Genomic DNA, 57,671 nt, shown 5'->3' with positions numbered 1-57,671 from the left:
TGGCTTTTTTTTCATGTAAATCAAATGAAGAAGCCTGGGTAGATCATGATAGATTGGAGTTGATACCTCATGCAAATCAAGTGGGTGCTATGCATCTTCCAGTGGATATCGCCCCTATAAATGCTCCATTTGATATGCCTGATTTCAAGAGGCCTGTCTTCCCTGATTTTGTGATCAACATTCTTGATATTGGCGCTAAACCGGGGGAGAAAATAACTGATGTGATCCAGGCCGCCATCGACGATGTGAATTCAGCTGGAGGTGGTAGGGTAATCATTCCAAAAGGTATTTGGAAAGCAGGCCGAATCATCCTCAAAAGCAATGTTAATCTACATTTTGAGGATGGTGCAAAGCTTTATTTCAGTGGGGAGCTGGTGGACTATCGACCTGCTGTTTTTACCAGACATGAAGGTGTTGAGGTGATGTCTTTGGGAGCATGTATTTATGCTTATCGAGAAGATAATATTGCCATTACGGGCAAAGGAATACTCTATGGTCCAGAAGAAGGTAATGTTCGTGAGCAGATGATGACAGAAGATGTGGTTGAGAATTTTGTTCCAATGGATATTCCGGTATCTCAGAGAGTCTATGAAGGGCATGATGGAGAGTCTATTTTCTTACCCATGTTTGTTTCTCCTACTGAATGCACAAATGTTTTCATTGAAGGAATCACCTTGGAGCGAACGGCCTTTTGGAATATTGTACCCGTGTATTGTGATGGGGTAATTATTCGAGGTGTGACCGTGAATTCTGTTGGGATTCCACGCGGTGATGGGATTGATATAGAATCTTCCAAAAATGTCTTGATTGAATATGCTACCCTGAACAATGGAGATGATTGCTTTACACTCAAAGCTGGAAGGGGCGAAGATGGTGTTCGGGTAAATAAAGCAACGGAGAATGTTGTGATCCGGCACTGTTTAGCACAAGAGGGACATGGTGGGGTCACTGTTGGGAGTGAAACAGCAGGGTGGATCAGGAATTTATATGTCCATGACTGTGTATTTGATAACACAGGAGTAGGAATCAGGTTCAAAACCCGTAGACCCAGAGGTGGCGGGGGTGAAAACCTTTACTATGAAAGGATCAGGATGAATTTACGACACACTGCTTTTAGATGGGATATGCTTGGTAGCGAGCTGTATGTAGGTGAGTTGGCATCTAGGTTTCCTCCAAGGGAAAAAGACCACCTCACACCTACATTTAAACAGATATATGCTAAAGATATCATTGTTGAAAATGCTGCCGCCTTTATAAATGTGACAGGTATCCCAGAATCCCCCATGGAAAATTTTGAAATTGATAATGCGGTGGTGAATAGTAAACAACTTTTTAGGGCTGATGATGCCAAAAACATGGTATTAAAGAATTTGGAGATTACCAGTCAAGATTCTGTGTTGTATTTATTGGATGCTCATGATATTAAATTGTCTCATGTTCGTTATTTGGGCTTAGGTGATAAATGGTATGTTTCTTATCAAGGTGACAGCTCTCAGCCGATTAAACTGAATAAAGTTTACCCTAATCAATTGTTGGAAATTGATTGAGTTTTATGATGCACAATATTTACAACTCAACAGCTAATTCCTACCAAGAAAAGATTACTGCTGGTCAATTTCGGAATAAGTGGAATAAGTTATTTGTATAAATTTGTATCCTTTTAATCTCTGAAAATTGAGTCTATTTTGGATGATAAAGCTACTGTTGTCTTTTCGGATTTAGGTATTGCCTTTTCCATCGAGGTATTGAGTTAGTCTAATTTTTTATTCAGTAACCCTACATTTTTTAATAAAGGTTCTGTATTACAGGGAGGTACAGGGAAGTTGGGTTTCGAAGAGTTTTAATTTTGTAGATACGCATTTTTGATAAGCGCAAGTTTTATCAAAGGCTTTGTTGGTGATAGATTAAATGGTGTACGTAGATGTATCCAATCTAAAATATCGTCAAATGAGATACATTAAACCCAAAAGCCATGGATTACAAAAAATTAACTGATGAGCAGATATGGAAGCTGATTTCGATGGGCGATCGTACAGCTTTTGGCTTTGTTTTCAAAACCTTTGTAAAGGAGTTTTTTAAATATGGATGTAAGTTTACAAAGGACAAGGCCCTTATTGAAGATGTAATCCAAGATACATTTGTGAGTTTATGGAAAAGTAAAGAAAAGGTCAAAATTGAAAAATCTATTAAGTTTTATTTGATTACTGCATTTAGACGAGAATTGATTCGTAGAATCAGTGCTGAACGTAAGTTTGATACCATAGAAGACTGTGCGGATACTTACTTTATTGAACACTCTTATATTGATCTACTTGTCCAACATCAGTCAAGCATACAAATGAATGAAGACCTAACTCATGCCTTAAGTCAATTGACAGCACGTCAAAGAGAAGCCATTTATTTAAAGTATTTTGTAGAATTAAGTTATGAGGAAATTGCTGAAACCTTGGACATGCAAGTTCCATCACTTTATAACTTGATCATGAAAGCAATGAAAGCGCTAAAGTTGAGTATGAAAAATGAAAAATTATTGGTGAATTTAAAATAGTTGGTTCACAAACGTTAACAAAAATTGTTTTAGGTAGATTAGAGTGGCTTTTTATAAGTCGCTCTTTTTTTTGATTTTTTTTATCATTGACCGATGAGATTCTAAAGAGTTGTTCCCCTTCTATTTATAACTGAAATAGACTTGAAAAAACAATTCGAAAATATAGAGGACTTTTTATCGGACAGCACCTTTAGGGATTGGGTATTGCATGAGAAAGATGTCAAGAGTCTTTATTGGGAAAACTGGATCAAATCCAACCCCGATAAAGTAGAGGTTCTAGAAGAAGCTAAAGCTTTGATCTGGATCTTAGAAGGGAATAATGCAACATTGGAAGAGGAAGAAGCGAATATGCTTTGGGATGCCATAGATGCACAACTTGAAGAACCAAGGGAAGGAGAATCATCAAAAGGAATAACTATTAATTCAAGCAAAGAAAGTCAAAATAGTAGATTCTGGTATTTCTTAACCTTCCCATCTTTCAGGATTGCGATGATTTTGATAACCGTATTTTTTGGTTCCATTGGTTTTCTACTTCTCAATGGAAATGATCACTTTTCTGATCAAGAGATTTTGCAATCAGAAGCGGACTTTTGGATAGAGAAAGTCACTCAAAAAGGAGAGAAGAAAAGGATTCATTTACCAGATGGAAGCAAAGTGCTTTTGAATGCTGAAAGTACATTAAAATACCTTCCAGGCTTTGGGAAAGATCATCGAGATTTGATGCTTGAGGGAGAAGCATATTTTGAAGTCAGCTCTGATACATTACTTCCTTTCCAAGTACAAAGTAATGATTTGCAAACTGTGGCTCTTGGTACCTCATTTATCATCTCTGCGTATTCCTCTCACAATACGCAGGAGGTCAAACTTTTGACGGGTAAAGTCTCTGTAGCCCACCAAGCCCAAAATGGCTATTTGTCACATGTGATTTACTTAAACCCAGGCGAAGATGCTATGCTATCTAATCATGATTTCAAGAAATCAAATTTTGATGTTGAAAATGCACTCAAATGGACTAAAGGAATTCTTCATTTTCAAGAAACACCATTTATGGAAGTGGTTGAGGTATTAGAAAGGTGGTATGGTGTGGATATTTCTGTGTCTGGCAGTAGGCTTTCCATGAGCAGGGTGACTGGAGAATTCAAAAGAGAAAATCTTGAAAATGTACTCAAAAGTATAAGCTATTCTTCATCCTTTGACTTCCATATAAAAGGTAAGAAAGTAATGATATCCACAAGGTAATGGTGGATGAGGGAATTGAATCAAAGATTGGTTCGGCGGAGCAGTCACCCTACAAGCTTAAGGTCGGAGTAGTGACTGATAATTAACAATAACATTGAATTAAACCAAAATAACCGAATAACTATGAAAAGAATCCTTTACTATTCACAGAAAGTAGGCAGGTGCTGGCTGTTTGGAATGATCATGCAAGTATGCTGCATACCCATGCTGCATGCTTACGAGCTGAACTTCCAATCCAAAGACCTTAAACAAGTTTATGTGGATATAGAAGTAGAACAAGCAAGCTTAGCCAAAGTATTTTCATTGCTTGACGAAAAGACAGATTTTTCATTTGTCTATGATAGCAAGTATATCAATGGGCTCAAGCCTGTGAGTCTTAAGAGCGAGCATGAGTCTTTAGAGGAAGTGTTGAAAAAACTATCCGCCTCTCATCAATTGTCATTCCAACAGGTGAATGATAGAATCAGTGTCAAAAGCCTTCAGGCCAATAGACAAAACCCGATTGAAGTCAATGTGACGATAACAGGAAAAGTTTATGACAGTGAAGGAATTCCTTTACCAGGTGCTACTGTGAGGCTTGAAGGAACCAACATTGGTGTGGCAACAGGTATAGATGGTGACTTCACTATCAATGCACCGGAAGACGGTACATTAATCATTTCTTATATTGGTTTTGTCCCGTTCAAGCTTACCCTGCTTTCCAATCAGACCGATTATGAAATTACTCTCCAAGTAGATGATTCAGCTATGGAAGAGGTAGTAGTTGTGGGATATGGTGAGCAGAAGCGGGCAAACCTTCTCGGTGCTGTGGAAAGTATCACAACTGAAAAACTTGTAGATATACCAGCAGCAAATATGTCTTCTTTGCTTCAAGGAAGGATGGCAGGTGTCAATGTAGGAGGGCCGACTGGTAGACCAGGATCACCTTCTTCTTTTAACATTCGAGGAAGTAGTGGAAGCTTGAATGCCGAACCAGTTCTGTTTGTGATTGATGGATTTATCAGAGATCAGGCTGCATTTGATGTGTTGGACCCTACAGAAGTTGAAAGTATCTCAGTCCTAAAGGATGCAGCTGCAGCAGTTTATGGAGCCAGAGGTGTAGGTGGAGTAGTGTTGGTGACAACCAAAAGAGGGAAGGAAGGAAAAGCCAGAATCAGCTATTCAGGATCAGTAGGTCTAGCAGATGCTACTAGTTTTCCTGAAATGATGAGTGCTTACGATCAAGCTACATTCAAGAATAACCAATACAGGATTACTAATCCAGATGATTATAATAATGGGCTAAGACTCTTTGGAGATGATGAATTGGAAGCTTTCAGAAATTATGATTTCAACTGGATGGATTACGCCTGGAAAGGGTCTATGGTGACCAGGCATACCGTGAATGTCAGTGGAGGAAGTGACAAGGTAAGGTATTTTGGAGGGGCATCCTATTACAATGAAGATGCAAACCTGCCTGGTACTGACTTGAACAAATACTCCCTTAGAATGGGGATTGATGCAGATATTACCAAGGATTTGACAGCATCACTTACCTTGAGTGGAGATCAAAGGAAAGATACAAGACCGCACAACAGGAATGATGGAAATGCAGCGACTTTGAATGGCGCATTTCAACAATTATTGAGAACGCCTAGATGGATTCCACCTTATATCAATGGACTACCAGTAAGATATGGTGGTCAGGTCGAATCTCACCCGATAGAGATTGGTAATGTCAATAGTATCATTCAAAATACAGGTAGCAATTTGATCATCAATGCTGCCTTGGAGTATAGAGTACCTGTGGTAGAAGGGTTGAGGTTGAAAGTAGCATATAATCAAAGTGAAATGCATGAGTACAGTAGGCAGTTGAGAAAAAATTATCGTTTGTATGATTTTCAGATGATTGGTAGCCGAGGAAACTTAATCAGCAATGTTCCTATTGGTTCGACTTTGATCAACAACCAAGAAAGACTCCAAGAAGATTATGACAATGCAAAGAGCTATCAATTCAATGCACACATTGCCTACGACCGTGTTTTTGGAAAACATGATGTAAGTGGCTTGGTGGTTTATGAAGTAGCAGAGAGTGAATCTCATGGCTTTAGGGCACTGAGGGAAAACCAACTGATTCCAGGCTATGACCTACAGCCAGGTTTTAATGAGGCTCAAGATGCTACTCATGGTTGGGCTGGAAATAATGCTAGATTAAGCTCTGTAGGAAGATTCAACTACTCTTATGATGGAAAGTACCTTTTTGAAAGTGCCTTTAGATACGAAGGATCAGTAAGATTTCCTCCTGAAACTCGTTGGGGATTTTTTCCTTCTGCCTCAGTAGGTTGGAGGATCTCCGATGAGAATTTCTTTAGAAACAACATCAATTTTGTAGAAGATATGAAGTTGAGATTTTCAGCGGGTTTGCTTGGAAATGATGCCATTGGAACTAGACAATGGGAATTCACCTATGGTCAGACAGGTGGAGCATACCTTGGTGGAAATGGTATGACTAATGGCCTTAATCCCAGACATGGTGGATTGGCTCTCTATGGACAAACTTGGGAGAAAACGGAGTTCTACAACTGGGGGATAGACCTCCTTATGAAGAACAGGTTGAAGATTGGCTTAGATGGTTTTTACAGATACACCTATGATATCTTGACGACAAGGGCTTCTACTATTCCTACAAGTACAGGGATCAATGTTATGCCAGCTGAAAATTTTGCTCGCATGGATGCCTGGGGTTTTGATGCTTCATTTTCATACTCTGGAAATATTGGAAATGACTTTGGGTACAATATAGGTGTAGTTGGTGGTTGGAGTAGAAATAGACAAATCGAAATCTACCAAAACCCTGCAAATATTGGAACTTGGATAGATCAACAGGGATTGGCAACAGGAGGACAGGATGGTTTGATTGCTGTAGGTATTATCAGAACTCAAGAGCAATTGGATCAAATCATGGAACAATATCCAGGTTTAACAATTTTTGGGATGGAGCCACAGCTAGGCATGATGATGTATGAAGATGTAGGAGGGCCAAACCGCTCAGACGAGCCAGATGGTGTAATCGATGGTAATGATGTACGAATGATCGCACCTGCTGTTCCGAATATTGGGTTTTCTTTCAATCTGGGTGCCACATATAAGGGCTTAAGAGTAGATACACAAGTAGGAATCAGTGGTATAGGGACTCAAGTGTTTTTTGATCAGCAGACTTATAATCCAGTAGATGTTACTGGTACTGGTTCTTGGATGAACATGCCTGCCATATGGAATGATCACTGGACTCCAGAGAATCCAAATGCAGCTTTTCCAAGACCAACCATGTATGGTGGACAAAACAACCGATCTACCTTCTGGATGAGAGATGGTACTACCATGAATTTGAACATCGTCAATGTTTCTTACAGCCTACCAAATCACCTTGCCGAAAAACTAGGGGTGCCACAGTTAAGGATGTATTTCACAGCAAGAAACCTGTGGAGAATCATCAATCCTTTCGATTACAAAGATCCATCTTTGAGTAGGTTTGATACTTATCCTACTTTACGTACCCTCAATTTTGGACTAAACGTTACCATTTAATCATGAAAGCGATGAAAAAATATATTATAATCATTTGTTCGATGTACTTAGTTTCCTGTGGAGATATCTTGGATGTGCCAGATGTGACAGGTGTAAATACAGATGTATGGAACAATGAAGTAGGAGCGTCCTTATATGTGAATAGACTTTACGAAGTCAGTCTTCCTGGAGTTGGCTTTGGGGTCGATTCTGGATTTTCTGATGAATCTTATTCTTCAAACAATACTATTTACGGAAACCTGACAGCAGATGATGTTAGCTTATACAGTGTCAATTACTACCGAAGAATTAGAGATACGAATATTGGCCTGGAAGGGCTAGCAGGAAGTACTTTACCTGACGATGCAAAAGGCAGACTGAGAGGTCAAATGACATTTTTGAGGGCCTTAGATCATTGGAATCTAGTTTTGTTGTATGGAGGTGTTCCGATGGTGCTGGAGGCTCAAGATCCTTATGGTGGTGAGGCTATCAACCTGCCAAGAAATACTGCACGTGAGTGTATAGATATTTTGGTCGCAGACTTGGATGAAGCTATTGCAGGATTACCAGCTTCATGGCCAAACAATGAGCGTGGAAGGATTACGAGAGGTGCAGCGGCTGCGATGAAAGGAAGGATATTGCTTTTTTGGGCAAGTCCTCAATTCAATCCAGCCAATGACCAGAGTAGGTGGGAGAGAGCCTATCAAGCCAATCTGGAAGCCAAAGAGCTATTGCTTCAAGATGGCTATGGTCTACATCCGAATTTCACAGAAGTATTTACAGTCAAAGGAAACAGAGAAGTTGTCTTTGCCCGACTGTTTGACTTCAATTCAGGAAAGACGCATGGCTGGGAAAACTCAGTAAGACCTAGACAAATTGGAAACAATGGCGGCACTGGAAGTAATCCTACTTGGGAAATGGTGAAAGCCTTCCCTATGAGTGATGGAGTGTCAATTGATAACCCAGACTCGGGCTATGATTCCATCTACTATTTCAAGGATAGAGATCCAAGGTTTTATGCCACCATTGCTTACAATGGTGTAAACTATACAGCTACGGGGTTTGATCCCAATAGAAAGCAGTGGTCATACTATGTTGGTGATAATCCTGTAGATAATCCAGGAGCTACCACCACTGGTTTTTATTGTAGGAAGGCCACAAACCCAAATATCCAGCAGCAATTCACAGGACAGGCGGACACCGATTGGCCAGAGATTCGATTTGCAGAAGTCCTACTGAATTTGGCAGAGGCAGCAGCAGAGACTGATAGGTCAAGTGCTGCTTATGCGGAGTTATATGCGATCAGGCAAAGGGCTGGTATTTCAGCAGGTGACGGAAATTATGGGGTGCAGGAGGCATTGCCCAAAGCTGATTTGGTAGATGCAATAATGCATGAAAGACAGATTGAATTGGCCTATGAGAACAAGAGGTATTGGGACCTTAGAAGAAGAAATCTCTTTGAACAGCAATTGAATGGTACCCGAAGACATGGAATCATTACACGCTTGAAAGCAGGAATCAACCCTGTGGAGTTTGAGGTTATTCGTGATCAGATTGATTTGGAAAATGATTATGATCAGTATTTTGAAATGGAGCTTTGGGTAAAAGATCAGCAGTTTGTAATCAATTACCCTCAGCCACAGTACAACTTCTTTGGAATCCCTCAAAATGTAAGGGACAGAAGTCCTGAAGTTGAGCAAACAATTCTTTGGGAAAATGGCACATTTGATCCATTGAGAGACTAGAAAGAATATGAGTAACTAAGAGATAGGCTGATTTGCGTTGATCTCCATTTCAGCCTATCAAATTTGAAGAAAACGATCACTACATCCATAAATAAAAGTTCAATGAATGATTTGAAAGGACTATTTCTTAGCCTTAGTATACTTATCACAATACCTGCTTATGCGCAGTATCCTAAAATCCCCGCAGATGCAAAAGCAAAATCTGACTCCATTATGAAGGAAGCAGAAAGGCTTTCTGATCTTGCTTGGGAAAAGGCTTTGCCAATAGTATTGAAAGAAGCTTCTGAAGGTAAAGCATATGTGCCTTGGGCTTTTAGACCAACTGATTTGGAACAAGCAGAGATACCAGCCTTTCCTGGTGCTGAAGGAGGTGGTATGTTTACCTTTGGGGGTCGAGGAGGAAAAGTTTATACAGTCACTAGCTTAGAAGACCGGGGACCAGGTACACTTAGAGAAGCTTGTGAGCAAGGTGGAGCAAGGATCATTGTTTTCAATGTAGCAGGTATCATCAAGTTAAATAGTCCTTTGATCATCAGAGCACCTTATATCACCATAGCTGGTCAAACAGCCCCTGGTGATGGAGTAGTCGTAGCAGGTGAGTCTGTTTGGATAGATACCCATGACGTAGTGATACGCCACATGAGATTCAGAAGAGGGGAAACCTTTGTAGGTCGTAGAGATGATGCTATCGGAGGAAACCCAGTAGGGAATATCATGATAGACCATGTGTCCACTAGCTGGGGTTTGGATGAGAACATGTCCATCTATAGGCATATGTATAGTCCTGGTGGAGATTATCCTACGGAAAAAAGAGGAACAGTTAACATTACTATCCAAAACAGCATTTTCTCCGAAGGCCTGGATACCTATAACCATTCCTTGGGTAGTACCTTAGGTGGAGAGAATTGTTCTTTTATGAGAAATCTTTGGGCCAGCAATGCTGGTAGAAATCCTTCCATTGGATGGAATGGTATATTTAATTTTGTCAATAATGTAGTTTTCAACTGGAACCATAGAACAACTGATGGTGGGGATTACATGGCAAAATACAATATCATCAATAACTACTATAAACCAGGGCCGGTGACTCCTGAAAATTCAGATATCAGGTATAGGATACTGAGACCTGATGCTGTATTGACAAGATTGGATACGACAATATATGGTAGAGCTTATGTTGAGGGCAATATTGTAGATGGAGTAGCTAATGTAACCGCAGACAACTGGGATGGTGGGATTCAATTAAATAACAAAGATGGTAATGTTCCCTTTGAAGTAGCAAAGGAAGTTTATTTCCCTAGGATAAGATCTTACAAGCCATTCCCTATGCCTAAGCTGACCATAACCTCAGCTGAAGAAGCGTACAAATATGTGTTGGCAAATGCTGGAGCCACATTGCCTAGAAGAGATCCTGTAGATGAAAGGGTGGTTAGAACGGTCAAAACAGGTAAGGCCGAATATGCAGAGGGACTTGATCCTGATTCGTTTTATCAGTTTGAGCACAGGAGGTTACCAGCTGATTCTTATAAGCAAGGCATCATCACTGACATTAGACAAGTTGGTGGATATCCTGAGTACAAGGGGCAGGCCTACAAAGATTCTGATCAGGACGGGATTCCAGATGCTTGGGAAATCAAGTATGGTTTGGATCCAAATGACCCCTCAGATGCAAACAAAGACCTCAATGGTGATGGGTATACCAATATTGAAAAGTACATCAATGGTATCAACCCTAAGAAAAAAGTCAATTGGAAAGACTTGAAAAACAATAAAGACACATTAGAAGGGAAAAAAAGTCTTTTTTAATGTAAAACAATGTAGAACCCAAAATTTCAAATAGATGGAAAAATCTTTAATAAAACAATGCACCACATGGTGGGCTCAATTGCTAGGGCTAGCACTATGTATCGTATTTTATACTGGCTGTAAGGATTTGCAGGAATTCACCTTGGATACCATACCTTCTCCTTCAGACTTGCAAATCGATAGAGAAGGAAGAAATGCTACCTTGTCCTGGACACAAACTCCCGACTCAAGGATCAATAGCTATGAAGTTCAATTAGGGACAGATGCTGACTTCTCAAGCATATTGTCTACAGATACATTGGAGGTTGGAGAACAGTCTTTCACTTTTATGGATCTAGAATCTGAGGAGTCTTATGCAGCAAGGGTAAGGGCATTGAATCCAGATCCTTTGATTAATTCATATTATGCTTCCATTACATTTATTTCAAATACCATTGAGAACATATTCAGGGTGGTAAACAATGAGCATTTGGGTATAGGTCAAGTCCTACTGAGGTGGAATGCACCAGAAGAAGGAACGGTGACTCGTTTAGTATTGACACCTACTGCTGGAGGTGATCAAGTTACTTTAGATTTGAATCCAGATCAAATTGCAGCAAGGGAAGCAAGAGTAGAAGGTTTGAGTGAGAATAGACTGGAGTACAAAGCGGAAATATTTGATGGAGACATCGTAAGAGGTGAACTTTTCTTTTTTACATTGGATATCAACTCAGCGATAACAATTGAAGGAGAATCTTATGCTAACCTTCAGGCTGCTATAAATGCTGCTTCCTCTGGTGCAGTGATAAGAATTGGTTCTTCGACATATAATTTCAGTGAAATACAAAATGGGACGATTCTCGTAGATGGGAAATCTCTCACGATTGAGGCTGCTACAGAAAACAGTAACAAGCCTGAGATTATTTTGAGAAATTTTGAATTGAGGGGAGATATTGGATACCTAAATTTCAAAGGAATCAAAATTCATAGTATCAGTAAGGCACAGACCTCGCAAAACAATGATTATAACAAACATATATTTGGGGCTTCATATGTTACTGGCCAGTTTAATCTGGAACTTCTAGATTGCGATCTTTCTGGAGCAGAATCAGGATTGATTTTTACGCAAGGCGTGGGAGCAGCTAGTGCGCCAGAACCAATTGCTGGGTCAGGGATATTTGGAGTTACTATCGAAAACAGCTTATTGCACAGCTTTGGGAATGCAGGAGGAGATTTTATTGATTTTAGATCAGGATCGATTTCCAGTGTTCAAATCAAGAATACTAGTATATGGAACAGTGCAAGAGCATTATTAAGAGCCGATCCAGATGTAAGTTTTACAGGGACAGATGGTTTTGTTTTAGATCATGTCACAGTCAATAGTGTCTGTGATGGAGGTAGGTTTGTCGATGTGAGAGCAAATGGTAGGACTGTAATCAGAAATTCTATCATTACCAATAAGGTGAGTAATCATGGCAATAGAATGCAAAATGGAGCATCATTAGTTATTCAAAATAGTAATTTGTTTGGCTCTAATATCAACAACATTACTGCTGGAGCGACCATGACCGATAGGGTGGAGTTTGACCCTCAATACACGAATGCTTCAAGTGGTAATTTTTCGATTCAAAATGCAGCACTTAAGGCTTTGTCAATAGGAGACCCGAGGTGGTTTTAATAAATTTAAAAAAAATAAATGTATAAAGCTGGGGGCTTAAATTTGCTAGATTTGAGTCCCCAGAGTTATACAGCAAGGAAAATATAGGTTGATTTGAACTTTTTTTGTGGTTTATTTTTCACAAACAGGTAAGTTCAGGGAGGTTCAGTTTTCGTAAGTTCTAAATTTACACTTATGAAAAGCTAGGAAGTGCTACATAGTCACTGATTTATTGCACTTAATCCTAGTCCATGTGAATCAATAACAATCCCAAAAATCAACCGAAATGATGAAAAATGTACGAACAAGGTTTGAAGCCTTGAACCGCCGTTGGATGATTTTCTCTTTGTTGCAGCTATGCTTAGCATTTAATGTTGCCTTTGCATTTCAGCAAGAGAGTAGAACAATCACAGGAACGGTAACAGACACAAAAACAGGGGAGACGCTTCCAGGCGTTAGTATTTTAATTAAAGGAACATCTAGTGGTGCAATCACCGACATAGATGGAGTGTATACTTTGGAAGTTTCAAGTGGTCAGACACTTATCTTTTCTTCGATTGGTTATGCTTCCCGAGAAGTTGAAATCTCTAATCAGACACAGCTTGACTTGCAGCTTGAGCAGGATATTTCTGCTTTGGATGAAGTTGTTGTTATTGGTTATGGAGAAGTAAGGAGAAGAGATTTGACTGGTTCAGTGACATCAGTGAAGTCTGAAGATATTGCCTTGACACCCGCGTTCAATGTGATCGAAGGTATAAAGGGTAGAGCTCCTGGTGTAGACATTGTAAGATCCTCAGGTCAAGCAGGTGCTGGATTTGATGTGAGGGTAAGGGGAAATCGATCCATTTCTGGTGGAAATTCTCCTTTAGTAATTATAGATGGATTTCAGGGTGGAAGCCTCAATACGCTGAATCCTAATGATATCGAGTCTATGGAGATATTGAAAGATGCATCTGCAACAGCTATTTATGGTAGCCAAGGAGCAAATGGTGTAATCTTAATTACCACAAAATCTGGACAAGAAGGAAGAACCACAGTATCTTATGATGCATTTTTTGGCGTAAATGGCATGACACAGTTTCCAGCTTTGCGTACAGGAGATGATTACATTCAATTGAGAAGAGAAGCATTCAGGACTGATGGACTATGGAGCTCACCAGCTGATGATGCAAGTATTTTTGCCAATGATGGCGAGTGGGATGCCGTTCAAAATAACAGGTGGGTAGATTGGACGGACTTGATCATGAGAGATGGTACACAACAAAGCCATACAGTAAGTGTAAAAGGAGGAAGTAGCAAAACACAGTCGTTCTTTTCAGGAGGATATTTTAGGGAAGAAGGCATGTTGCGTGGTGATGACATGACCAGATACAATGGACGATATAATGTCTCTCATAAAATAAACGATTGGGCAGAAGTTGGTGTACTAGGTCAATTAACCTATTTCAATAGAAATAGGAGGAACTCTCCTTTATCAAATGCTGTAACTTTATCTCCTTTTGGAAATCCTTATGATGAAGAGGGGAACATCAATTTGAATCCAATTCCTGCAAATCCTACATTTATCAGTCCTTTAGCAGATGAGAGAAATGAGTTTATTGCTAGAGATAACGAGATCAGAACCAACTTGGCATTCAATTCCTTTTTAGAGTTGAAGCCTATTGAGGGATTGAAAATCAGGACTAACTTTGGAGTCAATCTAGATAATTCCAGAAGAGGAATCTATGAAGATGCGGACTCTTTTGCCCGAAGAAACAACAGACAATCACATACAAGCAATGAGCAAAATTTCAGTCGCTTTTATAATTTGGATAATATCATAACTTATAGAAAGCGTTTCGATGATCATAGCTTTGTACTTACAGGTATTACAAATTATATCCGAAGAGATACGGATAACTTGTATGCTTTCGGGATAAACCAAGCTTTGCCTACTCAACTTTTTTATAATATTGGAGCCACAGACACAGATAGTAGGGTGATAGGTTCTGATCTTGTCAGACAGAATCAAATGTCCTATGCTGGAAGGATTGATTATCAATACAAAGATCGGTATATGGTTACTTTGACAAACCGATGGGACGGAGCTTCTCAATTGGCGCCAGGTAACAAATGGGCATCGTTTCCTTCAGTAGCTTTAGGATGGGTGATGAGTGATGAAGAGTTTATGAGGGATATCAATGTGGTAAACTTTTTCAAATTGAGAGGTAGTTATGGTGTAGCTGGAAATTCAGCGATAGCACCATATGGTACTCAGGCTTTAGTACAGGCAGGTACTAACCTTAACTTTGGAGGTATAGCTTCCACCTACTACAGGTTCTCTACCTTGGCTGGAAACCCTAATTTGGGTTGGGAATATACTGCTAGTTACAATTTTGCAGCAGATATGGAGCTATTTGAAGGAAGGGTAAATGCCACAGTTGATGTATATCAGCAAAACACCACGGACTTGCTAATGCTTAGAAACCAGCCTTTGTCAACAGGGGTATTACAGATGTATGAAAACATAGGAGCAACAAGAAACAAGGGGGTAGAAGTCATGATCAACACCAAAAATATCATGAAGCAAAACTTTGATTGGAGCTCAACATTTACTTTTACACGCAATAGAGAGCAGATAGTAGATTTGATAGACGGGGAGGATATTCTTCAGCAAGAAACAAACTCTTTGCTTTTAGGTAGACCTATAAACTCTTTCTTTTCTTTCAATAAACTTGGGATTTGGCAAGAAAATGAAGCAGATCAAGCTGCACTATATGATTTCGGAGGCACACCTTTCAGACCAGGAGATATCAAGATTGAAGATGTAAATGGAGATTTTACAATTGACCAAGACGATAGACAGTTTTTAGGGTCCAATGTGCCAAACTTTATCTTTGGCCTTCAAAATGATTTTAGATACAAAGCCTTTGATTTGAGGACATATATCTTCACAAGATGGGGACATATGATTAATTCTGGAATGCTAGGGAGGTACAATCCTGGAGGTGAAGGAAATGGACCGGCATTTATTGATTATTGGACTCCAGAGAACCCAACCAATGATTACCCAAGACCGAGAAGAGGTGCTAGTCTTAGCAATTATGCAGGATATCAATCTTTGACATTTGTAGAAGGTTCTTTTATCAAGCTGCAGACAGTATCTCTAGGTTACACCATGCCAAGAACAGTTTCTCAGAAATTCAAGGTACAGAACCTTAGATTATATGTAACTGGAAACAACCTTTGGGCTTATTCCAAAGATCATAGGTTGAGGTCTTTTGACCCTGAATCAGGTGGTCAAGAAAACTTCCCTCTGATGAGACAAGTTGTTTTCGGTATCAACGTAGATTTTTAAACCCAAAATTAGAAAGTCATGAAGAATATTATCAAAAATATAAAATCTATTTGCTTACCTGCAATACTGGCTATCGGTGTCTGTGGGTGTGATTTGGATGAGTTTAACCCTTCCGGGGTAACAGGTGAAGCAGTGTGGGAATCATCCCCAGAGAATTTTGTAACCTTGGTAAATGCAGCATACCACCAACAAAGGTATTTGTATGGTAAGGTGGATGGAGTTTTTGTAACCGAATCAGGAACAGATATTTGGTTCAATAGGGACAAAAGATTGTGGGCTGCACAGTTTTCTCAATACAATAATTTCACCTCTAATGTTGGCTTTAACAACAACGTTTGGAGAGAGTTTTGGCAAGGAGTACTTCACTGCAATGCTGGAATAAATAGAATCGATAGGGTGGAGTGGCCAAATGCAACAGAAAGAGATCAGAGACTTGGAGAGCTAAGATTCTTGCGTGCGTTTTATTATTGGCATATTGTAGAGACATGGGGAAATGTTATGCTAAGGACGGAGGAGCCTTCAGGTCCACCATCAGCTGAAAGAAGTACAATTAATGAGCTTTATGATGTCATTATAGCTGATTTGGAATTTGCGGCAGAAAGCTTGCCAGCTTCTTGGGGTGACCAGTATAGCAGAGCTTCAAAGAAATCTGCTTATGGGTTTTTAGCAAGAGCTGCATTGTCTAGGGCGTACTATGATATGAATGCCGAATACTTTCAATTAGCTCGAGATGCTGCTCAAACTGTCATTGACAGACAAGGTGAGTTTGGCGTTTCACTATGGGATAATTATGAAGATTTGTATGATCCAAATAATAATAGAAACAACAGGGAGGTTCTATATGAAGTAAGTAATTCAACCAATCCTTCTTTGAATTATGATGGCAATGCCAATCAAATGCACCAGTTTTTCCTATCTCCATATGCTGGAAAACCTGGCTTAGCGCTCAGTATGGAATACGGTAGAGATGGGGGTCGACAATTGATGCCAACATTGGCATTACTGGACATGTATGATGAAGAAATAGATGCCAGATACCATGCCTCTTTTCAGGAAGTTTGGATAGCAAATAGGGATTTTACATGGACTGAACAAGCTGTACAGCAGCATCGAAAGGATCCAAGTATTGTAGGTACGGTGATCAGAGCAGGTATAGATACAGCACTCTACAATACCAAGAAGTCTGTACCCAATAAAGCATTGCTACCCTATTTAGTGTTTGACAGAGATAGTGTATACCAGACTGAGAGCAATAATGGAATTAGAAATGGAAATGATTTTGTTGTTCTAAAAAAATTCTTTGATCCAATCACTAGAGCCAATGAAGCTGCTCAGCCAGGGTTTCTCAATGTGTTTATCATGAGACTACCAGAAATGTATTTGATAGCAGCTGAGGCCGAGCATCAGCTTGGGAACAATGGTAATGCTGCTGAATTCTTGAATGTGATAAGAACCAGAGCGGCTGTTAAAACTCCAGTAGATTATACCGCTCAAATGCAGGTGACCGCAGCAGATATTACCTTGGACTTTATATTAGATGAAAGGGCCAGAGAATTATCTGGGGAGTTTTTGAGATGGTTTGATCTTAAAAGAACTGGTACCCTAGGTTCTAGGATCGCCAGTTTGAATCCTGACATTACGGAATTTAGAGAGCATCATGTGCTAAGGCCAATTCCTCAAGTAGAATTGGATGCGCTGGTCAATGGTGATGAGTTTGGCCAAAATCCTGGATATTAATTGAGTTTTAAGATTTATCTATCAGGCTGTGGTGGAATTGCTACAGCCTGATTTTTTATTGCTAATCCTTTAATTTACATCGCATTTATCCAGCGTTACGTCTTGTATGATAAAAGTTGCCTTTATCATTTCACTATTTTGAAATTCCCGATGATTTTTTTAATCATAGCCTCTCTTGAGGATGAAATTAGATGTCTCAACATAATCTTTAATCAATTGACTTTGCCTTCAAAGCTACTTTGAAGCAGGTAGGTTCAGGTATGTTGAAACTTCTAATCTGTTAATTTTACATTTAGAAATACACCGAAATAACCTAATTGATAGCCATGCTTACTCCACTGAAGTCATTTATAATTGTAGTTTTAATTTTTACACTTATCATACCTTTTGTTGCATATGCCCAGTATCCAGACATTCCAGAGGAATTACAAGCCAAGACAGATTCTATCATGGCAATTGAAGAAGCTAGACTTGAGGCTCAATTTCAGAAGGTTTTACCAATTATTGACGCTGAGGCCAAAAGTGGAAGGCCATATGTACCTTGGGCAGCATTTCCTTTAGACTTGATAAAAGCTGATATTCCAGCATTCCCTGGAGCTGAAGGGGGTGGTATGTATACGCCTGGAGGACGAGGAGGAAAAGTTTTTGTGGTGACGAGCTTGGCAGATAATGGTCCGGGTACATTACGTGAAGCTTGTGAGGCAGGTGGTGCAAGAACTGTTGTTTTCAATGTTGCAGGTATCATCAAACTAGAAAAACCAATATCAGTGAGAGCCCCTTACTTAACTATTGCTGGACAGACAGCACCAGGTGATGGAGTTTGCATCGCAGGGGAGACCTTTTCTATAGACACGCATGATGTTATTATCAGACACATGCGATTTAGAAGAGGAGCTACAGATGTGACGCGAAGAGATGATGCCTTGGGAGGTGATACTCAAGGTAACGTGATGATTGATCACTGCTCAATTAGCTGGGGTCTTGATGAAAACCTATCCATGTATAGGAACATGTATGATGCAGGAAATGGTAAGGGAAGGCAAAAATTACCATCGTCCAATATCACGATTCAAAACAGCATATCATCGGAGGCTCTGGACGTGTACAACCACGGCTTTGGAAGTACCATAGGTGGGTATAACAGTACATTCATAAGAAATCTGTGGGCAAGCAATATCAGTAGAAATCCATCAGTAGGCATGTATGGAGATTTTACTTTTGTCAATAATGTACTTTTCAATTACTGGAATAGAACTGTGGATGGTGGTGATCATCGATCATTATTTAATATCATCAACAACTACCTCAAGCCAGGCCCAATCACTCCAGAAGAGGGGGCTATCAGGTATCGTTTCCTAAAACCTGAATCAGACAGGTCCAAAAGAGATACTTCTGTATATGGAAAAGCTTATGTGTCAGGGAATTTTGCTGAAGGACATCCAGAAGTTTCTAAAGACAACTGGGCAGGTGGAGTCCAGATTGGAAGTGGAGATATTAAAGACTACATAGATTATATTAAAGTTGATAAGCCTTTCACCATGGCGCCTTTGCAAATCATGGAAGCTCAGGAAGCCTATCAATTCGTGCTTGAAAATGCAGGTGCGACCATCCCCCGAAGAGACGCTGTAGATGAGCGAATTGTCAAACAAGTAAAAACTGGAGAAGTAGCATATGAAGAAAACTTGGAATCAAATCTCGGTAGTGAATATGTGAAAAGGAGGTTGCCACCTGACTCTTATAAGAAGGGGATCATTGTAGAAATTTCCCAAGTTGGTGGATACCCCAATTACGAAGGCGAACCTTATTTGGACACCGATGGAGATGGAATTCCTGATGCTTGGGAAATTATGTTTGGCCTTGATCCTAATGATCCTGCAGATGCTAACAAGGATTTGAATGGTGATGGATACACAAACCTTGAAAAGTATATCAATGGCATAGACCCTCTGAAAGTTGTAGATTGGAAAGATCTTAAAAACAACAGAGACACCTTGACTGATTGGTACAAAAAGCATGGAAGCTTGATTCCAATGAGGTAGTTAATAAATCAATCCATGCTTGGTCTTTCTCTTCATAGATCAACCTTGGTTTTGAGATTTAAAGTGATTTTATTGGCTATAAGCTATGGTTTTAAGAGACATATTAGTTTTACGAAAAAACTTGGTATATGAAAAATTTAATGAATTCAGCTATTCTTTTATTTGCAATATTCTTCATAAGTGCAAACGATGTAAATGCTCAGGGCGTTGATCCTGAATTTGTGAAAGTCACCTTGGAAAGAGCGGACAAGATCGTTCAAAACTTAGCTATTTCCGATGAGCAGCAGGCAGAGAGGGTCAAGCAAACCATAGCCAAACAATACAGAGACTTAAGTAGCCTTCATGATAAGCAAGCAGGAAGGCGTAATGCTGAGAAAAATGCATTGAAAGTGCATCCTGAGAAATGGGAAAAGAAAAGTAAAAGCTTGGCCAAGAAAGCTGATAAGGAACATGTAAAGCTCAAAAAGTCCTTTTTGGCAAAATTGAAAAAAGACCTAAATGAAGAGCAGATTATAGAGGTGAAAAATGGACTTACTTATCATGTTGCTCCGAACACTTATCAGGTGTATTTAGAAATGCTTCCAGATTTGAATGCTGAACAAAAGGATTTTGTGAAAAAGAATTTGGAGGAAGCCAGAGAGCATGCTTTCATGGCTGGTAGCTCAAAGGATAAGCATGGCTGGTTTGGGAAATATAAGGGAAGAATAAATAATTATCTAGCTAGTGAAGGCTACAACCTAAAAGAGGCATCAGAGGTCATGGAAGCAAAAATGCGAGAGAAAAGCCAATAAGCCAACTTCACCCCTTGATTTGTGTCCTCACAGGACAAAAGTCCATACAAAAATCATAAATCAAATTATCCACATCCAGAAAGATTTTGATTAAAGCTAATTTTCCAGTATTCTCAGTGAATGGCTCTATTTCCTCTAAGCTTCATAAATGCACACCAGTTTTTACATTCCTCTTATGAATAAATTGAAATTCATATTTACAGTTACTGTTTGGATGCTGAGTACAGCAATGTTTGCTCAAGGCCAAGTGCCAAAGATTTCCTTGGTGGATGGGAAATTGAAAAGTGAGGCTGATGATATGGGTAATGAAATTCCTGATTATTCATTTGCAGGATATCAGTTAAGTGAAGTTGAGGTTCCATTAGTAAAATCAATTTATGTGATCTCTCCCATAGAAGGAGATGCCACTGGCTTGATACAAGAAGCCTTAGATCAAGTTTCAAAGTTGCCATTGGGTAAAGATGGTTTCCGTGGGGCAGTAGTTTTGGAAGAGGGAGATTTTTGGATTGATGGTACAGTATTTTTGAGAAATGATGGAGTTGTGTTGAGAGGTAGTGGATCAGGGACACGGTTGATAGGGTCAGGGACTCATAGGGATGATATGATCAAAGTGCTTGGAGATAGTGATATTACTTTGGAAGAGAAGATGGAGTTAAAGGCAGTTTTTCATCCAGTAAATAGTAAGTATTTGCTTTTGAATAACACAACAAGCCTTAGTGTAGGTCAAGCTATAATGATCACTCGTCCAGCTACTCAGGAGTGGATTGATATTATGGGTACGGCTGATTTTGGAGGAGAAACGGGATGGATCGGCTGGAAGCCAGGAGATCATAACCAAGTATGGGACAGGAAAATTCTTCAGGTTAATGGTGATACTGTATTTATGGATGCCCCTATCACCATGGCTTTGGATCCCAAGTACACAAATGCTTACCTTGAGAAATATACTTGGGAAGGTAGGATTTCCAATGTTGGGATTGAAAATTTACAGTTGATATCTACTTTCGATTCACTGAACCTGAAAGATGAAGCTCATCGCTGGACAGGAATTTCTTTTGAAAATGTTCAAGATGCCTGGGTCAGACAAGTGACATTTCATCATTTCGCAGGTTCTTCAGTATTGATTCACCCCTCTGGAAGAAAGATCACAGTAGAAGATTGTATTTCCCTAGATCCGGTATCTGAAATTGCTGGACACAGGCGTCGGACTTTTTTTGTAGAAGGACAGCAGAACCTTATTCAAAGGTGTTATGCTGAATATGGAATTCATGATTTTTCGGTAGGCTTGAACGCCACAGGACCAAATGTTTTTCTTGCATGTGAGTCCTATCTTCCTTATGGTCATAGTGGTGGAGTTGATGGTTGGTCCACTGGGACTTTGTTTGACAATGTAAAAATAGATGGTCATGTCCTTGGTTTTAGAAACTTGGGTCAAGGGCAGAGAGGCGCTGGCTGGACTGGTGGTAACAGCATGCTTTGGCAATGTTCTGCATCAATGATAGCTTGTTTTTCTCCTCCAACAGCTCAAAATTGGGCTTATGGTACTTGGGGGCAATTCCAAGGTGATGGATTTTGGGAAAACACCAACAACCATATCAATCCTAAGAGCTTGTTTTATGCTCAGTTGGAAGAAAGGTTGGGTGATTTACCATTTCAGCCTGATTTGCTGCCCATGGATTCAGAGGCATCTACAAGTCCTAGCTACGAGCAAGCAGCACAGCTAACTGCGGCTGCCTCAAATGAACTATTGTCGCTCAAGGAATGGATACAAAAAGCTACTGAAAGAACCCCCCTTAAGACTGGTAAAGGAAAGTTATTTAATACAAGTCCTAAGAAAGTTAAAGAGCAAGGTCGCTCAAAAGTAACTATTCAAATCAAAGATGGTCGATTGATCACTGAATCAGGATTGTTGATCGGCAAAAGACAGGAAGTGTCTTGGTGGAGAGGGAGTTTGCGTGACAGGGATGTGAAAAGTGCAAAACCACATGTTACCCGATTTGTCCCTGGCAAGATAGGTTTAGGCTTGACCGATGATTTGGAAAAGATGTCTTTGTCATTGCAAAACGATGGAGTAGTTGTATTGGATCATAATTATGGACTATGGTATGATAGGAGACGAGATGATCATGAAAGGGTTCGCAGGATGGATGGAGAAGTTTGGACACCATTTTATGAGCAGCCATTTGCCAGAAGTGGCGAAGGTCTTGCCTGGGATGGGTTGAGTAAATATGATTTGACAAAATACAATCCATGGTATTGGCAAAGACTCAAAGATTTTGCTGACCTAGGAGAAAATCTAGGCTTAATCTTGTTTCATCAGCAATATTTTCAGCACAATATCTTGGAAGCTGGAGCACATTGGTCAGACTCTCCTTGGCGACCTGCCAATAACATCAATGATACAGGCTTTCCAGAGCCTCCTGCCTATGCAGGAGACAAAAGGATATTTTTTGCTGAACAATTCTACGACTCTGATCATTCACAGCGAAGAAAACTACATCAAGCGTACATAAGAAAAGGATTAGAAAATTTTGCAAGCAATACAAATGTGATTCATTTTACCAGTGCAGAATATACTGGGCCATTATCATTCATGGAGTTTTGGGTGGACGAGGTTATTCAATGGGAAGATGAAACCCATACTGATGTATTGTTGGGTTTGAGTGCTACCAAAGATGTTCAAGATGCTATTTTGCAAGATGCACATAGAAGTAAATACATTGATGTTATCGATATCAGGTATTGGCACTATACCCAAAATGGAAGTGTCTATGCACCTAAAGGAGGTCAAAATCTTGCACCAAGACAGCATGCCAGAACCCTAAAGTCTGGCAAAGAAACGGCAAATGAAGTATATAGAGCGATCAGTGAATATAGGCAAAAGTACCCTGAAAAGGTGGTGGTATACAATACGCCAAAAGCTTCAGAATTTGGATGGGCTGTATTGTTTTCAGGTGGATCATTGCCTGACTTGCCACAATTGAAGGATACTGATTTAGTCCAAAGTTTAAAAAGTTTGCAGCCTGTGTATAGTGATGATGTACAGGATTTGAACTGGAGAATGGAAGAACCAAACAGGCAGTTTTTAATCTATGTACAGGATCAAGTTGAATTGGACTTATCAGCAAAAAAGACCTCTTATGTTGTCCATTGGATAGATCCAAAATCAGGAGCTATGGTATCGAAATCCACCCAAAAACTCAGCGGTAGGACAATACTCCATAAGCCGAAAGAGGGAGCATTAGTACTATGGGTTAAGAAAGCATAAAGGCGTAAGCGTTGAGATGAACGGTTAAGTACTTCACTCCTCAAGTAATTTTCCCAGTCCAGAATTACGATTATAACAATGAAACCATAAAAATATGATAAGAAACTCAAAATTAGGCAATATTTTCCTCCTCTTTGGAGTCGTAGTAACAGTGCTTTCCTGCAATCCAAAGGAAGCTGAAGAGCAGAATGAAGTAGTGGAAAAAGGTGTTCTTGCACTTAAAATTTCCGAAAACCAGAGGTATTTTCAAACAGATAATGGAGAGCCATTTTTTTGGTTAGGTGATACCGGTTGGTTGCTTTTTAGTAAATTGGATAGAGAAGCTTCAGAAAAGTATTTAGAGAATAGGAAACAAAAAGGCTTCAATGTGATCCAAGTCATGGTTCTGCATACTACAGAAGCTATCAATGCTTATGGTGATACAGCATTAGTGAATGGGAATGTGGCAACTCCAAAACTTATAGAGGGTATTGACCAAGAGAAGGGAGAATATGATTATTGGGACCATGTTGATTATGTAATAGATCTTGCAGGTCAGAAGGGCTTATACATGGCACTTGTACCGATATGGGGTTCTCCTGTACGTGCAGGTCAGGTAACTGGTAGAGATGCAGATGCTTACAGCAAGTTCCTCGCTGAAAGATATAAAGATTCCAAGCATATCATTTGGTTGAATGGAGGGGATGTACCTGGAAGTGATTCTACAGCGGTATGGCAAAAGATAGGCCATAACCTACGTGAGTTGAATCCAGATCATTTGATCACTTTTCACCCAAGAGGAAGAACACAATCTTCTGATTGGTTTCATCATGAAAATTGGATGGATTTCAATATGTTCCAGTCTGGTCACAGAAGGTATGATCAAGATACAGCTGGCAAGGCGTTTGGAGAGGACAATTGGAAATACGTAGAAGTGGACTATGCCCTGAAACCAACAAAACCAACGCTTGATGGAGAGCCTTCCTATGAAGGGATTCCACAAGGATTACACGATCCAAAGGAGCCTCTATGGGATGATGCAGCTGTGCGAAGATATGGTTATTGGTCAGTATTTGCTGGAGCCGCAGGTTATACTTATGGGCACAGCGCCGTGATGCAGATGCATAGGTCTATGGATGAATCGAGCGCTTATGGTAATAATATTCTATGGGAAGAAGCCATGGATGCCCCGGGTGCAAAGCAAATGGTTCACCTTAAAAACTTGATGCTTGATTTTCCATATTTTGAAAGAATTCCAGATCAATCTTTGGTTCTCAATCAAGGAGAAAAATATGATTACCTTATCGCTACAAGAGGTAATGATTATGCGTTGATCTATACCTATACAGGAAGAGAAATAGAAGTTCAGCTAGGGACATTTGGAGGAGAAACAATACATGCTAGCTGGTTCAATCCAAGAACAGGAGAATACACAGAAAAAGAAAAGGTTGAGAATAAAGGTACCCATAAGTTTAAGCCAAGCGGGGAAGTGCAGGATGGCAACGACTGGGTGTTGGTGTTAAATTGAATCTTAACGGCACAAGGTTTAACTTTATCAATCCTTAAATCTTATAAATTTCACCTAAACTCAGCATAATGCTTACCAGAATTTTATTTGTTTTCATGTTCTGTATTGCTTCTCACATCTCCTATGCAATGGATCTAGAAGGCTGGATAGATGTGACTAGACATGGGGTAAGTCAAAAGGGCGAAATAAGTACAAAGCAAATTCAAAAAATCATTGATGATACCAGTGCACAAGGAGGAGGAACAATTTATTTCCCTGCGGGGGAATACCTGACAGGTGCGATTCACCTGAAAAGTAATATTAACCTCCATTTGGATGCTGGAGCTTTGTTGAAGTTTTCGACTGATCTGGAAGAATACCTTCCTTTTGTCAAAATGCGCTGGGAAGGTACAGTGATGCAAAACTTTTCTCCGTTGATCTATGCATATCAAGCTGAAAATATTTCAATTACTGGAAGGGGAAAAATCGACGGTCAGGGTAAAGCTTGGTGGGAGGAAATGTATAGGATCCGGTATCCGAAAGAGGAGTTGCCACTCAACAAATACCAGATATTGTGGGACGAATTGAATCCTGACTTAAAAACTGAGCCATATTATCAAGGTACTATAGGAATGAAATTTTTCCGACCACCTTTGATCCAAGTGTTTGAGTGCAAGAACATAAAAATAGAGGGGCTTACTATTGTGAATTCGCCATTTTGGACAGTAAACCCGGCCTTTTCTGAAGATATTAAAATCTCAGGTTTGACGATAATCAATCCTCCTTCACCCAATACTGATGGGATAAATCCAACATCCTGCAAGAATGTCCATATCTCAGATTGTCATATCTCTGTGGGAGATGATTGCATTACCATCAAATCAGGCAGAGATATAGACGGAAGAAAATATGCCACAGCAACTGAAAATGTTACGATTACCAACTGCACCATGCTATCTGGGCACGGTGGTGTGGTGATAGGAAGTGAAGTCTCTGGGGATATCAGGAAAGTGACTATTTCAAACTGCATCTTTGATGGGACAGACAGAGGAATCAGAATCAAATCAGCCAGGGGAAGGGGTGGAATTGTGGAAGAAATCAGGGTAAGTAATATTGTAATGAATAATATTCAAAAAGAAGCCATCGTACTAGACCTTTTTTATGATAAAGAAAGTAAGAAGGAGCCTATTTCTGAGCGTACTCCGATATTCAGAAACATCCATATTGCCAATGTTACTGGCACAGATGTCAACGTAGCTGGAAGCGTTCATGGAATTTCAGAAATGCCAATAGATAACATCAGCTTTTCTAATATCAATATGGAAGCAAAGAATGGCTTTTCTGTTCACACCGCTAAAAATGTGGAGTTCCATGATGTGCAGATTTCTACCACTACTGGCTCTTCATTTATTTTCGAAGATGTAGAAAACCTGATAGTGGACAATGTGAAGACTAGAGATCCACTTCAAAATACAGCTGTGGTGAAATTGAAAAATGTATCCAATGCACTTTTGCATAATAACTTCCAAATGATAGCTTCTGATTTGTTTTTCCAAATAGAAGGAGAGCGTAGTTCTAAGATATTTATGAAAAACAATACTTTGACCAATGTTAGAAAACCCATTGAAGAAGCAAAGGATCTCAAAAGAAAAACAGTCAGACAATAATTTATGAATAGGCCGATGAGAATTGGCTCATTTTCTACCCATATAGTAAGTAACCATTGTATTGCAACAACCAATAATGAATAAACCCACTAATCATAAAGCGCTATTGATACTAATCAGCTTTCTACTGATCCTCCAATCATGTAGTCAAAAAGCAGAAGAGCATAATTCTAGCGAGGAAAAGGCTCAAGAAGAAGAGATATACCTATTCACTACTTTTAAAGAGCCAAAAAATGAAGGGTTATACCTCGCCTTTAGTTTTGATGGCTATCATTGGGAAGACTTGGGAGGTGTGTTTTTGCCAGCAGAAGTAGGTCAAAGTAAAATCATGCGAGATCCATCAGTGACCAAAGGGCCTGATGGCACCTATCACATGGTATGGACGACAGACTGGAAAGGCGGAAATGGTTTTGGATATGCCAGAACCAAAGATTTTATCAATTGGTCTCCACAACAATTTATTCCTGCCATGGAGTTTGAGCCTTCAGTAGTTAATGTTTGGGCACCTGAGATTTACTACGACGATGAAGATGATCAATTTATAGTTATCTGGGCTTCCACAATTCCTCATAGATTTGAAAGGGGAGAAGAAGAAGAGGATAACAACCACAGGATGTATTATTTAACGACTAAGGATTTCAAAGAATTTAGCGAGACTAAACTTTTCATAGACCCAGGCTTTAGTATAATTGATGCAGTGATTGTCAAAAGAGCTCCTCAAGATTATGTGCTTGTGCTAAAAGACAACACCAGGCCCATGCGCAACCTGAAAGTGGCCTTTGGGAAAAGTCCAATAGGGCCTTATGAGAATATTTCTGAACCTTATACGAGTTTCTTGACTGAAGGACCTACGGTGGTCAATAAGGATGGCGAATGGATTATCTATTATGATAGTTATGGAGACAAGTCTTATTCCGCAGTAGTAACAAGTGACTTCAGAGAATTTGTAAATATCGGCGAGAAGCTTTCTTTTCCCGAAGGGCATAAACATGGTACAATCACTACCATATCTAAGGAAATTTTAGAAAACCTGAAAGAAATCTCAAAAAACAAATCCAATGCAAATGATACTGAATAGGAAACTGGCGATAACTTTTGCATTGACTTTAAGCTTGTTTGTCATGGGTGCTTTGACACTCTGTGCGCAAGATACTGTACGTTATACTGGTGAGACGATTTCAAATATTGATTACCACCATGGCAATTTGAGACCTGCAATAGGAGTACATGCGACTCAAGTAATGAGAGCGAATAGGGCATATCCTGAACTCAGCGATGGTTTTGGATGGACTTACAATCATGCTTCGATGATGGCCTACTGGAATGATACTTTTTATGTAAGCTATATCAGTGACTCTGTGGGAGAGCATATTCCGCCCAATCATACTTTATTGCTTCATTCGAAAGATGGGGAAAAATGGTCAAAACCTGAGGTTTTGTTTCCCATTTACAAAGTCCCAGACGGAATTTCTAAACCAGGGGTAGAAGGGGTCACCAAAGATGCTGACGCCATTATGCACCAACGTGTTGGTTTTTATGTATCCAAAAAGGGGAAGCTTTTGGCTATGGGATATTACGGGATTGCCATTGACGAAAAAGACCATCCCAATGATGGACTTGGCATAGGCAGGGTCGTCCGTGAGATAAAAAAGGATGGCAGTTTTGGTCCTATTTATTTTATCCGGTTTAATGCTTCATGGGATCAAAAGCTTTCAGCGTTTCCTTTCTATAAAACCAGCAAAGACAAAGCCTTTGTCAGCGCTTGTGATGAGATTTTAGCTGATCCATTGATGATGATGCAGTGGGTAGAAGAGGCGGATAGGGATGATCCATTGGTTCCATTGAAAAAGCAATATAAGGCATTTAGTTATTACCATTTGGACAATGGGAATGTTGTAGGACTTTGGAAACATGCCCTGACTTCCATCAGTAAGGATGGTGGTTTGAATTGGGAGTACACACCAACCAGAGCTCCTGGTTTTATCAATGGGAATGCTAAAATTTGGGGACAGAAAACCTCCGATGGAAGATTTGCCACAATCTATAATCCTTCTGAGTACCGATGGCCTATGGCTATATCTACCAGTGAGGATGGACTGAATTATACTGATCTACTCCTAGTTCATGGGGAGATTTCCCCCATGCGCTATGGTGGGAATTACAAATCTTATGGACCGCAGTACGTCCGAGGGATTCTTGAAGGAAACGGAGCGCCCAAAGACCAGAAGATGTGGGTGACTTACAGCATGAACAAAGAAGATATATGGGTGACTTCCATACCAGTTCCTATTACGCATACAATGGATGTTCATCCAAATGAAATTTTTGACAAAATGGATAGTGGTAGGGAGTTGAAGTATTGGAATACATACAATTTAGTCTGGGCTTCTACCAAGATAGAAGAAGATCAAGGCGAAAAATCACTTACGCTTAGGGATAAGGATCCTTTTGACTATGCCAGGGCAGAAAGGGTTTTCCCCCAGTCCAAAAAGCTCTTGGTTGAAATGGAAATCAAACCAGCGCAAAATGGCCATGGCTTATTGCAGATTGAATTGCAAGATGAAAGAGGGTTGCCAGCTATCAGGTTGATATTTGATGAAGATGGAAACCTCAAGAGTAAGTCAGGAGCGCGGTTCCGCAACATTCAGTCTTACGAATCGGGGATCGCATACAAAGTTGAATTGGATATAGATGTAGCCACCAGGTCATATCATATAAAGGTAAATGGAGTTGATAAGGGCATGAGACTTTTTCATGCTCCTGTCAAGACTCTGGAAAGGGTGATGTTTAGAACTGGAGAGCAAAAGCATTTCCCAACACCAGACACACCAGCAGATCAGGAGTATGATTTGGAAAATGCTGGAGAAATGGTCGAAGAGGCTGTTTTTAGAATAAAATCACTGAAAACAAGTGAAGTAAAATAGACTTCGTGAAGAAACTAAATAGACACATATTGTTCAAAGGATTTTTCTATAGCATTTGCTACTTGATGATCAGTATTTTCTTAGGAAGTTGTAGCACTCCTTCTTTGGAAATTAGCAAAAAGACCACGAATTGGCTGGAGAACCCTGTAGGTATATCGGTAGATGAACCAATCAGGCTTGGCTGGCAAATCGCTTCCCAGAGTAATGGGATTACCCAAGTGGCTTATCAAGTGGTGGTCTCAAGTTCAGAAAAGCTTGCTTCTGAAGGTAAAGGAGATATTTGGGATTCTGGAATTGTAAAATCATCTCAAAGTCAATTGATTTCTCTAGATAAAAGTATTAACAAGTATGAGCAAGGCCTGTATTGGAATGTAAAGGTGTGGGATCAAGAGGAGCAAGAGACAAATTGGGGAAAACCAGCATATTTTGAATTTGAGCCACAGTCTTTAGACGGTAAATGGATTGGTGCAATTACAGAGCAAGATGCTGGATTACCGATAGGAAATAGAAATTTTCATCAACCGCTGATGGGCAAAGAAGAAAATAAGGCTCTTTGGGCAGAAGTGGATGATTTGGCAAAAAGAAGCATTCTTTTGAGAAAGTCTATTGAATTAGAGAAGAGAATAGAAAAAGCCACAGTTCATATCAGTGGTTTAGGACATTATGAATTTCGTATCAATGGTGAGAAAATTGGAAACAGTGAATTTGCTCCGCTTTGGTCAGATTATGATAAAACAGTCTATTTCAACACCTTTGAAGTAACTGGTAATTTGGTTACTGGTGAAAATGTATTTGGGGTGACGCTTGGAAATGGAATGTATAATGTTTCTGGAGATAGGTATGCAAAGTTCTTGGTGAGTTTCGGGCCTCCCACTTTGATGTTCAAGATGAAGCTGACTTATGAAGACGGAACTACAGAAGAGTTGAAATCTGATGAAAGTTGGAAATACCATACCAGCCCAATAGTCTTCAATTGTGTTTTTGGAGGAGAAGATTATGATGCGAATTTAGCGCAAAATGGATGGGATAGTCCAGGTTTTGAAGATACCTCTTGGCAACCTGTCGTGATCCAAAATGGGCCAAGTGGTAAATTGAGACCGCAATTGGCATCGGCTGTCAAGATTCAAAAGCAATTTGATATACATTCGATAGAGGAGCCTATAGATGGGGTGTATGTCTTTGATATGGGACAAAATATTTCTGGCTTCCCCAGTATCAAAGTAAAAGGTGAAAAAGGTCAAAAAGTAAGATTGTATGTTGGAGAGCACTTGAATACTGATGGTACAGTCGGGCAAAAAAGATCAGGTGGGCCACATTACTATGAGTACACCTTGAGTGGTAATGGAGAAGAAACTTGGCAGCCAAAGTTTAGCTATTATGGATTTCAATATATCCAAGTAGCAGATGCTAATATTCCAGGGAAAACAACTAAAAAAAATTCACCCACCTTGATTGACGTTAAAGCAAACTTTATCTACAATGATGTTGAGGAAATTGGAGGTTTTGAGAGTTCTAATGATATTTTCAACAAGACACATCTGCTGATCAACAATGCTGTCAAAAGCAATATGCAGGCCGTATTCACTGATTGCCCGCATAGAGAGAAATTGGGCTGGTTGGAAGAGACACACTTGAATGGTCCAGGATTGTTTTTCAATTATAACTTGTCAGGATTGGCCCCTAAAATCATGCAAGACATGGTGGATGCCCAACATGCAAGTGGATTGGTGCCAAACATCGCACCAGAATATGTGGAGTTTGGAGGGGATTTTACCGACTCACCAGAATGGGGTGTCGCAGTTATCATCCTCCCGTGGATGTACTATGAATTTTATGGGGATGATCAGCTGTTAAGAAAGCATTTCGAATCCATGAAGCAATATGTAGATTACCTGACTTCTAAGTCATCGGATCAGATTTTATCACACGGTTTGGGAGATTGGTATGATTACGGAGACCATGCCGCTGGATATGCTAAAAATAGCCCCATTGCATTGTCAGCCACTGCGCATTATTATTTCGGTGTGCAAACATTGGCAAAGACAGCTGCATTACTTGGATATCAAGATGATTTTGAAAAGTATTCAATCCTTCAGGAAATGATTAAAGAGGCTTTCAATAAAGCGTTTTTTGATGAAGCTTCTAAACAATACAAATCGGAAAGCCAATATGCGAATGCCATTCCAGTTTTTTTAGGATTAGTTGATGAAGTGTATAAAAAGGATGTTTTGGAGAATTTGCTTTCAGCAATTGCAGAAAGAGGTGGAAAATTATCCACTGGGGATGTGGGCAACAGGTACCTTTACCAAACTTTGGCTAGAAATGGGTTGAATGATGTTATGTATGATATGCACAACCATTACGAAACACCAGGTTATGGTTTTCAGATTCAATTTGGGTTGACAACCTTAACAGAGCAATGGGACCCTCGGAAAGGAAACTCTTGGAACCACTTTATGATGGGGCAGATCGAAGAGTGGTTTTTCCAAAGCTTGGCTGGAATTACAGTAGATGAGTGTAATCCTGGCTTCAAGCATTTTTATATTAAGCCACAATTGGTTGGAGACCTCAATCAAGTTTCAGCGCAAACAGCATCTCCTTACGGAGTCATAAGCTCTTCATGGGAGAAATCAGCGAATCATACAGATTTCAGTTTTGAAATTCCAGCAAATTGTAATAGTACCATTGTACTGCCATTATCAAATGTCCATCTAAGCATCAATGGAGAGAACTTAAGGGACTCGCAGTGGATAGCTGAATACGAGGAGGAAGATGGAAATATATCTTTCAAGCTGAATTCAGGAAGCTATAACATTACCAGTGAACCCAAATAACCAATAGGAAAAGCTTGCAAAATGAAAAGTATTGAAAAAAAATATAAAGGAGTAGTAGTACCGATGATTACGCCACTGACCGAGCAGGGGAATATCGATTTGGAAGCTGTAGCTCGAATTATGGAGGGATTTTCCAAGTGTAACATTTCTCCCCTAGTCTTAGGCACTACAGGTGAATCATCATCTTTCAACATGGCTCAAAGCAAAGAAATGCTAGCCGTTACTATTGCCTCCAAACAAAAGAATCAGAAAGTTTATGCCGGTGTAGTTAATAATTGCTTCGACGAGCAAGTAGCTTATGCAAAGACCTTTCTAGACCAAGGAGCTGATGCAATAGTAGCCACACTTCCTGGATATTATGTATTGACAGCATCCCAAATGAAAGCTCATTTTATCAATTTGGCGGATGCTATCAAAGGAGATTTAATAATCTATAACATCAAAGCTACCACACAAATGTCCATTCCCATTTCAGTGATAGAGGTATTGAGTAGACATGAACATATCCTCGGATTGAAGGATTCTGAAAGAGATGAAGAGCGCTTGAAAAACTGTATTTCCTTATTTCAAGAAAGAGAAGATTTCTCTTATTTCTGTGGCTGGGGAGCCAAATCTGTTGACAGCTTGTCTTTGGGTGCTGATGGAATTGTACCCAGTACAGGTAATCTGGTTCCTACATTTTACAGTGATATGATGGATGAAGTAGCTCAAGGCAACTGGGAGAAAGCGATGGAATGGCAGAAAATTACTGATCAAGTTGCGCAAGTGTATCAAGGAGGTAAGACACTAGGCCAATCATTGGCAGCATTGAAGCTATTGATGGCTGAGAGAGGATCATGTCAGCCTTTTATGAAACCACCATTGACCATGCTTGACGATGAAATGCGCCAAGGAGTATTTAAGCATTGGGAAAACCTTGAACTGAAATTCTAAATGGAGCAAACAGGTTTGCAAATATTGGATTATGCGATAATTCTCCTTTCGATTTTGGGGACCATCTACATGGGTGTGTACTTTTCCAAAAGACAGAAAAGTAGTGAGAATTATTTTGCGGGGAGTGGAAGAATTCCCTCTTGGGCAATCGGCATGTCCATTTTTGCTACTTTAATCAGTAGTGTGACTTTTTTAGCTTACCCCAGCGCTGCTTACAAATCCAATTGGATTTTACTGGTTCAGGGCTTGATGGTTCCCATTGTGCTGGTATTGATGATATGGGTGATTGTTCCTTTGTTTAGAAAAGTGATTGGATTAAGTACTTATGAATATTTTGAAAAAAGATTTGGTGTCTTTCCAAGGTTGTATAGCTCTTTAGCTTTTGTATTTATGCATTTCTCAAAGATGGGAACAGTTTTATACTTAGTAAGTCTAGCTTTGAGTAGTATGTTGCAGGTTGATATTTTTATTGTGATTGTTACTTTGGGGGTCTCGATTATCGTATTGACCTACTTGGGAGGTATAGAAGCAGTGATTTGGATGGATGTTATCCAAGGATTTCTCTTGATTGGAGGAGGCTTATTTTGCCTGTTCTTACTCTTAAATCATGGAGTTATAGGGCCAAAAGAAACATTAGCAAATGCAATTTCAATGGAAAAGATAGGTTTTGGTCCATATGATATGGATCTAGGTCAATTGACTTTTATTGTAATGGCATTGAATGGGGTGTTTTATGCTATTCAAAAATATGCCACAGACCAGACCATCGTACAGCGATATTTGACAGCACAGAGTGACAAAGAGGCAAAAAAAGCAGCCTACATGGGTGTATTTCTTAGTGTTCCAGTATGGACAGTATTTATGTTGATTGGATCGCTATTGTTTGTTTTTTATCAACTGCCAAACAACATACTGCCAGAAGGCATGAATGTGGATCAGGTGTTTCCATATTTTATAATGACCGAGTTACCTGTAGGTGTGACTGGATTGGTGATTTCAGCCATTGCTGCCGCCGCTATATCTAGTTTGGATTCGGATATGAACTGTCTTGCAGCAGTGGGAGTAGAGGATTTTTACACAAGATTCAACCCAAAAAGTACTACCCGACAAAGACTCTTTGTAGGAAGGTTATTGGTATTGGTAGCAGGTTTTGCATCTGTATTTGTAGCTGTGCTCTATGTGTTTTGGGAAGGTGAAGGTGTTTTGGGAGCAGTCTTTGAACTTTATGCCATTTTCTCCGCAGGAATAGTCGGAATCTTTTTATTGGCGTTGTTCAGTAGAAGTGCAAATAATAAAGGAGTGACCGTCGGGATTATCGTTTGTATCCTATTTACTGCATATGCATTTCTTACTTCTACACCATTGAGTTTTGGAGGTGAAAAGAGGCTACTGTTAGATTTTGGATCTTTCAACTTTCCTCATCATAAATACATGCTAGGTGTATATAGCCATTTGATAGTACTAATAGTAGGGTATATCGCAAGTCGCTTTTTCAAAAGAGAAGAGGTTCCCGATAGCTTGACAATACATGGTTATTTTAAAAGTAGAAACAAGAAACTTAAGGAATCTTTATGAAATCAATAACATTATATCAACCCAAGAAGCTTGTTTTCGGAGAAGATGCTTTTCAAAATTTTATTGAAGATATCAGTTCTAGCAGTTACCAGAGAGTTTGGATTTTGAGTGTTTCTGCACTTCAGGAGAAGTTACAGGCTGTTGTGAGAGCGCTAGCAGACAAGAATAGAATTATTGCACATGAAGTTTATAAGTCTGGGGAGCCAAATACGGAGCATTATAATTATTACCTCGAAAAAGTCAGGGAGTTTAACCCAGACCTTATTGTAGGGATAGGAGGCGGGAGTGTTCTAGATTTAGCAAAAATTCTTGCAGCAATGAAATCCAATACCCAGACTTTGGAAGAGGTGATCGGTAGGGATTTGTTGCAAGAAAGAAATACCGCTTTGATCTGTTTGCCAACCACTTCAGGTACGGGAAGTGAAGTATCACCAAATTCGATCTTATTGGATGAAAATACTTTGGAGAAAAAAGGGATCATTAGTCCATTTTTGATGCCTGATGCTAGTTACATTGACCCAATATTGACATTGAGTCTGCCAAGGAACCTTACAGCGGAGACAAGTATAGATGCTTTGTCTCACTGTATGGAAGCTTTTACTAACAAGCATAGTCATCCTATGATTGACAGCTTTGCACTAAAGGGCATAGCCTTGATCAGCAAGAATGTGCTGAAAACCCTAGAAGACCCAAATAATGTGTCCGCAAGGTCAGCTGTAGCACTTGGAAGCATGTATGGAGGAATGTGCCTTGGACCAGTCAATACAGCCGCTGTGCATGCACTTTCCTATCCTCTGGGAGGGAAATTTCATGTGCCACATGGCTTAGCAAATGCCATCTTACTTCCAGAGGTACTTGCATTCAATCTTGAAGCTGATATTCCAAAACATGCCGAAATGGCACTAGCGCTAGGAGTGAAACCAGGTACCCCAGCTTATCAAGCTGCCCAACTGGGCGTGGAGAAAGTAAAAGACTTGGTAAAAGCCTGTGGAATCAATCAAAGACTTCAAGATTTAGGCGTGAAAGAAGAAGATATAAATATGTTGGCAACATTGGGTATGAAAGTGAAGAGGTTGTTGGACAATAATCCTCGCGAAATGACGCATAGTGATGCCGAAGAGATATATAAGAAATTACTTTAAAGAGAATAGTAAATGAAGCCGATCATAGCAGTGACAATGGGTGACCCCGCAGGAATAGGTCCAGAGATAATTGTAAAGAGTTTTTCAAAAGGAGCGCTTTATGATACATGTAAACCCTTGGTAGTGGGAGATGCAAGTACCATTCAAGATTCGATAGATAGATTGGGTATTGACTTGAAGGTAAATGTTATAGATAAGGTAGAAGATGCTGTCTTCAATATAGAAAGTATTGATGTCTTTGATTTGGACAATGTTGATTTAGATCAATTGGAATTGGGAAAAGTGTCAGCCATGGCTGGAAAGGCGGCTTTTGAATCCGTTGTAAAAGCTATAGAGTTGGCTTTAGCAAATAAAGTCGATGCCACAGTGACTGCACCGATCAACAAAGAGTCTATAAATTTGGCAGGACATCATTATTCTGGTCATACAGAAATCTATGCGGACTACACTGATACCAAGAAATTTGCAATGTTGTTGGTAGAAAAAGATCTGCGGGTGATTCATGTCACTACACACGTAGCACTGCGTCAAGCTTGCGATATGATCAAGAAAGACAGGGTGATAGATGTGATCAGTTTATTGCATGATGCATGTGTTCAGTTTGGTATCGAAAAGCCTAAGATTGGAGTGGCAGGATTAAATCCACACGCAGGTGATGGTGGGCTCTTTGGAACTGAAGATGATCTTGAGATTTCACCAGCAGTCAGAGAAGCTATAGCACTTGGGTTTAATGTAGAAGGGCCAGTTCCACCTGATACGATGTTTGCCAAAGCAGTACAAGGATATTATGATGGCTGTGTGGCTATGTATCACGATCAAGGACATATTCCATTCAAAATGATAGGTTTCAAATGGGATAATGAAAACAAAATAATGGAGAGTGTAAAAGGAGTGAATATCACGCTAGGCTTACCAATCATACGAACATCTGTAGATCATGGGACTGCCTTTGAAATAGCTGGACAAGGTATAGCTTCAGAAGATGCATTAGATTTAGCTATAGATTATGCCATTCCAATGGCAAAAAATAGAATTCTAAAAAGCAGGGATAATTGAGCTATAAGGGTTATTTTTAACATCTAGTTATTAAGGGAAATAACCCAGCTTAAATAAAGCTTTGCTTAAACCAATAGCGATAAGAGGAATAAGTATTAACATATAAATATTTTAATTTTGGGAAAAGTTGTAGTTATAGCCGACGACATGTCAGGTGCAGCGGAGTTGGCAGGGATTTGCGCAAGATTGGAAATTCCAGTTTCTTTTTCAATTGGCTTTTGCACGCCTCAAGAGGGCGTGACTGTCATTGCCACAGACACAAGGTCCATGTCAGAAGTTGAGGCAAGAAAAGAGGTCAATACCTTGATAAGAAAATTGAAAGAGGTAGGGTTTTCAGGCTTATTCAAAAAGGCTGATTCTGTTTTCAGAGGGCATGTATCAGCAGAGATAGAGGAAATATGTGATGAGCTGGAAATTGAAAATGTCCTTTTCATTCCAGTCAACCCATATACAGATAGAAAAATTGAAAACGGAGAGTATTTTTTGCAAGATATTTCATTGTCACAAACGAGCTTCTCAAGAGATCCTGAATACCCTATAAAATCATCGAATGTGAGGGATTTGATTGGGCCAAGTAAATTTCTCGTTCATTACGGAAGTGACTTAGTAGATCAACTTAAGGATGGACTTAATATTCCTGATGCTCAAAGTTTTGAAGATATGGATTTTTGGCTTGAAAAATCATCAAATGGGTTTTTACATGCAGGGAGTGGTGCTTTTTTTGAGGCTTTTTTGACTCAATTCTATGCTAATCTTGTACAAAAGCAAGACAGGAGAAAAAGCCCTTTCAAAGGGAATGCACTTATGGTCTTGGGAAGCGCACATGAATACAACAAAAAATTCATCTCGGCTGTCGAGTCAGAAGGTTTGACATGTTTAGGATTACACCAAAGTATGGATGATGAATCTTTCTCAAATGAAGCAAAAAGGAATATCAAAGATTCAGGTAGTGTTTTGCTTTACATCCAAGAACATAAAGGTGAAAAAGGCGATCCTTTGATACTCAAAAATGGGATTTCAGATACCGTCATTGAATTGATCAAAGATGGCTCCATTAATGAATTGCTGATTGCTGGCGGCGCTACTTCCTATGCGATAATCGACAAATTGGGTATTGGAAGTATGAGGGTATTGGAAGAGCTGTGTCCAGGTGTAGTAAGATTCGAAACAAATGTTGATGATTTGAAAATCACCATCAAGCCAGGCAGTTATCCTTGGCCTTATTCTATCAAGCATTATATGATTCAAACAAAATCTGTGTTTTGATTCACTTCCTTAAACAGATTAAGGTTAAAGACAAGGGGTACTTTGAAATGAAAAGGATCCTTGTTGCTGTTATTCTTCTCATTTCTATCCATAAAATGAGTAGGGCTCAAACGGCTGATGATGCTTATAAAATTCCTCTAGTCAATGTCTTAGGTCAAATTGAAACCCTCTTCAGTGTAAGCATTACTTTCAAACCTGAATTAGTTTCTGGGATAATAGTGCCATATGGTGAATGGAAAATTGACCCTACCAATTTGGAGTATTCTTTGATTCATATTTTGGCCCCTTTTGATTTGACATTTCATCAAATCGATTTACGAAAATATGAAGTGAGAAAATATGAATATGCTAGAAATTCGATCTATTATGGGAAAAATCAACTGAATAGACTCTCAAGTGCTTACCAAAATCAATCTGATTGGGAAGAAAGAAAAGCTTTATTGAAAGCTTGCTTTTTGGAAACCTTGGGTTTTCCCCAAATTTTGCATAATCCAATTTTAAGCGTCTTCAAGTCAGATTTTAGAAAATATAAAAGGTATTCAGTAGAAAATGTAGCCTTAGAAATTTTTCCTGGCGTATATACTACAGGCTCAATATATCGCCCAATAGGCACAAAGAAGAAAAATCATCCAGCAATACTTTCTCCAAACGGTCATTTTGCCAATGGGCGATATGGTAATGATCAACAAATAAGAAATGCCATGCTTGCCAGCATGGGAGCCATTGTAGTTAGCTATGATTTATTTGCATGGGGTGAATCCTTATTACAGTTCCATGAAGATGATCATCGCACTAGTACTGCGGCCAAAATGCAATTGATTCATGGTGTCAAGTGGCTAGATTACTTGCTAAATTTACCCGAAGCGGATAGCGAAAGAGTAGCCGTAACTGGAGGCTCAGGAGGAGGCTCTCAGACCCTTATGCTTACAGCTATTGATGATAGAATTAAAGTGTCTGCACCAGTAGTGATGGTTTCCTCTCATTTTTCTGGGGGGTGTCCCTGTGAAAGTGGTCTACCATACCATCTCTGTGGTCAGCGAACCAACAACGCAGAGGTATCCGCAATGGCAGCACCCAAACCACAATTGATTGTATCTGATGGAAAAGATTGGACACGAACAGTTCCAAACTTAGAGTTCCCTTTTATCCAAAGGATATATGGGTTTTATGATGCCGATAGCTTAGCTGTCAATGCCCATTTTGAAAATGAAGGTCATGATTATGGGGTGTCAAAAAGAGGCGCTGTATATACTTTTATGGCAGAATTTCTAGAATTAGATCAAAAGAAACATCTTCAGGGAAACGGATCATTTGATGAATCATTCATAACAATAGAGGAAGAAGATAAAATGAAAGTCTTCGGAGTTGAAGGAGAAAAATTACCTAAGCACGCTATACATGGTTTAGATGCATTGGTTGAAATATTGATGGAATACAGTAAATAAATTATGATGAAGATTGCTTTTGGATTGCTATTGACACTTGTGGTATTCTGTGTATCAGCACAGGAGTTTGATGATAAAATGAAACTTTGGTACGACAGACCAGCATCAAACTGGAATGAAGCCTTGCCTTTGGGAAACGGTAGACTAGGGGCTATGGTGTTTGGTACACCTGCAATGGAAAGACTACAATTGAATGAAGAAACACTTTGGGCAGGATCACCAAACAACAATATACATGACAAAGCCAAGGATGCTTTACCGACTGTAAGAAAACTGATTTTTGAAGGGAAGTATGTAGAGGCTCAAGACTTGGCGACAAAAGAAATCATGTCTCAAACCAATCATGGGATGCCTTATCAGACTTTTGGTGATTTATTTGTTTCTTTTCCTGGCCATGCTGATTATTCAGCATACTATAGAGAATTGGATATCGAGAATGCTATCAGTACAGTGCAGTACAAAGTAGATGGGGTAAATTTCAAAAGAGAAGTGCTGACTGCTTTTGATGATCAGGTGATACTGCTGAGGTTATCAACTGACCAGCCGGGGAAAATCACTTGTCAGTTACAATTGAATAGCCCACATGATAATGCCGATGCGGTCACCGAGAATGATCAAATCTTAGTCTCAGGAGTATCAAGTATGCATGAAAAACAACCGGGGAGATTGAAATTTCAAGGAAGGGTTAAAGCAAAGCTCACTGGTGGAAAGCAAATTGTGAAAGATGGAATAATCCAAATAGAAGGTGCTGATGAAGTCCTGGTCTATGTGTCGATGGCTACTAATTTTATCAACTACAAAGATATATCTGGAGATGAAGTTAGCAAGAGCCAGGAGTTGCTCGAAAATGCTTTTTCAAAAGATTTTGAATCCATCAAAAGTAGCCACGTTGATTATTTTAAAGGATACATGGATCGTGTCTCCATTGATTTGGGTATTACAGAGGCTGCTTCAAAACCCACCGACCAAAGGGTGGCAGAGTTCTCCCAAGGGTTTGATCCACATTTGGTAGCACTTTATTTCCAATTTGGAAGATACCTTTTGATCAGTAGCTCACAGCCTGGTGGGCAACCAGCAAATTTACAAGGTATCTGGAATGATAGACTTTTCCCATCTTGGGATAGTAAATATACAGTCAATATCAATGCAGAAATGAATTATTGGCCAGCAGAAGTTACTAACCTGACAGAGATGCATGAACCATTCCTACAACTTGTGAAAGAAGTGAGTGAAACAGGAAGAGAGGCTGCTGAGAAACTTTATGGTGCAAAAGGGTGGGTTTTGCATCATAATACAGATATATGGAGGATCGCTGGCCCATTGGACCGCGCTCCTTCAGGTATGTGGCCGAGTGCAGGTGCTTGGGTAAGTCAACATTTATGGGAACGATACCTTTTTACTGGTGACAAGCAATACCTCGAAGAGGTATATCCAGTGATGAAAGGAGCAGCCGAGTTTTTCCTCGACTTTATGATTGAAGAGCCTGAAAACAATTGGCTAGTGGTGACACCTTCCAATTCACCAGAAAATGTTCATGCAGGGAGTGGGGGGAAGGCAACTACAGCGGCAGGGGTGACGATAGATAATCAATTGGTTTTTGACCTGTTTTCAAACATAAGTAGGGCTTCCAAAATTCTTGGGAAAGATGAAGCGTTTGCGATGGAAGTGGAGAAGGCTAAAAAAAGGATGCCTCCAATGCAAGTAGGTAAGCATGGTCAATTGCAGGAATGGATGCATGATTGGGACGACCCGAAAGACCAGCATAGACATGTTTCACATCTTTATGGGGTAGCACCTAGCAATCAGATTTCTCCTATTCGTACTCCTGAGCTCTTCGATGCAGCTAGGACAAGCCTGATTTTCCGAGGAGACCCTTCTACAGGGTGGTCAATGGGATGGAAAGTGAATTTATGGGCTAGATTTTTAGATGGAAATCATGCTTACAAATTGTTGCAAGATCAATTATCGTTGGTGACACCAGATAAGAAAGGTGGGGGGACATATCCAAATTTACTTGATGCACACCCTCCATTCCAGATAGATGGAAATTTTGGATGTACAGCTGGAATCGCAGAAATGCTCATGCAAAGCCACGATGGTGCTATACATTTACTACCCGCTCTACCCGATGTATGGGAAGCGGGAAGCATTCATGGTTTAGTAGCTAGAGGAGCTTTTGAAATAATAGAGTTGACATGGAAACAAAATAAAATTGAAAAACTAGTCGTGAAAGCTAGAATTGGAGGCAATCTACGCCTGAGATCTTCCGATCAGCTTCGCAACGAAAAAGGCTTTAGAATGTCTAAGGCGAAGGGCTCGAACCCCAACCATTTATTCGAAATCATGAAGATCAATGATCCCATCATTTCTCCTGAAGTGAAACTCAATAAGGTGGAATTACCAAAATTCTGGGAATACGATATAATGACAACAAAGGGTAAAACTTATACTTTCTATAGAAAATGATCATGAATTTAAAAGTAGCAATCACAATCCTTTCCATCTGTTTAATTTTTGCTTCTTGCAAAACGAACACTGAAAGCAAAGACATAGAAAATATCATTGAGGAAAAACCATTGTCTGTACAATTGGCTGAGTCTGATATTTTGCGATTTACACAATTGATGTCTGAGAATCCGCATTGGGGCTATCATCAAGGTTTGATCGGGAAGTCTATGTTGGATATGTGGGAGTATACTGGGGAGCAAAAGTATTTTGATTTTGTAAAGACTTTTGGCGAAAATGTAATCAAGGAAGATGGACACATCAATACTTATGAGCTCAAGTCATACAATATTGACAATATCAATTCAGGAAAACTCTTAATTCCGCTTTATCAAAAAACCAATGATGAAAGATATGTTAAAGCAATTGATACATTGATAAAACAATTGGCTTCTCACCCCAGGACAAGTGAAGGTGGGTATTGGCATAAGTTACGTTACCCTCATCAGAAATGGCTTGATGGAATTTATATGGCGTCTCCTTTTTTATCTGCATATGCAAAAGCATTCGATCAGCCTGCTTATTTTGATGATGTGGTCAATCAGATTACATTAATGGCAAGACATGCTTATCATCCAGAAAAGATGTTACTTTATCACGGTTGGGATGAAAGTAGAGAACAACCGTGGGCAAATAAGGAAACTGGTCTTTCGGCTAATTTTTGGAGTAGGAGCATTGGCTGGTATGCGATGGCAATTGTAGATGTATTGGATTTTCTACCGAAGGAACATTCAGGTCGGCAGGAATTGATTGAAATCGCTAAAAATGTTGCGGAAGGTATAAGAATGCACCAAGATAAATCAACTGGTGCATGGTATCAAGTGACAGATTTAGGTGATCGAGAAGGGAATTATCTTGAATCTTCTGGGACAGCCATGTTTGTATACTTCTTATACAAAGGGATTCGTATGGGTTACTTGAGTGAATCTTACCTAGTAACGGCACAAAAAGGATATGAAGGACTGGTGAGCCAATTTTTTAAAACTGATGAAAATGGAATTGTTTCTGTCTCTCATGGCTGTATAGTGGCAGGATTGGGTGGTCCAGATAATAGAGATGGAAGCTTTGAATATTATATATCTGAACCAGTAAAAGACAATGATCCAAAAGCTACAGCTCCAGCAATCATGGCCAGCATAGAGCATGAAAGATCAATCAAATAATATTTATAGGTTTGAATATGAATCTTAAACTACCCATATACCTGTTTGCAAGTGCAATTCTCCTTTTAAGCTGTCAAGAAGTTGAAACTAAAGGGCCTGCTGTTTTGAAGTCAAAGAATTTTAAATTTCATGTTGATTATTTCAACGAGATGGAAGATGAGAACATCAAGCAAGCAATTACCAATGAGCAATCATGGCAGTGGATGGAAGAAAATATTCCTTTGTTTGAATGTCCTCAGAAAAATTTTGAAGAGATTTATTATTACAGGTGGTGGTCTTTGCGAAAGCATATCAAAGAAACCCCGAAAGGACATGTGATGACCGAGTTCCTTGTAGATAGACCATATGCAGATGAGTACAATATGATAAGCTGTGCTTTGGGGCATCACATATATGAATCTAGGTGGCTACACAACCCTCAACACCTTCATGAATATGTACATATTTGGTTTCGAGGAAATGAAGGCGGGCCAATGAAAAAACTTAGATCATTTAGTAGCTGGACAGCAGATGCGCTGTATAATAAATTTTTGGTGGATAATGATGAGGAGTTTTTGAAGGATATGTACCCAGACTTACGAAATGAATATTTTGCTTGGGAAGGAGATAGAAGGCTACCGTCAGGCTTATTCTGGCAGCATGATGTAAAAGATGGAATGGAAGAATCATTGAGTGGTGGAAGAAGGGAGCAAAATGCTCGCCCGACCATCAATAGTTACATGTTTGGAAACGCTATTGCATTATCAAAAATCGCTGCAATGATAGGCGAGCATGATGATGTCGCTTTGTTTGAAGCAAAAGCTGATACCATGAAATTGCTCGTAGAAGAAAATCTATGGAATCCTGAATCTGAATTTTTCGAAACTTTGACACAAGAAGGGGAATTTGCTGGAGTTAGAGAAGCGATTGGATTTATTCCCTGGTATTTTAACCTTCCTGATAGCGGAAAAGAAAAGGCATGGGAGCAGGTCAAAGATAAAGGCGGTTTTCTTGCACCTTTTGGATTGACAACTGCAGAATGTAGACATCCTGATTTTCGTTCACATGGATGTTGTAGTTGTGAATGGGATGGGGCTATTTGGCCATTTGCCACCAGTCAAACCATGACTGCTATGGCTAATGTGCTGAATAATTATACTCAGCCCGTGGTAGATAATGTGGACTATTTCCAATTGTTTAACCTGTATGTAGAATCTCAATATTATAGAGGCAGGCCTTATATTGGTGAGTATTTGGATGAAAAAACAGGGTTTTGGCTAAAGGGAGATCAGGAAAGAAGCCGCTATTATAATCATTCAACCTTTAACGATATGCTGATATCTGGATTGGTAGGCTTAAGGCCAAGAGCTGACGACATGATAGAAGTAAACCCGCTCATACCTGAAGATACATGGGATTGGTTTTGCTTAGACAATGTGTCTTACAAAGGTGATATACTAACTATTGTATGGGACAAGTCAGGGGAGAAGTATAACTTAGGTGAAGGCATGAGAATATTAAGAAATGGAAAGGAAATAGCTTCTTCCCAACACTTAGAGAAAATCCTAGTGGAAAGTCAAAGTAAATAAAATGAAATATACCTCAAGCTTTCTTTTATTGATTCTTTTTTCATGGCATACCTTATTTTCTTGTACTGAAAATGAGTCTGTGAATATTGATATTCAAGTGTATGATCTGAAGGTAGAAGGCTTAACAAACCCACTCGGGCTTCCCGTAGACCATCCTAGGCTCAGCTGGAAATTGAGTGGGGATGAAAATGATATTCGTCAGGTTTCCTATAGAATACTGGTTGCCAGTACAGAGGAGAACTTAAAAGCTGAAATCGCTGATCTTTGGGATTCAAATGATGTGCTAAGTGATCGATCTATAGGTGTGTCCTATGGTGGGAATACACTTTCTAATAATCAAAAGGCGTATTGGAAAGTTAAAGTGACTACCAATAAGGGGGATTCTGAGTGGGTACAGGGAGGTTTTTGGACCAAAGGGATCACAAATTATAATGATTGGAAGTCTACACGATGGATTGGGATGGACAAAGCGAGTGAATGGGATGATATAAGCACTTTTTCTAAATTATCAGCGCGCTATTTCAGGAAAGAATTTGAAGCTAAAAAACAGATAAAATCTGCAAATCTACACATTATAGGACTAGGCCTGTACGAGCTTCATGTCAATGGGGAAAAAGTAGGTGATCAGGTATTAGCACCTGTTCCAACTGATTATCATCAGAATGTAAAAATAAATGTATTCGATATTACTTCTCAATTGGCTCAAGGTAAAAATGCGTTAGGTGTGATTTTGGGAAATGGAAGATTTTTTACCATGAGGCAAAATTATAAGCCTTACAAGATCAAAAATTTTGGATTTCCAAAAATGGCCTTACAGCTCCATATTGAATATGTAGATGGTTCAAAAGAAGTGATTAAAACAGATGAATCCTGGAAGATGACCGCTGATGGACCTATCCGATCCAATAATGAGTATGATGGAGAAGATTATGATGCCAGAAAAGAAATGCTTGGATGGAGTGCTATTGGATTTGATGAATCCTCATGGTTCAATGCTGAATATGTACAAGAGCCTGAGGGAGATTTTCAAGCCCAAACAAATGAGAATATGAAGGTAATGATGGAACTAAAACCCATCAAAATTTACCCACAAGAAAATGGAGATATTATCCTAGATATGGGACAAAATATGACAGGGTGGCTTCAAATAAAAGTTCAAGGTAATAAAGGTCAAGAAGTAAAACTGAAATTTGCAGAATCTTTGAACGAAAATGGTACACTTTTTTTGACTAATCTACGAGATGCCAAAGCCCAAGATACTTATATTCTGAATGGTGAAGGTCTGGAAATTTGGGAGCCAAGATTTACTTATCATGGTTTTAGGTATGTTGAAATCAAAGGATTCCCTAACGAGCCTACATTGGATGACTTTGTAGGGAAAATGATATATGATGATATTCAGACGGTGGGGCATTTTGAAACTTCTGATCCAACCATTAATGCTGTTTACAACAATGCATGGTGGAGTATAGCAGGCAACTACAAAGGAATGCCTGTAGATTGTCCTCAAAGAAATGAGCGACAACCGTGGCTAGGGGATAGACCGACGAGTTCTTATGGAGAAAGTTTTATGTTTGACAACTCCCGAATTTATGTGAAGTGGCTTGAGGATATAAGACTTTCCCAAAAAAGCGATGGAAGCATTCCAGACGTTGCCCCAGCTTTTTGGAGATATTATAGTGATAACATGTCCTGGGCTGGCACTATCGTCAATGTCACAGATATGCTCTTTAGACAAACAGGGGATCAAAAAGTGATTGAGGAAAACTACGAAGCAATCAAGCTATGGTTGGAATATATGAAATCTAATTACATGGATGATGCTTACATTTTGACTAAAGATAGTTACGGAGACTGGTGTGTTCCACCACCAAGTATAGAGGAGGCTGTGGGACAGAATGCGGATGTCAAAAGACCTAGTAAGTTGATTTCTACTGCTTATCATTATTATTACTTGCAAATAATGTCAGCGTTTGCAAAAATTATTGGCAGAGAAGATGATATTGCTAATTTTCAGGAATTGGCTGGTCAGGTCAAGAATGCTTTTCAGCATTCATTTTACAATGAGGCGGGTTATTTTGGAGAAAACAAAATGACGGATAATTTATTGGCTTTGCATTTTGGTTTGGTTAATGATGAGCATCGCGATAAGGTTTTTGACAATCTAGTAAACAGCATTGAAGTTACCCATAAAGGACACTTGAGTACTGGTGTGGTTGGGGTTCAGTGGCTTATGCGTACACTCACAGATCGTGGAAGAGTAGATTTAGCAATGAAGTTGGCTACCAATAGAACCTATCCGAGTTGGGGATATATGGTTGAGCATGGAGCTACCACCATCTGGGAGCTATGGCATGGGAATGTAGCCAATCCTTCTATGAACTCTCAAAACCATGTGATGCTTTTAGGAGATTTGATTGTTTGGTATTACGAAAATCTTGCTGGAATCAAATCAGATCCCGAGAACCCTGGATTTAAGCATGTAATTATGAAACCGTCTTTTGTCAAAGAGCTGGATTATGTCAAAGCTTCTCATGATGGACCTTTTGGTCAAATTGCATCACATTGGAAAAGAGAAGGTGTAAAAATTGTATGGGATATAAAAATACCAGCCAATTCATCCGCAACCATTACATTGCCAAAATCAATCTCAAATCTTCAGCTTTTGGGAATGAAAGGTGATATGGTAGTTGAAGAGTTGAAGCCTTCGAAGAATGCAAATGGGGTATTTGATTTAAGGTCAGGTAGCTACAAGATATCATTTCAGGATTTAGATTAGTTGGATAATTTCCCACTACTATATTGAATTATTCCTTTTCCATTAGCCTTCGGTGACTTTCTATCAAAACCAAACTCACTAATTTTCATTAGAAGTATTAATCTTTACGCTTAAATTTCAACATCTCAAAAACCCCTTCATTTTCTAAGATTCGTAATCCAGCTCTATCATTGGATACGCCTTTTACCAATTTAAATGTATAAGATGGATGGTTATCGATCTCTTTGTATTCAAAGTGATTGAAAGATATGTTTGTAATGTGATTGATCCTATTAGCTACTTCTACATTATGAGAAGATATTATAAAAAGGCTAGAGGGGATGTTTGATAGGGCTTCCGCTAGCCGTGATGTTGCCTCTGAAGCATCTTCTACATTGGTGCCTTTGAACAATTCATCCATGATTACTATCATATGCTTATGCTCCTTAATAGAACTAGCCATAGTTTTTATTCTCATTACCTCATTGTAGTAATGACTATATCCATGCATTAGGTTGTCGGAAAGGTTTATAGTGGTCATCATACCATTAAATATGGAGGTTTTCATGCTTTTTGCTGGGACAGGAAATCCTAAATGTGCCAAATACATCGCAGAACCAAAGGATTTAAGAAAAGTCGACTTCCCAGACATATTTGCTCCTGTCAAAAAACATAAATTATTCTCTTTGTTTAGACAAAAATCATTGGTTACTGCACCTTGCACCAAAGGGTGGAACAATCCTTTGATATCTACCATTACATACTCTGAGAGGGCGTATTCGGGAAAGCTCAAATTTTGTTTTTTTGCTACTTGACCTACGGTCAAAAGTACATCCAGCAAATAAATGATTTCTAGAAGTTCTCTTAAATCTTTACTTTTTCTTAAATACTGATCAAATTTCCCAATTGGAAAAATCTTCTCATTTGTCTGTATGATTTCATTCAATTCTCTTTTGCTTAATATCTCGGAAACCCTGAAAGATATTTTCGAAAGATAGGGGGGAAGTGCTTCTCCCTTCAGTTTTTCAACAACCGAATGAAGGAAAGTAAGAAACTGAAAAATATGATGCACACCCGTTTCTACGGTATAGTAGTTTCCAGAGGGGGCGAAATAATTTTTCAAATATTGGATTAAAGATGCTTCAAATCCCTTTTTATACAATGGAATACTCGATCGAAGATAATACTCCACAGCATTAAGCTGTTTTTTGTCAAAGTTAAAATTGATTTGTGCGTCCATCAAATATTTAATTGCATCCCTTCGGCTTTCGATTTCATCAATATTTTTAGATGGAGACTTGATGATTTCAGTCAGTTTTATTTTTCCCCCAGAGGTACTTACTTTATTGAAAAATGCAAACATTTCACCTTCTTGATAGGAATCAAAAAAGTCTAGGTCTTTTAGTGTTTGCTGATCAATTTCAAATGGTTCATGTTTAGCAATTTCCTTAATGTCACTGAATGTTCCCTTTGGTAAGTAATTGTGGTATTCAAGCTCTATTTTATAGTTATTTATCTGGAGGCATGCTCCATTATTCATCAAGTATAATTGATCACTGATATCGATAATGTTCATATAGTCATGATCAGTGATTAAAAAACCCTTATCTTTTTTATGGATAGCTATCAGTTCTTTGATCAACTCTTTGTACAAAGGCTCTATTCCAGAAAATGGCTCATCTAGTAAAATGAATTTGACTGGCAAATGACAAATCAACAAAACCTCCAAATACCTGAGTTCACCTCCAGACAAGGAGGAAACTTTTTTATTTAGATGTTTGGATATTCTTTCATCTTCTAAAACTCTTTGTCTTTGAATTTTACTTGTAATGAAAATGTCTATGATTCGTTTTATAGCTATGCGTGTAGGCAGAAAGTTGTGCTGAGGAAGATAACCAATAAGATCACCTTTTTTATATGGCTCATGATATACGGTGTTGTTGATCCGTATCATTTTGTCCTCCGCCGGTAGAGTTCCAAACACAATTTGAAAAAGAGTAGATTTACCTGACCCATTTCTACCCAATATTCCTAGAGCTTCACCTGTTTTGCAAAGAAGGTATATGTCAGAGATAAGTGTCTTATGATTAAACTTTTTTATAATTCCACTTATTTCAAGTTGATTACAATCCATAATATACTTTTTCAAGTGTGAATAAAACAATAGAAACTAAAACGTTTAGTATTTGAGCTAAAACTATCAGTTTTAGTTTGGAGTGACCTTGATTGAAGTAAAAAAAGTATTTTTCTCTATATTTTTTTTCATATAAATAAATCGCTAAAAGCATACCCCCAGTGAGGAATGATAGCATAAATCCTCTTAAAAAACTCTGATCAAGAAAGAAAAATAATAAGCCTATCAAGATAGAAAATGGTGCGTTGAAACTGCTAATTTCCTTATAGTATAATAGTATAGTCTTCAATCCAGCTTAATTAGTTTTATTAAGATCCATTTAAATATAAGAGGAATATCTGTAAGAACATCATCAAACTTTTTTGTTAGTTATTTCATCAATAAACGGGTGCTATTTTCTTTTTCGCTAATGTTCAATAAATTAACGATTCATCTGAATGATGAGTTATGAAGGAAATTCAAGCTAAACTCAAGCAATTCCAAATAGTGCTTTTGGATCAACATGATTAGGTTTATTGAACCGGATGAGATGGTTTCGGGGTATGTTGATATTGCATTTAATAAATCCACTGGAAAACTTTCTATTATTGATTTTGATAATTATCAAGAGGGGTTACCAACTAATGAAGTTACTACAAAAGACTATTTTCCTGAACGAAGAGGTAATCAAAGCTGGAATTCATTTTCTTGGTTATATCATTATAGAACTGTTGAAGTTAAAGGAGAGGATAAAACACCAACTAAAAAAGAATAGAGATGAGGTTGATTTGTTTGAGGAATTTTATTGCATATACCGTCATATTTATAATGATTTCTTGTAAAAATAATTGTGGAATTTCTAAAATTGAGGTAAGTGAATTGCTGGAAATTTCAGCAAATGAAAGGTCAATAGATTATTGTGGAATATTGATAAAAGCTTTAAATGGAAATGGGGAATCCATCAAAGAGTTATCACTTATGGAATTTCAGAATGCAGCTGGATATAATCATGGAGCTGTATTAGTAGAATTGATTCTTATAACAGGCGAAATGAAATATTTAGAGTCAATACTTGGAATTAACTCAGAACAAAGGAATCTTATTAAATCTTATGTGGATGTTGGGCTGGAATATGGAAACATTCCAAAACTGACAAGCAAGCAGATCGAGACAGAGTTTCCATTTTTGTATCAATTTTTAGTTCATTAACCAGTTGAAATGGGTTCAGAAAAACACTAAATCTATGAAGACCAAAATAAGTTATTTGATTGATTCTTTGCATTATACTTTTAGGTTGCGACTATTCTTACCAAAAGCAAATAGGAGCGTCTTATTTCCTTCGAGCCATCAATTCTCCAGTTATAATGAGTATTGGTTTTGGGAAATCGGAATTAAATGAAGGATTAATCGATCAAACTGTATTTGAAGTAAATTGGAACGATGAGTTTATATTATCAAAAAGACATCCTTCTAAAGGGATTAACTTTACTAACTTTGATAGAAATCAGGTAAATTACTATATGATTAAAAAGGTTGACTTTGGAGATATAAAATTACTTAAAAAATGAAACACTTATTAATCTTAGTGCTTCTGTCCTTTCTCTTTGGATGTAAAAAAGAAGTTCGCCAAGAAATTATACTATCAAACAAGTCAAGTGTAAATATTTTTTATTGCGTTCATGGTGACTCCATTCCTGAAGTTTCTAATGTTGAGATAATTAGACCTTGGACAGATGACAAAATAAAGAATCATCATAGAAATCTTAAGTTCGAAACAAAAAAGGATTCCTTAGAAAATGTAAAGAGTCTGAGGACTGCATTTTTGATCAAAAAGGATAGTCAAAAAGTGTTTTTTTCATCAAGGGCAGTGGGGATATTTCTTGACAAAGAAAGTATCCAAGAACAGATAAGAAATGAATATGCCGGCTGCTTATATGTTTTTGTAATTAAAGAAGATGATTTAGCAAGCTATTCAGATGTGGAGATTTTAGAAAATGGTTTGTTAAAGCTATTTATTTCTCTAAAGGAATTCGATGTTAAACAAAACCGAATGGAATTTCAATATTTTTAACATCATCAATCAATCAATCAAGCAACATGAAGAAAATAACAATAATAACCTTAACTATTATATTGTTAGGGAGTTGTAATAGTCCTAACAGAAATACTTATTCCCTCACATTTGCTGAAAATAAAGAATATACCACAAATGAGAAAATCAAGAATCTATTTTTACTTGAGCAACAAGGTAGTTTTGTTTTGTCTGAGAAAAATGAAGTGAAATTCTTTAATTCTTTGCCTGAGAGTTTTGAAGAATTTAACATGATCTATGGTAAAAAACATGACTTGAAGGATGGGAGAAGGCTTTATCTATCTCATAGTTTTCATTTTCAAACATTGCTTCAAAATCTTTACTACATCCCTAAAGATAGAGTTACGAAAAATTTAGTCAATATTGCTATTGAGGCTAGCTATATAGAAGATAATGATAAAGATGGATTAGATGATTTATCAAATTTATTTGACGCAATCTCAATTTATCAAACTCTCATTCAGCAGTGGTTTTCGAAGGAAATTTCTAATAGTATTGAAATTTTAAATGAGTTTGGCAAAAATGATATTTTGAAGTTTTGGAAGTTTTATTTTGCTGGATCAAATCCAGAGAATTATAGGCACGAGTACGAAGAACTCTACAAAAGATACCGCAAATTGGATGTACGTATAGCCAACATTATGAAAGAAGCATATGAAAGTATTTTGGAAAACTCTTTGGATTATTAGAGGGAATAGAAATAATCATTCTTGATGGGATAGGAGAAAGGTTGTTATAAAAATACTAAGAAATGAAGAATAATTTATTTTGGCCAACCTTTCAATGCAAAAGCAAGTCAACGCTAACCCAAGAAGATATTAAGGAAAAATTGTTAAATGAAAAAACATCAAATTTATTCAGATTTTCATTGTTGAAATCAAATCCAACGCAAGTTATTTTCTCCTATAATTTGATGCTAATTCAAATTTTGAGGGTTGGATTTATTTTTCCAGAATTAGATACTGGAAAAAGAACTGTAGAAGTAAAAATCAGATTTTCAAACATACGTATCCGTCCGATAAACCCCATCTTTTCTAATTACTGTTTGGGTTGTAATCTTGCATCATGAAAAAGATTAGCAACGACGAATATTACAAGCTGTTCACCAAGTGGCAGGGATCAGGACTAAGCAAAGCTGCATTTGCATCAGAAGCAGGTATTTCAAGAGTATCTTTTTATTATTGGTGCAGGAAGTTTGAAGGGCAACAGGATAACTCTCCTTTTGATTCAGGTTTTTCTTTGGTCAACCCTGAGATGGTTTTTCAGAAAGAACCTATTCTCAAAATCAATTACCCTTCGGGAGTCAGTATTGAGTTCTTCGGAAAGGTTGATGTCGAATCGATCAAAAAGCTTGTTTAATGCTTGCACTATCGAGTTCTACAAGATACTTTATGTACAAAGAACCAACCGACATGCGTTTCGGGATCAACTCACTTGCTGGTTTGGTCCGCAACAAACTTGGCTTTGACCCGATGAACGGTGATGTTTTTGTTTTTATTGGCAAACGATCAAACCAGATTCGGATCCTTCAGTGGGATAGGGACGGTTTTGCCATGTACATCAAAAAGCTCGAGAAGGGGACTTTTGAGCGCCCAATACTCTCTGGAAACTCAATTACGAGCAATCAATTGAGTCTTCTCTTACAGGGGGTAAGGCTTGAATCGGTGAGCTACAGAAAGCGCTATGATGCGTTAAAAAGAGCTTAAAAAAAGTTCTTTTTTGAGTATAAAAACAGCCTCAAAATGTATCTAAAGCCACTTTTTTTAGTATCTTTATGTCATGGAAAACGGGGAAAAAGACTACAAAAAGCTGTACGAAGATGCCCTGTTGACTATATCTGAAAAAGAAGAAAACCTGCTGAAAAAAGAAGAGATTATCTCAGACCAGCAGTTCGAACTCGACAAACTCCGCAGACATCTTTTTGGATTTAAGAGTGAGAAACGCACAAACAATGTGGGAGATGACCAGTTGGGACTTTTTGAACTTGGTACCACCAGATCAGTACAGGAAGAACTTTCTGAATCTATACCTGTGACCGAAAAGCCCACTCCGAAGAAAAGGTCGAAAGGTTCAGGGCGTATGTCCCTTCCCGAAGAACTTAGAAGAGAAGATGTGGTGATCGAGCCATCCGAATCTACAGAAGACTGCGTGAGAATAGGGGAAGAAGTGACTGAAGTGCTTGAGGTAGTCCCTGCATCATTCTATGTAAAGCGTTATATCCGCCCTAAGTATGCCCGATCCAACGGTGAAGGCATCATTATCGGGGTGCTTCCTGATAGGGTGATAGAAAAAGGGATTCCATCCGAGTCGGTAATCGCCCAGATGACTGTTGACAAATACGTCTATGGGATGCCACTCCACAGACAGATAGATAAATACTCCAAAATGGGTGTACGCATCCCCGCTTCGAGTGCATCGGATTGGGTCATGAAAGGCTGGGATCATCTCAAACCACTTTGGGAACTGCTTCGGCTGATTGTGGTCAACCAAAAATATCTCCAGGTAGATGAAACACCGATAAAGGTCCAAGACAGGGACCACAAAAACAATATCCATCAGGGGTACATGTGGCTTTATCATTCCCCTGTGGACAGGCTTGTATTATTCGATTACCAAAAAGGCAGGGATCAGTCAGGTCCCAAGAAAATGCTTGCGCACTTTAGGGGTATCATCCAAACTGATGGTTTTGCAGTCTATGATTCACTTTTTGGAGATCATCCGGATATCCATCTGACTTTCTGTATGGCGCATGCCAGACGGAAGTTTGTGGATGCTGTAAAGGACGATGAAAAACAGGCTAATTATATACTCGACGAAATCCAGAAACTCTATCTTCTGGAAGCGAAGATGCGGGATGATTCAATGGGGTGGCAACAGCGGACAGCAATGAGAAAGGAACATGCGGAGCCCATTCTAGAAAACCTCGGAAACTGGCTGGAAGAAAAGCAGTATAGCTACAGACCTAAAAGCCCGATGGGACAAGCTATAGCATACGCCCACAAAAGATGGGCTGGATTAAGTGCATATGCCTTGCACGGGCAGATGGAAATCGACAACAACTTAGTTGAAAATGCAGTAAGACCGTTGGCGGTAGGTAGAAAAGCTTATCTTTTTGCCGGATCCCATCAGGCAGCCGAAATGGCAGCGGCTATGTACTCCTTCATGGCAAGTTGCAAAAAGAATAAAATCAACGAGTTCGATTGGCTCAAGGACGTGTTCGAAAGAATACAATCCCACAAGCAAAAAGACCTCTATCAACTACTCCCATCAAACTGGGAAGAATACCGACCTAAATAGAATCATCCCATACAAGATGGGGTTGGTCGGACGGATACAAACATACTTCTTCTGGTATATGCATTACAACTAGCCATAGGCTTTGCGTGCATGATAGCGGCTGGGCTATATTTAAATAACCCTGGTTTGAAAGCTTTTTTCATGTGTCTTCCAATCCTGATTTACATTGTAATAATGGTAAATTTTCACTTCCTTAAATTTCGAGTTTTGAAAAGGGCAAAGTAAATTGATTGAAAGAGAATTATAAACAAAAATGCACCTGTACTGAGAAAACCAATTTGAAATGAAAATCAAGTTAAGCTGTCTAATATTTTCAGTATTCTTTTGTGGCTGTGATTATTCTTACCAAAAAGAAATAGGAGAGTCTTACTTCCTTCGAGCCATCAATTCTCCTGTTACAATGAGTATTGGTTTTGGAAATTCGAAAATCAATGAAGGCTTGATTGATCAAACAATATTTGAAGTACATTGGAACGATGACTTTATCTTAGCAAAAAGACACCCTTCTAAAGGGATAAACTTGGCTGACATAGATAGAAACCAGGTGGATTGCTATGTGATCAAAAAGGTTAATTTTAGAGATAAAAAAGCGAGTGAATATGTAGAAGGTCCACTAAGAAAAGAGGATTACTCAAAAAGGATATTAGAACTAGGGCTTGATGAAGATGATATGAGTTCGCTAACATTTAATGATCTAAAATAGAAATAGAGAAAGTAGGCTAAGTTAATCTTCTGATGTTTTCAATATAGTATTTATCTTTTTATACTTGTTGTATAGACAATACGACCTTTTCATGCTAATTAATGGGCAAAAGTAAACAAGATCAGCATTATGCCATTTTTCATTTTCAAACATCTCTAGCCTTACTTTGTTTGAAGGTATTCCTCTAAACTGATGTGGAAGATCTTTAAGTTTAAGAACGATAACATTATCCGTTTTCATCTTTTCAAAAAAGCTTTTATCATTTCGATTGAAAATTGGATCAAAATATTTAATAAGTTTTTCTTGATGCAAACTATTGAGTGGTTTCCCACCAAATAGCCAATTGTATATAGCTTTTTGGTAACCTATCAATTGTTTTTCTAAATCATTGATATTCAATATCCTGCTATATTTTAGAAGAAACTGACGAACAACACTATCAAAAACTATATGGCCATTTTTGTGCATTTTCAACAAACGAAACACTTTGACTCTGTCACTTTCATCGGGGTAAAGACAGATAAGTTTATCTCCCTCAAAGCAAAAACCATGAAAAAGATTTTGGCGAACTTTAACAATGATGTAATAGTCTTTTACAAAAATACCAAGATCATTAGACGCCTGTCTTAAAATACTGGGAAGTTGGTAATGGATATCGTCCATTCCTAGGGTATTTAAAAACCGTATAGTCAGTAAATGTTGTTTTTTGTCTAGCGAAACGACGTGATTGTCCTGAGTAGTTGAGTTGTTTTTAGCTATATTCATTTTAGTTAAGTGAAGCTTAAAGCTTTTTTCTATAATTTGAAAAACGTATAAAAATTATACCAGAGTATTAATTTTATGACTTTTTATTAATCATGGTTAATACTTTACGAAACCTGCAATCCTAGAATGACTTGTAGCAGTAAAGTAATTTATGGTTATTTCTCTTTATAACATTTCTTCTCCCAAATTTGGTTTCAATAGGATAGACCAAATAACCTATATCAAAGCAATAGGGTAGTGCTCCTTTTCATTTTCTTGCTCTGTGGTGATGATTTTATCCCACCACATTTCTTCGAATTGATACTACGGTTTCTATTTAGTACACTAATGATTAATTTCTTAACTATACCCATTTCATCAGGCTACACTGCTTAAAACCAGAAAATCTTCCTTGAGAGTTTATATTTCTGTGAAAGTCTATTTTCGTTAATGGGGTAATCTTGGATCAAGTAATCTTTAAAGCGTTTTGTGGCCCAAATACGAAATTGGGTTCCTTGTTTTGATTTGACTCGATAACCTTCTGAAATGATTACATCTAAAGTAACTACTCAGGTTTTAATTTAGCTATATGATTTAGATTTTCTAAGATATTTCCCGAACGTTTGATCAGGGTATCCACGACGGATCTTATAACACAGAAGTTTTCAGCTCCATTGTTGGATTTGAACTGTCCTGATATTTTTTGTT

40 protein-coding genes (1 of these 40 running past the window's edge) are annotated in these 57,671 nt (G+C 38.7%); 37 read left to right on the top strand and 3 right to left on the bottom strand.

What is annotated here, in order from left to right:
- From MM239_RS01695 to MM239_RS01565, 27 genes are all read left to right on the top strand, one after another.
- Positions 1 to 1,547 carry the 3' portion of a glycoside hydrolase family 28 protein gene (locus MM239_RS01695; RefSeq protein ID WP_241346061.1) on the top strand. 37 nt of this gene lie to the left of the window's left edge, so 1,547 of the gene's 1,584 nt are visible here — the last part of the coding sequence; its start codon lies off the left edge, out of view; the stop codon is at positions 1,545 to 1,547.
- 425 nt (positions 1,548 to 1,972) lie between these two features.
- The gene (locus MM239_RS01690) at positions 1,973 to 2,548 is read left to right on the top strand and encodes an RNA polymerase sigma factor (RefSeq protein ID WP_241346059.1); all 576 of its coding nucleotides are present in this window, start codon (positions 1,973 to 1,975) and stop codon (positions 2,546 to 2,548) included.
- A gap of 141 nt (positions 2,549 to 2,689) precedes the next feature.
- A complete protein-coding gene (locus MM239_RS01685; RefSeq protein WP_241346057.1) occupies positions 2,690 to 3,787 on the top strand; it encodes a FecR family protein in 1,098 nt (365 codons plus the stop codon).
- A 123-nt stretch (positions 3,788 to 3,910) separates the two neighbouring features.
- A complete protein-coding gene (locus MM239_RS01680) occupies positions 3,911 to 7,354 on the top strand; it encodes a TonB-dependent receptor (protein WP_241346056.1) in 3,444 nt (1,147 codons plus the stop codon).
- A gap of 11 nt (positions 7,355 to 7,365) precedes the next feature.
- Complete coding sequence (locus MM239_RS01675) at positions 7,366 to 9,078, top strand: RagB/SusD family nutrient uptake outer membrane protein (RefSeq protein ID WP_241346054.1); 1,713 nt, start codon at positions 7,366 to 7,368, stop codon at positions 9,076 to 9,078.
- Between the two features lie 102 nt (positions 9,079 to 9,180).
- A complete protein-coding gene (locus MM239_RS01670; protein ID WP_241346052.1) occupies positions 9,181 to 10,884 on the top strand; it encodes a polysaccharide lyase in 1,704 nt (567 codons plus the stop codon).
- Between the two features lie 34 nt (positions 10,885 to 10,918).
- The gene (locus MM239_RS01665) at positions 10,919 to 12,541 is read left to right on the top strand and encodes a DUF5123 domain-containing protein (RefSeq protein ID WP_241346050.1); all 1,623 of its coding nucleotides are present in this window, start codon (positions 10,919 to 10,921) and stop codon (positions 12,539 to 12,541) included.
- A gap of 265 nt (positions 12,542 to 12,806) precedes the next feature.
- Entirely contained in the window at positions 12,807 to 15,857 is a 3,051-nt protein-coding gene (locus MM239_RS01660) for a SusC/RagA family TonB-linked outer membrane protein (RefSeq protein ID WP_241346048.1), read from the top strand.
- A gap of 18 nt (positions 15,858 to 15,875) precedes the next feature.
- Positions 15,876 to 17,594: a RagB/SusD family nutrient uptake outer membrane protein gene (locus MM239_RS01655; RefSeq protein ID WP_241346046.1), complete on the top strand. Its 1,719-nt coding sequence runs from the start codon at positions 15,876 to 15,878 to the stop codon at positions 17,592 to 17,594.
- 326 nt (positions 17,595 to 17,920) lie between these two features.
- Positions 17,921 to 19,633: a polysaccharide lyase gene (locus tag MM239_RS01650; protein ID WP_241346044.1), complete on the top strand. Its 1,713-nt coding sequence runs from the start codon at positions 17,921 to 17,923 to the stop codon at positions 19,631 to 19,633.
- Positions 19,634 to 19,761: 128 nt separating this feature from the next.
- Entirely contained in the window at positions 19,762 to 20,424 is a 663-nt protein-coding gene (locus tag MM239_RS01645; RefSeq protein WP_241346042.1) for a DUF3826 domain-containing protein, read from the top strand.
- A gap of 175 nt (positions 20,425 to 20,599) precedes the next feature.
- Positions 20,600 to 23,692: a DUF6298 domain-containing protein gene (locus tag MM239_RS01640; RefSeq protein WP_241346041.1), complete on the top strand. Its 3,093-nt coding sequence runs from the start codon at positions 20,600 to 20,602 to the stop codon at positions 23,690 to 23,692.
- 94 nt (positions 23,693 to 23,786) lie between these two features.
- A complete protein-coding gene (locus tag MM239_RS01635; RefSeq protein WP_241346039.1) occupies positions 23,787 to 25,199 on the top strand; it encodes a glycoside hydrolase family 140 protein in 1,413 nt (470 codons plus the stop codon).
- A 68-nt stretch (positions 25,200 to 25,267) separates the two neighbouring features.
- The gene (locus tag MM239_RS01630; protein ID WP_241346037.1) at positions 25,268 to 26,845 is read left to right on the top strand and encodes a glycoside hydrolase family 28 protein; all 1,578 of its coding nucleotides are present in this window, start codon (positions 25,268 to 25,270) and stop codon (positions 26,843 to 26,845) included.
- Positions 26,846 to 26,921: 76 nt separating this feature from the next.
- Complete coding sequence (locus tag MM239_RS01625) at positions 26,922 to 27,923, top strand: glycoside hydrolase family 43 protein (RefSeq protein ID WP_241346036.1); 1,002 nt, start codon at positions 26,922 to 26,924, stop codon at positions 27,921 to 27,923.
- On the top strand, positions 27,910 to 29,769 hold the full coding sequence (locus tag MM239_RS01620; protein WP_241346035.1) for an exo-alpha-sialidase: 1,860 nt from the start codon (positions 27,910 to 27,912) through the stop codon (positions 29,767 to 29,769). Before MM239_RS01625 ends, MM239_RS01620 begins: the two co-directional genes overlap by 14 nt.
- Before the next feature lie 5 nt (positions 29,770 to 29,774).
- Positions 29,775 to 32,603 (top strand): alpha-L-rhamnosidase, encoded by a 2,829-nt coding sequence (locus tag MM239_RS01615; protein ID WP_241346034.1) that lies wholly within the window; start codon positions 29,775 to 29,777, stop codon positions 32,601 to 32,603.
- A 21-nt stretch (positions 32,604 to 32,624) separates the two neighbouring features.
- The gene (locus tag MM239_RS01610; RefSeq protein WP_241346033.1) at positions 32,625 to 33,536 is read left to right on the top strand and encodes a dihydrodipicolinate synthase family protein; all 912 of its coding nucleotides are present in this window, start codon (positions 32,625 to 32,627) and stop codon (positions 33,534 to 33,536) included.
- A complete protein-coding gene (locus MM239_RS01605) occupies positions 33,537 to 35,111 on the top strand; it encodes a sodium:solute symporter (RefSeq protein WP_241346032.1) in 1,575 nt (524 codons plus the stop codon).
- Positions 35,108 to 36,253, top strand: coding sequence for an iron-containing alcohol dehydrogenase (locus MM239_RS01600; protein ID WP_241346031.1), 1,146 nt, complete (start codon positions 35,108 to 35,110; stop codon positions 36,251 to 36,253). The genes MM239_RS01605 and MM239_RS01600 overlap by 4 nt, the downstream gene beginning before the upstream one ends.
- A gap of 12 nt (positions 36,254 to 36,265) precedes the next feature.
- Positions 36,266 to 37,309, top strand: coding sequence for a 4-hydroxythreonine-4-phosphate dehydrogenase PdxA (gene pdxA, locus MM239_RS01595; RefSeq protein WP_241346030.1), 1,044 nt, complete (start codon positions 36,266 to 36,268; stop codon positions 37,307 to 37,309).
- Between the two features lie 117 nt (positions 37,310 to 37,426).
- Positions 37,427 to 38,575, top strand: coding sequence for a four-carbon acid sugar kinase family protein (locus tag MM239_RS01590; RefSeq protein WP_241346028.1), 1,149 nt, complete (start codon positions 37,427 to 37,429; stop codon positions 38,573 to 38,575).
- A gap of 47 nt (positions 38,576 to 38,622) precedes the next feature.
- Entirely contained in the window at positions 38,623 to 40,020 is a 1,398-nt protein-coding gene (locus MM239_RS01585) for an alpha/beta hydrolase family protein (protein ID WP_241346026.1), read from the top strand.
- Positions 40,021 to 40,023: 3 nt separating this feature from the next.
- The gene (locus tag MM239_RS01580; protein WP_241346024.1) at positions 40,024 to 42,486 is read left to right on the top strand and encodes a glycosyl hydrolase family 95 catalytic domain-containing protein; all 2,463 of its coding nucleotides are present in this window, start codon (positions 40,024 to 40,026) and stop codon (positions 42,484 to 42,486) included.
- Positions 42,487 to 42,488: 2 nt separating this feature from the next.
- A complete protein-coding gene (locus MM239_RS01575) occupies positions 42,489 to 43,688 on the top strand; it encodes a glycoside hydrolase family 88/105 protein (protein WP_241346023.1) in 1,200 nt (399 codons plus the stop codon).
- Between the two features lie 17 nt (positions 43,689 to 43,705).
- Complete coding sequence (locus tag MM239_RS01570; protein WP_241346021.1) at positions 43,706 to 45,256, top strand: MGH1-like glycoside hydrolase domain-containing protein; 1,551 nt, start codon at positions 43,706 to 43,708, stop codon at positions 45,254 to 45,256.
- Between the two features lies 1 nt (position 45,257).
- Positions 45,258 to 48,035, top strand: a complete 2,778-nt coding sequence (locus MM239_RS01565) for an alpha-L-rhamnosidase (protein ID WP_241346018.1) — start codon at positions 45,258 to 45,260, stop codon at positions 48,033 to 48,035.
- 97 nt (positions 48,036 to 48,132) lie between these two features.
- Here MM239_RS01565 and MM239_RS01560 read toward each other — a convergent pair whose 3' ends face one another.
- The gene (locus MM239_RS01560; RefSeq protein ID WP_241346017.1) at positions 48,133 to 50,148 is read right to left on the bottom strand and encodes a MutS-related protein; all 2,016 of its coding nucleotides are present in this window, start codon (positions 50,146 to 50,148) and stop codon (positions 48,133 to 48,135) included.
- Positions 50,149 to 50,650: 502 nt separating this feature from the next.
- On the opposite strand from MM239_RS01560, the gene MM239_RS01555 reads away from it, so the two are divergent.
- The 10 genes from MM239_RS01555 (at position 50,651) to MM239_RS01510 (ending at position 56,219) form a co-directional block, all read left to right on the top strand.
- Positions 50,651 to 50,902 (top strand): hypothetical protein, encoded by a 252-nt coding sequence (locus tag MM239_RS01555; RefSeq protein WP_241346015.1) that lies wholly within the window; start codon positions 50,651 to 50,653, stop codon positions 50,900 to 50,902.
- A 53-nt stretch (positions 50,903 to 50,955) separates the two neighbouring features.
- Positions 50,956 to 51,336, top strand: coding sequence for a hypothetical protein (locus tag MM239_RS01550; protein ID WP_241346013.1), 381 nt, complete (start codon positions 50,956 to 50,958; stop codon positions 51,334 to 51,336).
- A gap of 155 nt (positions 51,337 to 51,491) precedes the next feature.
- Positions 51,492 to 51,695: a hypothetical protein gene (locus MM239_RS01545; protein ID WP_241346011.1), complete on the top strand. Its 204-nt coding sequence runs from the start codon at positions 51,492 to 51,494 to the stop codon at positions 51,693 to 51,695.
- Positions 51,692 to 52,198, top strand: a complete 507-nt coding sequence (locus MM239_RS01540) for a hypothetical protein (RefSeq protein ID WP_241346009.1) — start codon at positions 51,692 to 51,694, stop codon at positions 52,196 to 52,198. The genes MM239_RS01545 and MM239_RS01540 overlap by 4 nt, the downstream gene beginning before the upstream one ends.
- Positions 52,199 to 52,224: 26 nt before the next feature.
- The gene (locus tag MM239_RS01535) at positions 52,225 to 52,908 is read left to right on the top strand and encodes a hypothetical protein (RefSeq protein ID WP_241346007.1); all 684 of its coding nucleotides are present in this window, start codon (positions 52,225 to 52,227) and stop codon (positions 52,906 to 52,908) included.
- Positions 52,909 to 52,970: 62 nt separating this feature from the next.
- Entirely contained in the window at positions 52,971 to 53,288 is a 318-nt protein-coding gene (locus MM239_RS01530; protein WP_241346005.1) for a hypothetical protein, read from the top strand.
- Positions 53,285 to 53,578, top strand: coding sequence for an IS66 family insertion sequence element accessory protein TnpA (gene tnpA / locus MM239_RS01525; RefSeq protein WP_241346003.1), 294 nt, complete (start codon positions 53,285 to 53,287; stop codon positions 53,576 to 53,578). Before MM239_RS01530 ends, tnpA begins: the two co-directional genes overlap by 4 nt.
- Positions 53,578 to 53,925, top strand: coding sequence for an IS66 family insertion sequence element accessory protein TnpB (tnpB, locus tag MM239_RS01520; RefSeq protein WP_089242542.1), 348 nt, complete (start codon positions 53,578 to 53,580; stop codon positions 53,923 to 53,925). The genes tnpA and tnpB overlap by 1 nt, the downstream gene beginning before the upstream one ends.
- Positions 53,926 to 53,998: 73 nt before the next feature.
- A complete protein-coding gene (tnpC, locus tag MM239_RS01515; protein ID WP_241346001.1) occupies positions 53,999 to 55,516 on the top strand; it encodes an IS66 family transposase in 1,518 nt (505 codons plus the stop codon).
- 283 nt (positions 55,517 to 55,799) lie between these two features.
- Complete coding sequence (locus MM239_RS01510; protein WP_241345999.1) at positions 55,800 to 56,219, top strand: hypothetical protein; 420 nt, start codon at positions 55,800 to 55,802, stop codon at positions 56,217 to 56,219.
- Between the two features lie 21 nt (positions 56,220 to 56,240).
- Here MM239_RS01510 and MM239_RS01505 read toward each other — a convergent pair whose 3' ends face one another.
- Together MM239_RS01505 and rhuM are read right to left on the bottom strand one after the other, a co-directional pair.
- Positions 56,241 to 56,984, bottom strand: a complete 744-nt coding sequence (locus tag MM239_RS01505) for a hypothetical protein (protein WP_241345997.1) — start codon at positions 56,982 to 56,984, stop codon at positions 56,241 to 56,243.
- Positions 56,985 to 57,355: 371 nt separating this feature from the next.
- Positions 57,356 to 57,511, bottom strand: coding sequence for a RhuM family protein (gene rhuM, locus MM239_RS01500; RefSeq protein ID WP_394801475.1), 156 nt, complete (start codon positions 57,509 to 57,511; stop codon positions 57,356 to 57,358).
- Between the last annotated feature and the right edge of the window lie 160 nt (positions 57,512 to 57,671).

It is taken from the genome of Belliella filtrata (assembly GCF_022549775.1).
GTDB classification, from domain to species: Bacteria; Bacteroidota; Bacteroidia; order Cytophagales; family Cyclobacteriaceae; genus Belliella; species Belliella filtrata.
This window is presented reverse-complemented; position numbering and strand designations above follow the sequence as displayed.

What these genes read in the sequence shown, in the direction of transcription:
- MM239_RS01690 (WP_241346059.1), top strand. Translation starts at nt 1,973, where the DNA reads ATGGATTACAAAAAATTAACTGATGAGCAGATATGGAAGCTGATTTCG.
- MM239_RS01680 (WP_241346056.1), top strand. Translation starts at nt 3,911, where the DNA reads ATGAAAAGAATCCTTTACTATTCACAGAAAGTAGGCAGGTGCTGGCTG.
- MM239_RS01675 (WP_241346054.1), top strand. Translation starts at nt 7,366, where the DNA reads ATGAAAAAATATATTATAATCATTTGTTCGATGTACTTAGTTTCCTGT.
- MM239_RS01670 (WP_241346052.1), top strand. Translation starts at nt 9,181, where the DNA reads ATGAATGATTTGAAAGGACTATTTCTTAGCCTTAGTATACTTATCACA.
- MM239_RS01665 (WP_241346050.1), top strand. Translation starts at nt 10,919, where the DNA reads ATGGAAAAATCTTTAATAAAACAATGCACCACATGGTGGGCTCAATTG.
- MM239_RS01660 (WP_241346048.1), top strand. Translation starts at nt 12,807, where the DNA reads ATGATGAAAAATGTACGAACAAGGTTTGAAGCCTTGAACCGCCGTTGG.
- MM239_RS01655 (WP_241346046.1), top strand. Translation starts at nt 15,876, where the DNA reads ATGAAGAATATTATCAAAAATATAAAATCTATTTGCTTACCTGCAATA.
- MM239_RS01650 (WP_241346044.1), top strand. Translation starts at nt 17,921, where the DNA reads ATGCTTACTCCACTGAAGTCATTTATAATTGTAGTTTTAATTTTTACA.
- MM239_RS01645 (WP_241346042.1), top strand. Translation starts at nt 19,762, where the DNA reads ATGAAAAATTTAATGAATTCAGCTATTCTTTTATTTGCAATATTCTTC.
- MM239_RS01640 (WP_241346041.1), top strand. Translation starts at nt 20,600, where the DNA reads ATGAATAAATTGAAATTCATATTTACAGTTACTGTTTGGATGCTGAGT.
- MM239_RS01635 (WP_241346039.1), top strand. Translation starts at nt 23,787, where the DNA reads ATGATAAGAAACTCAAAATTAGGCAATATTTTCCTCCTCTTTGGAGTC.
- MM239_RS01630 (WP_241346037.1), top strand. Translation starts at nt 25,268, where the DNA reads ATGCTTACCAGAATTTTATTTGTTTTCATGTTCTGTATTGCTTCTCAC.
- MM239_RS01625 (WP_241346036.1), top strand. Translation starts at nt 26,922, where the DNA reads ATGAATAAACCCACTAATCATAAAGCGCTATTGATACTAATCAGCTTT.
- MM239_RS01620 (WP_241346035.1), top strand. Translation starts at nt 27,910, where the DNA reads ATGATACTGAATAGGAAACTGGCGATAACTTTTGCATTGACTTTAAGC.
- MM239_RS01610 (WP_241346033.1), top strand. Translation starts at nt 32,625, where the DNA reads ATGAAAAGTATTGAAAAAAAATATAAAGGAGTAGTAGTACCGATGATT.
- MM239_RS01605 (WP_241346032.1), top strand. Translation starts at nt 33,537, where the DNA reads ATGGAGCAAACAGGTTTGCAAATATTGGATTATGCGATAATTCTCCTT.
- MM239_RS01600 (WP_241346031.1), top strand. Translation starts at nt 35,108, where the DNA reads ATGAAATCAATAACATTATATCAACCCAAGAAGCTTGTTTTCGGAGAA.
- pdxA (WP_241346030.1), top strand. Translation starts at nt 36,266, where the DNA reads ATGAAGCCGATCATAGCAGTGACAATGGGTGACCCCGCAGGAATAGGT.
- MM239_RS01585 (WP_241346026.1), top strand. Translation starts at nt 38,623, where the DNA reads ATGAAAAGGATCCTTGTTGCTGTTATTCTTCTCATTTCTATCCATAAA.
- MM239_RS01580 (WP_241346024.1), top strand. Translation starts at nt 40,024, where the DNA reads ATGATGAAGATTGCTTTTGGATTGCTATTGACACTTGTGGTATTCTGT.
- MM239_RS01575 (WP_241346023.1), top strand. Translation starts at nt 42,489, where the DNA reads ATGAATTTAAAAGTAGCAATCACAATCCTTTCCATCTGTTTAATTTTT.
- MM239_RS01570 (WP_241346021.1), top strand. Translation starts at nt 43,706, where the DNA reads ATGAATCTTAAACTACCCATATACCTGTTTGCAAGTGCAATTCTCCTT.
- MM239_RS01565 (WP_241346018.1), top strand. Translation starts at nt 45,258, where the DNA reads ATGAAATATACCTCAAGCTTTCTTTTATTGATTCTTTTTTCATGGCAT.
- MM239_RS01560 (WP_241346017.1), bottom strand. Translation starts at nt 50,148, where the DNA reads ATGGATTGTAATCAACTTGAAATAAGTGGAATTATAAAAAAGTTTAAT.
- MM239_RS01555 (WP_241346015.1), top strand. Translation starts at nt 50,651, where the DNA reads ATGATTAGGTTTATTGAACCGGATGAGATGGTTTCGGGGTATGTTGAT.
- MM239_RS01550 (WP_241346013.1), top strand. Translation starts at nt 50,956, where the DNA reads ATGATTTCTTGTAAAAATAATTGTGGAATTTCTAAAATTGAGGTAAGT.
- MM239_RS01545 (WP_241346011.1), top strand. Translation starts at nt 51,492, where the DNA reads ATGAGTATTGGTTTTGGGAAATCGGAATTAAATGAAGGATTAATCGAT.
- MM239_RS01540 (WP_241346009.1), top strand. Translation starts at nt 51,692, where the DNA reads ATGAAACACTTATTAATCTTAGTGCTTCTGTCCTTTCTCTTTGGATGT.
- MM239_RS01535 (WP_241346007.1), top strand. Translation starts at nt 52,225, where the DNA reads ATGAAGAAAATAACAATAATAACCTTAACTATTATATTGTTAGGGAGT.
- MM239_RS01530 (WP_241346005.1), top strand. Translation starts at nt 52,971, where the DNA reads ATGAAGAATAATTTATTTTGGCCAACCTTTCAATGCAAAAGCAAGTCA.
- tnpA (WP_241346003.1), top strand. Translation starts at nt 53,285, where the DNA reads ATGAAAAAGATTAGCAACGACGAATATTACAAGCTGTTCACCAAGTGG.
- tnpB (WP_089242542.1), top strand. Translation starts at nt 53,578, where the DNA reads ATGCTTGCACTATCGAGTTCTACAAGATACTTTATGTACAAAGAACCA.
- tnpC (WP_241346001.1), top strand. Translation starts at nt 53,999, where the DNA reads ATGGAAAACGGGGAAAAAGACTACAAAAAGCTGTACGAAGATGCCCTG.
- MM239_RS01510 (WP_241345999.1), top strand. Translation starts at nt 55,800, where the DNA reads ATGAAAATCAAGTTAAGCTGTCTAATATTTTCAGTATTCTTTTGTGGC.
- MM239_RS01505 (WP_241345997.1), bottom strand. Translation starts at nt 56,984, where the DNA reads ATGAATATAGCTAAAAACAACTCAACTACTCAGGACAATCACGTCGTT.